The sequence below is a fragment of the Granulicatella sp. HMSC30F09 genome, assembly GCF_001806915.1.
In the GTDB taxonomy this organism is placed as follows: domain Bacteria; phylum Bacillota; class Bacilli; order Lactobacillales; family Aerococcaceae; genus Granulicatella; species Granulicatella adiacens.
In genome coordinates this window covers 1-55,700 of record NZ_KV786435.1, presented here as the reverse complement: position 1 = coordinate 55,700, position 55,700 = coordinate 1, and the positions used below count along the sequence as shown (strand labels likewise).

At 38.2% G+C, this 55,700-nt stretch carries 47 protein-coding genes and 1 tRNA gene; 39 read left to right on the top strand and 9 right to left on the bottom strand.

The features are described 5' to 3' along the window. Positions 1–55: 55 nt before the first annotated feature. Together HMPREF3103_RS08220 and HMPREF3103_RS08215 are read right to left on the bottom strand one after the other, a co-directional pair. Complete coding sequence (locus HMPREF3103_RS08220; RefSeq protein ID WP_070439159.1) at positions 56–688, bottom strand: DUF421 domain-containing protein; 633 nt, start codon at positions 686–688, stop codon at positions 56–58. Between the two features lies 1 nt (position 689). Further along, positions 690–1,139, bottom strand: coding sequence for a DUF3290 domain-containing protein (locus HMPREF3103_RS08215; RefSeq protein ID WP_005607172.1), 450 nt, complete (start codon positions 1,137–1,139; stop codon positions 690–692). 190 nt (positions 1,140–1,329) lie between these two features. On the opposite strand from HMPREF3103_RS08215, the gene hprK reads away from it, so the two are divergent. The 12 genes from hprK (at position 1,330) to HMPREF3103_RS08155 (ending at position 15,670) form a co-directional block, all read left to right on the top strand. After that, on the top strand, positions 1,330–2,259 hold the full coding sequence (gene hprK / locus HMPREF3103_RS08210; RefSeq protein WP_070439156.1) for an HPr(Ser) kinase/phosphatase: 930 nt from the start codon (positions 1,330–1,332) through the stop codon (positions 2,257–2,259). 13 nt (positions 2,260–2,272) lie between these two features. Then, positions 2,273–3,130, top strand: a complete 858-nt coding sequence (gene lgt / locus HMPREF3103_RS08205; protein ID WP_210387111.1) for a prolipoprotein diacylglyceryl transferase — start codon at positions 2,273–2,275, stop codon at positions 3,128–3,130. Positions 3,131–3,142: 12 nt separating this feature from the next. Next, positions 3,143–4,162: an NAD(P)H-dependent glycerol-3-phosphate dehydrogenase gene (locus HMPREF3103_RS08200; RefSeq protein ID WP_070439153.1), complete on the top strand. Its 1,020-nt coding sequence runs from the start codon at positions 3,143–3,145 to the stop codon at positions 4,160–4,162. A gap of 20 nt (positions 4,163–4,182) precedes the next feature. Beyond that, positions 4,183–5,076 carry a UTP--glucose-1-phosphate uridylyltransferase GalU gene (gene galU / locus HMPREF3103_RS08195; RefSeq protein WP_070439150.1) on the top strand — a complete coding sequence of 298 codons (894 nt, stop codon included), beginning with the start codon at positions 4,183–4,185 and terminating at the stop codon, positions 5,074–5,076. Positions 5,077–5,172: 96 nt separating this feature from the next. Then, positions 5,173–6,111: a thioredoxin-disulfide reductase gene (gene trxB / locus HMPREF3103_RS08190; RefSeq protein ID WP_049554522.1), complete on the top strand. Its 939-nt coding sequence runs from the start codon at positions 5,173–5,175 to the stop codon at positions 6,109–6,111. A 178-nt stretch (positions 6,112–6,289) separates the two neighbouring features. Continuing rightward, positions 6,290–6,772 (top strand): hypothetical protein, encoded by a 483-nt coding sequence (locus HMPREF3103_RS08185; protein ID WP_049554523.1) that lies wholly within the window; start codon positions 6,290–6,292, stop codon positions 6,770–6,772. 21 nt (positions 6,773–6,793) lie between these two features. Continuing rightward, the gene (locus HMPREF3103_RS08180; protein WP_049554524.1) at positions 6,794–7,819 is read left to right on the top strand and encodes a branched-chain amino acid aminotransferase; all 1,026 of its coding nucleotides are present in this window, start codon (positions 6,794–6,796) and stop codon (positions 7,817–7,819) included. Positions 7,820–7,936: 117 nt separating this feature from the next. Then, positions 7,937–8,089, top strand: coding sequence for a 50S ribosomal protein L33 (rpmG, locus tag HMPREF3103_RS08175; RefSeq protein WP_005607156.1), 153 nt, complete (start codon positions 7,937–7,939; stop codon positions 8,087–8,089). A gap of 803 nt (positions 8,090–8,892) precedes the next feature. Next, on the top strand, positions 8,893–10,290 hold the full coding sequence (locus HMPREF3103_RS08170) for an MATE family efflux transporter (RefSeq protein ID WP_371440387.1): 1,398 nt from the start codon (positions 8,893–8,895) through the stop codon (positions 10,288–10,290). Next, positions 10,287–11,999, top strand: a complete 1,713-nt coding sequence (locus tag HMPREF3103_RS08165) for an ABC transporter ATP-binding protein (RefSeq protein ID WP_070439147.1) — start codon at positions 10,287–10,289, stop codon at positions 11,997–11,999. The genes HMPREF3103_RS08170 and HMPREF3103_RS08165 overlap by 4 nt, the downstream gene beginning before the upstream one ends. A 112-nt stretch (positions 12,000–12,111) precedes the next feature. Continuing rightward, positions 12,112–13,653 (top strand): ABC-F family ATP-binding cassette domain-containing protein, encoded by a 1,542-nt coding sequence (locus HMPREF3103_RS08160; protein WP_070439144.1) that lies wholly within the window; start codon positions 12,112–12,114, stop codon positions 13,651–13,653. 154 nt (positions 13,654–13,807) lie between these two features. Beyond that, positions 13,808–15,670, top strand: coding sequence for a SpaA isopeptide-forming pilin-related protein (locus HMPREF3103_RS08155; protein ID WP_070439141.1), 1,863 nt, complete (start codon positions 13,808–13,810; stop codon positions 15,668–15,670). A 61-nt stretch (positions 15,671–15,731) separates the two neighbouring features. Here the strand turns inward: HMPREF3103_RS08155 and HMPREF3103_RS08150 are convergent. Then, positions 15,732–15,803: transfer RNA gene (locus HMPREF3103_RS08150), tRNA-Arg, on the bottom strand. A gap of 182 nt (positions 15,804–15,985) precedes the next feature. Here HMPREF3103_RS08150 and HMPREF3103_RS08145 point away from each other — a divergent pair. The 9 genes from HMPREF3103_RS08145 to HMPREF3103_RS08105 all read left to right on the top strand — a co-directional run bounded on the left by HMPREF3103_RS08145 (position 15,986) and on the right by HMPREF3103_RS08105 (position 27,014). Further along, positions 15,986–17,599: an Ig-like domain-containing protein gene (locus HMPREF3103_RS08145; RefSeq protein ID WP_070439138.1), complete on the top strand. Its 1,614-nt coding sequence runs from the start codon at positions 15,986–15,988 to the stop codon at positions 17,597–17,599. 345 nt (positions 17,600–17,944) lie between these two features. Further along, positions 17,945–18,301, top strand: a complete 357-nt coding sequence (locus HMPREF3103_RS09425; protein ID WP_083278778.1) for a helix-turn-helix domain-containing protein — start codon at positions 17,945–17,947, stop codon at positions 18,299–18,301. Positions 18,302–18,443: 142 nt separating this feature from the next. Beyond that, positions 18,444–19,463, top strand: a complete 1,020-nt coding sequence (locus HMPREF3103_RS08135) for a sugar-binding domain-containing protein (RefSeq protein WP_070439136.1) — start codon at positions 18,444–18,446, stop codon at positions 19,461–19,463. 28 nt (positions 19,464–19,491) lie between these two features. After that, positions 19,492–20,493, top strand: coding sequence for a type I glyceraldehyde-3-phosphate dehydrogenase (gap, locus tag HMPREF3103_RS08130; protein WP_005607139.1), 1,002 nt, complete (start codon positions 19,492–19,494; stop codon positions 20,491–20,493). A 125-nt stretch (positions 20,494–20,618) separates the two neighbouring features. Further along, entirely contained in the window at positions 20,619–21,809 is a 1,191-nt protein-coding gene (gene pgk, locus HMPREF3103_RS08125) for a phosphoglycerate kinase (RefSeq protein ID WP_039849192.1), read from the top strand. 30 nt (positions 21,810–21,839) lie between these two features. Continuing rightward, positions 21,840–22,595 carry a triose-phosphate isomerase gene (tpiA, locus tag HMPREF3103_RS08120; protein ID WP_005607135.1) on the top strand — a complete coding sequence of 252 codons (756 nt, stop codon included), beginning with the start codon at positions 21,840–21,842 and terminating at the stop codon, positions 22,593–22,595. Then, on the top strand, positions 22,595–24,124 hold the full coding sequence (gpmI, locus tag HMPREF3103_RS08115) for a 2,3-bisphosphoglycerate-independent phosphoglycerate mutase (protein ID WP_070439133.1): 1,530 nt from the start codon (positions 22,595–22,597) through the stop codon (positions 24,122–24,124). Before tpiA ends, gpmI begins: the two co-directional genes overlap by 1 nt. Positions 24,125–24,210: 86 nt before the next feature. After that, positions 24,211–25,512: a phosphopyruvate hydratase gene (gene eno, locus HMPREF3103_RS08110; protein WP_049554534.1), complete on the top strand. Its 1,302-nt coding sequence runs from the start codon at positions 24,211–24,213 to the stop codon at positions 25,510–25,512. Between the two features lie 611 nt (positions 25,513–26,123). After that, complete coding sequence (locus tag HMPREF3103_RS08105; RefSeq protein WP_070439130.1) at positions 26,124–27,014, top strand: ROK family protein; 891 nt, start codon at positions 26,124–26,126, stop codon at positions 27,012–27,014. 768 nt (positions 27,015–27,782) lie between these two features. Here the strand turns inward: HMPREF3103_RS08105 and trpS are convergent. Continuing rightward, on the bottom strand, positions 27,783–28,778 hold the full coding sequence (gene trpS / locus HMPREF3103_RS08100; protein ID WP_070439127.1) for a tryptophan--tRNA ligase: 996 nt from the start codon (positions 28,776–28,778) through the stop codon (positions 27,783–27,785). A 295-nt stretch (positions 28,779–29,073) separates the two neighbouring features. Here trpS and spxA point away from each other — a divergent pair, with 295 nt between their 5' ends. Then, complete coding sequence (gene spxA / locus HMPREF3103_RS08095) at positions 29,074–29,472, top strand: transcriptional regulator SpxA (protein WP_070439124.1); 399 nt, start codon at positions 29,074–29,076, stop codon at positions 29,470–29,472. Between the two features lie 128 nt (positions 29,473–29,600). On the opposite strand, the gene HMPREF3103_RS08090 is transcribed toward spxA, so the two are convergent. Continuing rightward, positions 29,601–30,209 carry a response regulator transcription factor gene (locus tag HMPREF3103_RS08090; protein ID WP_005607126.1) on the bottom strand — a complete coding sequence of 203 codons (609 nt, stop codon included), beginning with the start codon at positions 30,207–30,209 and terminating at the stop codon, positions 29,601–29,603. Then, entirely contained in the window at positions 30,202–31,263 is a 1,062-nt protein-coding gene (locus tag HMPREF3103_RS08085; RefSeq protein WP_246826969.1) for a sensor histidine kinase, read from the bottom strand. Before HMPREF3103_RS08085 ends, HMPREF3103_RS08090 begins: the two co-directional genes overlap by 8 nt. Positions 31,264–31,416: 153 nt before the next feature. On the opposite strand from HMPREF3103_RS08085, the gene HMPREF3103_RS08080 reads away from it, so the two are divergent. The 5 genes from HMPREF3103_RS08080 to HMPREF3103_RS08060 all read left to right on the top strand — a co-directional run bounded on the left by HMPREF3103_RS08080 (position 31,417) and on the right by HMPREF3103_RS08060 (position 36,548). After that, positions 31,417–32,361 carry an ABC transporter ATP-binding protein gene (locus tag HMPREF3103_RS08080; protein WP_070439121.1) on the top strand — a complete coding sequence of 315 codons (945 nt, stop codon included), beginning with the start codon at positions 31,417–31,419 and terminating at the stop codon, positions 32,359–32,361. Beyond that, positions 32,358–33,422, top strand: coding sequence for an ABC transporter permease (locus tag HMPREF3103_RS08075; RefSeq protein WP_070439118.1), 1,065 nt, complete (start codon positions 32,358–32,360; stop codon positions 33,420–33,422). The genes HMPREF3103_RS08080 and HMPREF3103_RS08075 overlap by 4 nt, the downstream gene beginning before the upstream one ends. Further along, positions 33,409–34,566: an ABC transporter permease gene (locus tag HMPREF3103_RS08070; protein ID WP_070439115.1), complete on the top strand. Its 1,158-nt coding sequence runs from the start codon at positions 33,409–33,411 to the stop codon at positions 34,564–34,566. The genes HMPREF3103_RS08075 and HMPREF3103_RS08070 overlap by 14 nt, the downstream gene beginning before the upstream one ends. A 493-nt stretch (positions 34,567–35,059) precedes the next feature. Continuing rightward, complete coding sequence (locus HMPREF3103_RS08065; RefSeq protein WP_070439112.1) at positions 35,060–35,743, top strand: adaptor protein MecA; 684 nt, start codon at positions 35,060–35,062, stop codon at positions 35,741–35,743. A 55-nt stretch (positions 35,744–35,798) separates the two neighbouring features. Beyond that, a complete protein-coding gene (locus HMPREF3103_RS08060) occupies positions 35,799–36,548 on the top strand; it encodes an NADPH-dependent oxidoreductase (RefSeq protein WP_070439109.1) in 750 nt (249 codons plus the stop codon). A 50-nt stretch (positions 36,549–36,598) separates the two neighbouring features. On the opposite strand, the gene thrC is transcribed toward HMPREF3103_RS08060, so the two are convergent. Next, on the bottom strand, positions 36,599–38,089 hold the full coding sequence (gene thrC, locus HMPREF3103_RS08055) for a threonine synthase (RefSeq protein WP_070439106.1): 1,491 nt from the start codon (positions 38,087–38,089) through the stop codon (positions 36,599–36,601). 302 nt (positions 38,090–38,391) lie between these two features. On the opposite strand from thrC, the gene HMPREF3103_RS08050 reads away from it, so the two are divergent. The 6 genes from HMPREF3103_RS08050 (at position 38,392) to HMPREF3103_RS08025 (ending at position 45,411) form a co-directional block, all read left to right on the top strand. Beyond that, entirely contained in the window at positions 38,392–40,128 is a 1,737-nt protein-coding gene (locus HMPREF3103_RS08050) for an ABC transporter ATP-binding protein (protein WP_070439103.1), read from the top strand. Further along, positions 40,121–41,926, top strand: a complete 1,806-nt coding sequence (locus tag HMPREF3103_RS08045) for an ABC transporter ATP-binding protein (RefSeq protein ID WP_070439100.1) — start codon at positions 40,121–40,123, stop codon at positions 41,924–41,926. Before HMPREF3103_RS08050 ends, HMPREF3103_RS08045 begins: the two co-directional genes overlap by 8 nt. 183 nt (positions 41,927–42,109) lie before the next feature. Beyond that, entirely contained in the window at positions 42,110–42,793 is a 684-nt protein-coding gene (locus HMPREF3103_RS08040; RefSeq protein ID WP_256365586.1) for an LPXTG cell wall anchor domain-containing protein, read from the top strand. A 196-nt stretch (positions 42,794–42,989) separates the two neighbouring features. Further along, on the top strand, positions 42,990–43,763 hold the full coding sequence (gene map / locus HMPREF3103_RS08035) for a type I methionyl aminopeptidase (protein WP_005607106.1): 774 nt from the start codon (positions 42,990–42,992) through the stop codon (positions 43,761–43,763). A gap of 15 nt (positions 43,764–43,778) precedes the next feature. Beyond that, positions 43,779–44,786: a UDP-glucose 4-epimerase GalE gene (gene galE, locus HMPREF3103_RS08030; protein WP_070439093.1), complete on the top strand. Its 1,008-nt coding sequence runs from the start codon at positions 43,779–43,781 to the stop codon at positions 44,784–44,786. Positions 44,787–45,117: 331 nt separating this feature from the next. Beyond that, the gene (locus tag HMPREF3103_RS08025; RefSeq protein WP_070439090.1) at positions 45,118–45,411 is read left to right on the top strand and encodes an ABC transporter; all 294 of its coding nucleotides are present in this window, start codon (positions 45,118–45,120) and stop codon (positions 45,409–45,411) included. A gap of 86 nt (positions 45,412–45,497) precedes the next feature. Here the strand turns inward: HMPREF3103_RS08025 and HMPREF3103_RS08020 are convergent, their stop codons facing one another. Then, positions 45,498–46,043, bottom strand: a complete 546-nt coding sequence (locus tag HMPREF3103_RS08020; protein ID WP_070439087.1) for an ECF transporter S component — start codon at positions 46,041–46,043, stop codon at positions 45,498–45,500. Further along, entirely contained in the window at positions 46,040–46,888 is an 849-nt protein-coding gene (locus HMPREF3103_RS08015; RefSeq protein ID WP_070439084.1) for a pyridoxamine kinase, read from the bottom strand. The genes HMPREF3103_RS08020 and HMPREF3103_RS08015 overlap by 4 nt, the downstream gene beginning before the upstream one ends. A 100-nt stretch (positions 46,889–46,988) precedes the next feature. Here HMPREF3103_RS08015 and HMPREF3103_RS08010 point away from each other — a divergent pair, with 100 nt between their 5' ends. The 6 genes from HMPREF3103_RS08010 to HMPREF3103_RS07985 all read left to right on the top strand — a co-directional run bounded on the left by HMPREF3103_RS08010 (position 46,989) and on the right by HMPREF3103_RS07985 (position 55,530). After that, positions 46,989–48,212, top strand: a complete 1,224-nt coding sequence (locus HMPREF3103_RS08010; RefSeq protein WP_070439081.1) for an aminotransferase-like domain-containing protein — start codon at positions 46,989–46,991, stop codon at positions 48,210–48,212. Positions 48,213–48,453: 241 nt separating this feature from the next. Further along, positions 48,454–51,111, top strand: a complete 2,658-nt coding sequence (locus HMPREF3103_RS08005) for a cation-translocating P-type ATPase (RefSeq protein ID WP_148128827.1) — start codon at positions 48,454–48,456, stop codon at positions 51,109–51,111. Positions 51,112–51,236: 125 nt separating this feature from the next. Further along, positions 51,237–52,052, top strand: a complete 816-nt coding sequence (locus tag HMPREF3103_RS08000; protein ID WP_070439075.1) for a regulatory protein RecX — start codon at positions 51,237–51,239, stop codon at positions 52,050–52,052. Continuing rightward, the gene (gene mutY, locus HMPREF3103_RS07995; protein WP_070439072.1) at positions 52,043–53,215 is read left to right on the top strand and encodes an A/G-specific adenine glycosylase; all 1,173 of its coding nucleotides are present in this window, start codon (positions 52,043–52,045) and stop codon (positions 53,213–53,215) included. Before HMPREF3103_RS08000 ends, mutY begins: the two co-directional genes overlap by 10 nt. A 118-nt stretch (positions 53,216–53,333) precedes the next feature. Next, positions 53,334–53,885, top strand: a complete 552-nt coding sequence (locus HMPREF3103_RS07990) for a nucleoside tri-diphosphate phosphatase (RefSeq protein WP_371327436.1) — start codon at positions 53,334–53,336, stop codon at positions 53,883–53,885. 133 nt (positions 53,886–54,018) lie between these two features. Beyond that, complete coding sequence (locus HMPREF3103_RS07985) at positions 54,019–55,530, top strand: phosphohexomutase domain-containing protein (protein WP_070439069.1); 1,512 nt, start codon at positions 54,019–54,021, stop codon at positions 55,528–55,530. Positions 55,531–55,700 lie beyond the last annotated feature (170 nt).

Below are 55,700 nucleotides of genomic sequence, written 5' to 3'. Positions count from 1 at the left end.
TGGTTTGTCCAGTAAAGGGGGTACATATCAAAGGCGCTTTTTTTGTTGACTTCGATTAATATTTTACAACCGTCAATTGGCCGCTATTGTATTCTGCAAGAAATACTTCAGAAGGATCTTGAATATCTTGGGCAGTAAGTTGTTCAGTCACCCATTCTTCAGTTTTATCAATAACTTCTAAAATGTTATGTTGAATAACGCCATCTGTAATGAGAGGATATTTTGGATTTTCTTCTCCAGTTTTCGTAAGAATTAATTGTCCATTTTGCTCTAAAATGGCACTTTTTACATCACGAATGGAGTAGACGCCTTGTGCACGTAATTTAAAGGCTACTTCTTGTGCTGTTAGACCGGCTAGGCGGACATTTTCAACATCCATTTTTCCTCGTTTAATTAATTGTAAGGGTTCCCCGTCAATCATTTTTTTCACTTTACTGTTGTTTGTTTTCATCCAACGAAGTGATAATACTAAAGCAAACCATATTAATAGAATGATGCAGTATTGTAGGATTGTAATGGATGGATTGTAAATCACACCCCCGATAATTCCCCCGAGTACATAGTTTTGAACTTGGTCACTGGCAGATGTAGGAGCCAGATTTCCTTTTCCTGTATAGTTAATAACAACAATTAATGATAATAGACCAAGCGCAAGTTTGATTGCGACATCGATATATGAAAAGTTCAAATTATTCAGCCTCCTTAATTGTCACTTTTGGATTATGTACTTCCATTTTTTCAAGCAGGTAATGATCAGGGCTATCCCCTGTTAATACGCGATAGAACTGGTCCCCAACTTTTACAATGGCACCATCTTTTGCGGCTTCTGTATTAATATAAATGTCTTCTTTATTGACGTGTAAGTCTGAAGCAATCGTTTCGACAAAACGAAGAGCTCCAGAGTATTGGTTTTCTGAATTTTTAGAAGATTGTAATTCAGAAATCTTAGAACCAGCCAGTATTAGAATACCAATGACTGCGATTAATGCTAATTCGCGGAATTTTGTATCTTGTTTGTTTTTAAAATATCGGTAGAGAGCAATTGCTAAAACTGCAATGACAAATAGAATTAATCCAAGTTGAATATAGTCGATTTGTTGTACTTTACTTTTTAGAAAATCATATGAATAAAAGACCATTTTATGTTTCCTCCTTTATGAAACTGAAATTTATTATATAGAAAAGTATAGAAATAGCAAAAAGTTTGATTTTAGATTATTGGTTATTGAATTGAAAATAGAAGTGGGAATTGTTTAATAAAATCTAAAACCGTACAAGAAAGCGCTAAAATATGGTATAGTAGAAAGGAATGAAGAAAAGAGGGATGTTATGAAACCTGTTACGGTGAAAGAGTTAATCAAAAATATTCACTTAAAACCAATTTATGGAGAAGAGTATTTAGATAGACCAATTGTTACAAGTGAAATTTCAAGACCGGGATTAGAATTAGCCGGTTATTTTAATTTTTATCCATCGGAGAGAATTCAATTATTAGGACGAACTGAAACGTCTTTTGCGCATGAGATGGATTCGCAATCGAGATATGAAGTAATGGAGCTCCTATGTACTCCAGATACGCCATGTTTTATTATCTCTCGTAAATTAGAACCGCCAAAAGAGCTTGTTGAAGCAGCAGAAAAAGCAAAGATTCCTATCTTACAGGCTTCTTCTAAAACGACTCAGGTTTCTAGTAGTGTGACAAATTTCTTAGAAGGTAGACTAGCTGAACGTTTCTCAATGCATGGGGTACTACTAGATGTCTTTGGGATTGGATTACTTATCACTGGTGAAAGTGGAGTTGGTAAATCAGAAACGGCCTTAGAATTGGTTCAAAAAGGACACCGTCTTGTTGCAGATGACCGTGTGGAACTATATCACTACGATGAATTAACCTTAATTGGGGAAGCGCCAGAGATTTTAAATAACTTGATTGAAATTCGTGGTGTCGGGATTGTTGATGTGATGACGCTATTTGGAGCAGGAGCTATTTTAGATTCTAAGCAAGTAGACTTAGTGGTTCATCTTGAAAATTGGACCCCTGATAAGAAATACGATCGATTAGGTGGAAATATGGAAAATGTCGAAATTTTAGGAGTTGAAATTCCTAAAATTCGTATTCCAGTGAAGACAGGTCGAAATGTATCGATTATTCTTGAAGTAGCCTGTATGAACTTCCGCGCTAAAAAAATGGGCTTTGATGCTACAGAAAACTTTACCAATCGATTATCTAAATTGATTGAAGAAAATAAAGAAGTTTAGGAGTAAACAGTAAATGAATGTATTAGAAATGGCCTTGACCATTAATCCAATTGCTTTTGAAATTGGAGGGTTACAAGTACGATGGTATGGCATTATTATTGCCTTTGGAATCTATTTAGCAACGACTTTAGCAGATAGGGAAGCTACCAGAAAAGGATATCGAAAAGATTTTATTATTGATTTGGTATTCTGGGCAGTTCCACTTGGTTTTGTTGGAGCAAGATTGTATTACATTCTTTTTGAATGGCAATATTATTTGGCAAATCCAGCCGAAATTATTCAAATTTGGCATGGTGGTATTGCCATTTACGGGGGAGTCATTGCAGGGGCAGCAACGGTGTATTGGTTTGCTAAAAAAGAGAAAGTTTCTTTTGCGTTACTTCTTGATATTTTGGCCCCTGTTGTATTGCTGGCTCAGTCAATTGGTCGCTGGGGGAACTTTACGAATCAAGAGGCCCATGGAGAGGTTACAACCCGTGCTTTCTTAGAAGGATTGCATTTACCAAACTTCATTATTGAACAAATGCATATCAATGGAGCTTATTACCAACCAACGTTCTTATATGAATCACTTTGGTCGTTTGTCGGAGTTCTTATTTTATTCTATCTTCGTAGACGTAAAGGGGTAAAAGTAGGAGAAATAGCGGCTGGCTATTTAATTTGGTATTCATTTGGTCGTTTCTTCATCGAAGGAATGCGTACAGATAGCCTCTGGATGTTTAACGTCATCAGAATTTCTCAACTAGTTTCAATCGTATTATTCCTATTAGGAATTGGTCTGGTTGTTGTAAGAAGACGACGAGTGCCAGCGGTTCCGGATTATGTCTCTATCGATAATCCACAATCTCCAATATTATTTGGAAAAGTGTAAAGGAGTTTTGATATGAAAAAAATCGCCATTTTAGGAGCTGGTTCTTGGGGGACTGCATTAGCGATGGTGCTAGCAGAAAACCAACATGAGGCTCGTCTTTGGGGAAATAATGAAGCTCAAATTAAAGAAATTAATGAGCGCCATACGAATGAACATTTCTTACCTGGTGTTTTCTTAGATCCTTCGATTAGAGGTTACTTAGATTTAGCAGAAGCGGTAAAAGATGTGGATGCGATTTTATTCGTACTTCCAACAAAAGCGATTCGTATAGTGGCGAAGCAATTAAATGACTTGCTCAAGAATAAACCGATGATTATTCATGCAAGTAAAGGGCTAGAGCAGGAAACGTATAAACGTATCTCAGAAATTTTAGCAGAAGAATTGGACCGTGATCGCTACGAGGATATCGTAGTGTTATCCGGACCAAGTCATGCAGAAGAAGTTTCAAGACGCGATATTACGACGATTACTGCTGCGTGTGAAAATATAGAGTCTGCAAAATACGTACAAAAATTATTCAGCAATTCATTTTTCCGTGTATATACGAATACTGATTGCGTCGGAGTTGAAATGGGAGCTGCACTTAAAAACGTGATTGCTGTTGGCGCAGGGGCTCTTCATGGTCTAGGCTATGGGGATAATGCAAAAGCGGCCTTGATGACAAGAGGATTAACAGAGATCAGTCGTCTTGGAGTTGCTTTTGGAGCAGATCCGCTGACTTTTATTGGACTGAGTGGGGTAGGAGATTTAATTGTTACATGTACAAGTATTCATTCTCGTAACTGGAGATGTGGGGATCAAATTGGGAAAGGAATTCCACTTCCAACGATTCTAGAAAATATGGGAATGGTTGTTGAAGGGGTCGAAACTTGTAAAGCAGTGTATGAATTGGCAAAAGAAAAAAATATTGAAATGCCAATTACAACTGCTGTATACAATGTGTTATATAACGGACACGATGTTCGTAAAGAAATTCAATGCCTAATGGGGCGTGAATATAAATCAGAAGCATCCATCAAAGAACACCAATAAGCTGATCGGAGGACAAACAGATGCAAAAAGTGAGAAAAGCGGTCATTCCAGCTGCAGGACTTGGAACTCGTTTCCTACCAGCAACTAAAGCGATGGCAAAGGAAATGTTACCAATCGTGGACAAACCTACGATTCAATATATTGTAGAGGAAGCTCTAGCATCAGGAATTGAAGATATTTTAATTGTGACTGGTAAGAGCAAACGTCCAATTGAGGATCATTTTGACTCAAACATCGAATTAGAGTCAAACCTTGAGGCTAAAGGAAAGAAAGAGTTATTAGAACTCGTTCAAGAAACAACAGGAATTAACTTATACTTTGTTCGTCAATCCTATCCAAAAGGATTAGGGGATGCGGTACTTCAAGCAAAAGCCTTTGTCGGTGGAGAACCATTTGTGATCATGCTTGGGGATGATATTATGCGTGACGAAGTTCCATTAACCAAACAATTGATTGAAGGCTACGAAAGAACTCATGCTTCAAATATTGCTGTGATGGAAGTTCCTCATGAAGAAACGTATAAATATGGAATTATCGATCCAGAAAGTGAAGTAGAAGATGGATTGTACAATGTTCGTCGTTTCGTTGAAAAACCAAAACCTGAAGAAGCACCAAGTAACTTAGCGATTATTGGACGCTACTTATTAACACCAGAAATTTTTGAAATTTTAGAAAAGCAAGAACCTGGTGCAGGTGGAGAAGTTCAATTAACAGATGCCATTGATACATTGAACTTAACGCAAAGAGTATTTGCTAAGCAATTTAAAGGTGAACGCTTTGATGTGGGCGATAAGTTTGGATTCATGAAGACGAGTATTGAATTTGGATTAGAACATCCAGAAATCAAAGATAGCTTAAAAGAATACGTGATTGCATTAGGGAAGAAACTAGAAGGAAATACTAGTGAGCAATAAAGTTGCCCAATTGATGTTCGTATTTTAAACTGAAATGGAAGGAGAGCGTTGGACTATGTCTCAGCGCTCTTAGTTTATACAAAAGGAGAATCTCTGATGGAAGAAAGAACAATTTATGATGTAGTCATTATCGGAAGTGGCCCTGGTGGGATGACAGCGGCACTTTACACTTCTCGTGCGAATTTAAAAACGTTAATCTTAGAAAAAGGTGTTCCTGGAGGAGAATTATTAAATACTTCAGATGTAGAAAATTACCCTGGTTTCCCTACAATTTCTGGGCCAGAATTAGCGGACAATATGTATAAAGGTGCGATGCAATTCGGCGCAGAATATGCTTATGGCCAAGTGTCAAAAATTGAACTAGACGGAGACGTTAAAGTGATTACTGCTGGCAAGAAAACATACTATGCCTACGCAGTTGTCATTGCGACTGGTTCCTATCACCGTAAATTAGACGTTCCTGGTGAAGAAGAATATGCCGGGCGTGGAGTTTCTTACTGTGCGGTATGTGATGGAGCATTCTTCAAAGATAAGAAAATCTTCGTCATTGGGGGAGGAGACTCAGCGGTTGAAGAAGGAACGTATTTAACACAATTCGGAAAAAGCGTGACTATCGTTCACCGTCGCGATCAATTACGTGCACAAAAAGTATTGCAAGACCGAGCATTCGCCAATGAAAAAATCGACTTTTTATGGAATTCAACCGTTGAAGAATTCGTAGGAGACGGTTCTAAAATCACAGGCGTTCGCGTAAAAGATGTGAATACAGGCGAAGTAACAACGCATGACGCGGATGGTGTCTTCATTTACGTTGGTTTATTACCAGTTTCAGATCCATTTAAAGACTTAAATATCACAAATGCAGAAGGTTGGATCGTGACAAACGAGCAAATGGAAACTTCTATTCCTGGGATTTTTGCAGTCGGCGATGTTCGTCAAAAAACATTACGTCAAATCACAACAGCTGTTGGAGATGGCGGACAAGCAGGACATATGGTCTATAATTACGTGGAAGAAATTAAAGAAAAACAATAACATTCACAGAAAGGTCCTATCATAGTTGTAGCTATGATAGGGCATTTTTTATTGGAAACAAAGTGGAAAGAAAAAGAGAGAGGTGACCCGCTTTTCAATATAATTACAATAATGTGAAATGAAATACTTTTCAGAAAAATTATGATAGAATAATAAAAATGTGAAAGGTGGTGTATGAATGAGCAAAAATATCATAAAAGGACTAGTATTTACATTTTTGGGATTAACATTAATAGCGTGTTCACGTAGGTCAGGACAAACAGCAGATAATTCTGCTCCGGGTGTTCAAATTTCCAATAATCAGTCTTCAACAACAGAGTCCAAAGGAGAAAAAGTAGAAAATACGACAAAATCTCCAGATACAACAAATTCTTCGAAGGTTGAAACAACCACTGTAGAACAAAAAACTACAGTAGAACAAAAAAGTGGAAATACACTTGCGAAACAAGCGATTGCAGAGATTGAAAAAAGAAAGAAAGTCGTTCTAAATGAGAACTATGACATTATTATTCAAGCTCAAACAAGCGATACCATCGATTTACAAATTCGACATGAGGAACGTTCTTCGACGTCAATTTATGGATTTTTTAGATATCATGCTAAAGACCATAAGCTAGAGGAGATGGATAGTCTCACCGGAGAATATAAAGTAGTCGAGTAATTTAGGAAAGAAGGGGTCAATATGACAAATACAGTAAATTTAGATTGGAATAATTTAGGATTCGATTATATTAAGACAGACTTACGCTTCATCAGCTATTACAGAGATGGACAGTGGGATGAAGGCGCATTGATTGAAGATAATGTATTAAAGGTTGACGAAGCTGCAACTGCACTTCACTATGGACAACAATGTTTTGAAGGGTTAAAAGCATACCGTTGTAAAGATGGCAGCATTAACTTATTCCGTGTGGATCAAAATGCAGCTCGTATGGCTCGTTCTTGCCGTCGATTACTCATGCCTGAATTCCCTGAAGAACGCTTTGTAGAAGCTGTGAAAAAAGTGGTGAAGGCAAACGAACAATGGTTACCACCTTACGGAACTGGAGGAAGTTTATATATCCGTCCGTTCATGATTGGGGTTGGAAACAATGTAGCGGTTCGTCCAGCAACGGAATATATTTTCTCAATCTTTGTAATGCCAGTAGGAGCTTATTTCAAAGGTGGATTAACACCAACGAACTTCATCGTTTCTGAATATGACCGTGCAGCACACGTAGGTACAGGGGCTGCTAAAGTCGGCGGGAACTATGCAGCAAGCTTGCTGCCAGGGAAAGAAGCCAAAGAACGTCATTTCAGCGACTGTATTTACCTTGATCCGTTGACACATACAAAAATTGAAGAGGTAGGAGCTGCAAACTTCTTCGGAATTACAAAAGATAATCAATTTATCACCCCTTACTCTCCATCCATCTTACCAAGTATTACGAAATATTCATTACTATGGTTAGCAGAGCACCGTTTAGGAATGACTGTAAAAGAAGCAGATGTGTATGTTGATCAATTAGATATTTTTGCTGAAGCAGGAGCCTGTGGTACAGCTGCAGTTATTTCTCCGGTTGGTGGAATTCAAAATGGGGATGACTTCCATGTGTTCTATTCAGAAACAGAAGTGGGGCCAGTAACAAGACGTTTATATGATGAACTAGTAGGAATTCAGTATGGGGACGTAGAAGCTCCAGAAGGTTGGATTCAAAAAGTTTTATAGGAATAAATTTTTTGAATCCGTGGTATTGTGAATTGACAAAGCGAACGGCATTTGTTAATATATACCAGTATGAAACTCAATGAGTTAATGAAATAAATTGAATGAGAGGTGTCATCCATGCGTATCAACATTTTATTAGAATGTGCTGAAACAGGTGAACGTTTATACTTAACAAGCAAAAACAAACGTAACAATCCAGAGCGTTTAGAATTAAAAAAATATTCTCCAAAATTACGTAAACACGTTGTCTTCAAAGAAACTAAAAAATAATTTTGAGAAATTCCAAAGAGTTAGGCTGGTGCCTAACTCTTTTTTTGTGCTTTGGTAAACAGACTGCAGGTCTTTTATGAATCATTTGGATCTCTATAGTAGCTACAATAGCTGTATCGGCGTGAGCCTTGGGTCTCACTGCCTATCAAGCCTCAAAGTAGGAGTAAGGAATCAATTCCTACCTCCTACTAATTCGCATCGATTACACTCGCTATTGTCGCTACTATGGACCAAATGATTCTTCAGACCTGCTTGTATAAAAATGTTAGGGAGTGCTTAACTTTTGAATTGCTTATTTTTTGTTTCTTTGAGAACGTGTTTAGAAATTTTGTCTCGGAGGGAACGGAAGCAAGTTTGTGTGTGCTTCGTACGGGCTAAAAAACGAATGAGGAGCTTCTTTAAGGTTTTGTTCTAGTTTCTTTAAAATCACGTGCTTTAAAATTTTGTTTGCAAAATAATAGGAAGTTATTTATTCATCAAATCTGGTGAAGGGAGACAGAGCAGGACACTTTTTCTACCTTATAAGAATGCACAGAGGCTCGCGAAGGGACATGGGATTCTATAATAGTAGTAATAGGGGCTGGCACTAAAAGCGAATTAGCGGGAGTTAGGAAGGGTTCCTTACTCCCGCTTTGAGTTTTAGAGGTGAGAGACTTTGGCTCGAACCGGTGCCCTATTACCGCTATTATGAAGACATCCCATGTCCCAAAAGCGAGCCTTTATACTCTTAGAGAAAAGCAGAAAAGTTGAATTGTTCGTGGTATGTGTTCACAGAGGTGAGGATATCATGTATACTAGAACAGGTGATTATTTTGGAAAAACAAAATTTTATAACGACGGGGCATATTAATCGTGTAATTTTAACGATTGCGACTCCGCTAATGATAAACAATTTAATTCGGACTTTATACAATTTGACGGATGGATTATATGTGGCGCAACTGTCAGCAGAAGATTTTGCGGCAACAGCGTTTATTTGGCCGTTGAATTTTTTATTTATTTCTCTTGGAATGGGGATAAGCGTTGGGGCAACCGCGCTGATTGCTCAATACTTTGGAGCAGGAAAATTTAGAGAAGCTAAACGTTATGCGGGGAATGCGATGATTTTGACGTATTTCTTTGGATTCGTGTTATCCGTGATAGGCTATTTCTTAGCACCTCTATTCGTGGAATGGATGGGGGCAGAGGGCACTTTTTTAGCAAAATCCGTAGCGTATTTGAAAATTAACTTCATTGGACTTTTCTTTGATTTTTGCTACTTTGGCTATCAATCCTTGCTAAATGCACAAGGAAGAACACGTACGATTACAATGATTAGTGCGGCTTCTTCTATTTCAAATGTAATTCTAGATCCTATCTTTATTTTTGCGACAATTCCTTTTGTAGGCCTTACCGGGTTAAACTGGGGAATTGAAGGAGCTGGTTGGGCAACGGTCATTGCTAAAGTGTTGTTACTAGTGCTTGCCATTCGTGCGGTTCGTAAGGAATCGGAAATTCAAATCTATTTGAAACACGTCAAAGTGGATAAAGAAGTGATGAAAGAAATTCTCAAAGTCGCATGGCCATCTGCATTTGGGTATGGAGGAGCGGCATTAGGATTCACAGTTTTAAATGGACTCATTCAGTCTTATGGAACGTCAGTACTTGCTGCGTACTCGATGGTAAACCGCATCTCGGATTTACTGACGCAACCACAGATGGGAATCGGGGCGGCGCTAACAGCTATTATCGGACAAAATATGGGGGCAGGACTTTATGACCGTGCGCATGCCATCTTTAGACGAGCATTACTATGGGTGCTGATGATTTCAACAGTTGGCTGTGTGGTTGTCTTCTTCTTCCAATCTCCTATTCTTGGAATCTTTATTAAAGACAGAAGGGATGCTGTTCTTTGGGCAAATGCCGTTGAGTATTTAAACTATACCGCCTTTATCATTTTCTTCATGGGCTTATTTTCAGCGTACAACGGATTCTTCCAAGGATGTGGCGTGACGAAATACTCCATGAACATGTCAGTTGGACGTCTTTGGATCTTGCGCCTCCCAATTATTTGGGTGCTCGGAGCCTTTACAGCACTCGGGGCTACCGGTGTATGGATTGCCATGTTATTGTCAAATGCGTTAACGGTTCTTTATGGACATATCGTCTATAAGACAAAAGACTGGAGTACATTACATTATGCGAAAGGAGAGAAAACGTGATTAAAGATTTTATTCATTATTACAAACCCTATAAGAAGTTATTCTTACTCGATTTTACATGTGCGGTAATCGTGGCCATTCTCGAGCTTGCCTTTCCAATAATGGTGAGAAGTGTTATCGATAAGATTGTACCGTCTCAAAATTTACAACAAATTCTACTCGTGGGAGCTGGATTACTTGCGCTGTATGCCTTCTCGACAACTTTGAACTTTATTGTCGTGTACACGGGGCATATTTTAGGGATTAATATTGAAACGGATATGCGCCGTGAGTTATTCGCGAAGGTCCAAAAACAATCCTTCTCGTTTTTCGATAATATGAAAATCGGGGAATTGATGAGCCGCTTATCGAGTGATTTATTCGATATTAGCGAACTAGCTCACCATGGCCCAGAAGAATTTTTTATTGCAATTATGACCTTGATAGCTTCATTCTTCTTAATGTACCAAGTGCATCCAACGCTTGCACTATTGACGATTTTCTTCGTACCGATTATTGCAGTGGCTCTTGCGGTATTTAACCGCCGCATGTCTCGTATTAATCGAAATATCTACAAGGGATTAGCTAACTATACGGCTGGTCTAGAAAATGTACTGAGCGGAATGCGAGTGGTGAAGGCTTTTGCCAACGAAAGCCATGAGCAACAACTCTTCGAAGAACTTATTCAAGAGTATCGTTCGAATAAAATTGCGTTCTATCGCACGATGGGAACGAGCAGTAGTTTCAACTACTTATTAATGCGTAGTATTAACCTCTTCAGCTTAATCGTGGGGGCGTACTTCACGGTCATCGGCGATTTAACAGCTGGAGAATTAGTCGGTTATATCTTACTGTCCAATGTATTCGTAGGACCGATTAATAAGATGAACTCCATGATTGAACTGTATCCAAAAGGGTTTGCGGGATTCCGTCGTTTCAAAGAATTAATGAATGTCGAAATCGATATTGAAGACGCACCCGATGCCATTCCTGCTCCACCGTTTGAAGGACGAGTGGAATATAAAAACGTGGGATTCGGATACGAAGAAGATAAGAAAGTGTTAGAACATATCAATTTAACGGTCGAACCAGGGCAAACCGTTGCCTTCGTTGGACCAAGTGGGGTTGGGAAGACAACGCTTGTGAACTTACTTCCACGTTTCTATGATTTAAAAGAAGGGGAAATCTTGGTCGATGGAACAAACATCAATCGTTTCACCTTACAATCGCTTCGCCGTCAAATCGGTATCGTGCAACAAGATGTGTTCCTCTTTAATGGAACGATTCGCGAAAATGTGTTGTACGGAAGACTCGATGCAACGGACGAAGAAGTAGACCGTGCGATTGAGCAAGCAAAACTAAAAGAAGTCATCGAAGATTTAGAAGATGGAGTAGACACGCATATTGGAGAACGCGGTGTGAAGTTATCCGGTGGACAAAAACAACGTCTCTCAATCGCTCGTATTTTCTTGAAGAATCCTTCGATTTTAATCTTGGATGAAGCAACGAGTGCGCTCGATACGCAAACGGAGAAATTCATTCAACAATCGTTTGACGAGTTAGCAAAAGGGAGAACGACCTTTATTATCGCTCACCGCCTTGCTACGATTAAAAATGCAGACCGTATTATTGTCGTTACTGAAGAGGGACTGACAGAAGACGGCACGCATGAAGAATTGCTCGCCAAAAACGGAGCGTATGCAGCTTTATACAAAGCACAATTTAAATAGTAGAAAAATGCGGAGTAGGAATTCGTTTCTTGCTCCGTATTTCTTTTGGCATTTTTTGAATTTATCGCAAACTATGATACAATGTCCCAGAGAAAACTTAAGGAGAACGTTGATGAGTATTTTAAATGTAGAAAAATTAACACACGGATTCGGTGAAAGAGCCATCTTCAATGATGTGAGCTTTCGTCTATTAAAAGGGGAGCACATCGGACTCGTTGGAGCCAATGGTGAAGGGAAATCAACCTTCATGAATATCGTAACCGGACAATTACAACCAGACGAAGGAAAAATCGAATGGTCTAAAAATGTGAAAGTGGGTTACTTGGACCAACATACAGTGCTTGAACCAGGCATGACGGTTCGCAGCGTCCTTCAAAAAGCCTTTGACGATTTATTTGTGGCAGAAGCGCGTATCAATGAATTGTATATGGCAATGGGTGACGCAAACGAAGACGAAATGAACGCGATGCTAGAAGAAGTGGGCGAATTGCAGGAGCGATTAGATAGCCACGACTTCTATATTCTCGATGCGAAAATCGATGAAGTAGCGCGTGCGTTAGGCGTTGCAGCCTTTGGGATGGATAGCGACGTGAGCGAGCTCAGTGGTGGTCAACGTACGAAAGTATTGCTTGCAAAACTATTATTAGAAAAACCAGACATTTTATTACTCGACGAGCCGACAAACTACTTGGACGTAGAGCATATCGAATGGTTGAAACGTTACTTACAAGGATACGAAAATGCATTTATTCTAATTTCGCATGATATTCCATTCTTAAACAGTGTAGTCAACTTGATTTACCATATGGACAATCAAGAGCTGAACCGTTATGTGGGGGACTATGATCAGTTCCAAGAAGTGTATGCGATGAAGAAAGCGCAACTAGAAGCGGCGTATAACCGCCAGCAAAAAGAGATTGCGGACTTGAAGGATTTCGTAAACCGGAACAAGGCGCGCGTGGCAACACGTAATATGGCGATGTCACGTCAGAAGAAACTGGATAAGATGGAAGTCATCGAATTAGCCAGCGAGAAGCCAAAACCAAAATTCGAATTCAAGACTTCTAGAGCTCCTGGTCGTTACATCTTCCAAGCCGAAGATTTAGTGATTGGATACGATCGTCCACTAACAGGACATGTGAATCTTGAAATGGAACGTGGCCAAAAGATTGCCATTGTCGGTGCAAATGGGATTGGGAAAACGACACTACTCAAGAGTTTATTAGGAATTATTAAGCCATTGAATGGAAAAGTAACACGTGGGGACTATATCGACCTTGGGTATTTCGAACAAGAAACACCAAAAGGAAATCGTAAAACAGCCTTAGAAGAAATCTGGGATACTTTCCCATCGATGACACAACCAGAAGTACGTGCGGCGCTCGCTCGTTGTGGATTAACCAGTAAGCACATCGAGAGTCAAGTGCAAGTACTAAGTGGGGGAGAACAAGCAAAAGTTCGCTTCTGTAAGTTAATGAATGAAGAGTCAAACGTGCTCGTACTCGACGAACCGACAAACCACTTGGACGTTGATGCAAAAGAGGAATTAAAACGCGCCTTACAAGAATATAAGGGAAGCATTTTAATGGTTTGCCATGAGCCAGAATTTTATGAAGGTTTAGCAACGGATATCTGGGATTTTTCTTCATTATAAGAAGCCTGTAGACAGAAACTAGTTTCAAAATGATTAGAGGTAAGAGAAAATTCTTCTTACCTCTTTTTTGCGAGATAATATCAATAGACTTCACTCTAATAAAATTGTATATTATTCTATATTATTATGTTTATTTATAGAAGGGGAGGTAAATATGAAACAAAAACAAAAATGGCTCATTTTATTGGTTACTGTAATGTCACTCTTTTCATTAATTTTTTTAGCAAATGAACAATCCGTTGCCTCTGAAGTAAAAGAACTTGAAAAAGTCGTGACAGGTGTTACTTTATTAGATCAATTAGACAATACATTAGAACCTGACAAAGATGGAGTGTATCAATTAAGAACGAATCAAGGATATCGATTGAGAATGACCTTTGATTTGTCAAAATATAATGGGAATCTATCAAATGGTGATAATTTTAAAATAAATATTCCTGCACCTGTATCATTATACGGAAATAATGATATGGAATTAGTCGACCCTACTACTAATGTGACAATTGCGGATTTGAAGTTTAACGATAATGGAGACGAACAAGGGGGTACCATCACGGTTACTCTTAAAAATCTAGAGGAGTACTTAAAAGCGAAGGGTGCGAACGTCGTTAAGGATGTTAATGGAAATTTCTCTCTAAACTTTTTATACAAAAAAGACCTTACGAATCATAAATTAATATTAGATTCTAAGTCGTTAGTAGAGACTTTTGAACAAACCCATACAACAACGACACAACAAGTAAGACCAACAGTTGGGTATGAAAACTTCGCAAAAAATGGGGGCACAGCCCAAAAAATTTCTTGGACTTCTGATAAGCTAAAAGAAATTGGTTCAGTAAGTTCTGGTCAGTTCCTTTCAAGATGGAGAGTTCGTGTAAATACGGGGGGACAAGATAACGGTCCTAACTTGGTATTAAACGATGACTTACCAAATGACTCAAGTGTTGCAGCTATTCAATATATTCCAGAATCGTTAAAAGTGTACAGTTCTCCTTCTCTAACAGATAGAACATCTGCGACTCAAACAGACTCGGTTTTATTAACAGAAGGGGTCGAATATACCGTTAATTGGAATGAGAATTATACGAATTTTAGTGTGACTTTTAAAGATGGTTCTCAAAAATATTACGTAACTTATGATACTACGACACCAAATAATGGTGCGAAGGTAAAAAATGTTATTACACTTGCTAAACAAGATGGAACATTATTAACACAAAGAAGTAATGTTACAAGAACTGCTTTTGAAGCAACAGCAACTTCTTTGTATTCAGGGACGATTGTTGCGTCAACTGCGTATCAAATTCGAATTGTAAAAGTAGATACCTTTAAACTAAACCCTGTTGCTGGTGCAGTATATGAAATTACAGATCCAGATGGTGGAAAATTCGAAGTAACAACGAATGAAAAAGGGATTGCTACTTCAAAAGCATTTGATGCAAAATATGTTGGTCAAACTTTTACAATTAAAGAGAAAAAAGCACCTGCTGGATATGAGATTGATGACAAAACATATACATTGGTTCTTGGAAAAGATGGGGTGTCTTTAAACTTAAAAGATAAGCCAATTACGACGACAACTACGACAACGACAACAACAACGGAAGCACCAACGACAACAGTAGCGCCTACAACAACGGAAGCTCCAACGACGACGGAAGCTCCAACGACAACAGTAGCGCCTACAACAACGGAAGCACCGACGACAACAGTAGCGCCAACGACAACAGTAGCTCCAACGACAACGGAAGCTCCGACAACAACATCTGTTTCAACAACAGTTACTACGACAGAGTCTAGAACGGATAGTCTAAGCACTACTCAAAACTCAACAAGTAATTCAGGCGTCATCAACGGAATCCCTTCTGAGGACACTTCGAAGGAAGATTCTCAAAAGGACTCAGAGTTGCCAAATACTGGAACATCTGTTGGAAATACTGTTATGGTAGCGATGATGCTAATTCTTTCAGCAACAACTCTTCTTTTCTTTAGAAAAAAAGAGGCTTTCAATAAATAATAGATAAATAAAAAAAGAAGCAGAAATTTCTGCTTCTTTTTTATTGAATCAATGATTTTAGAGCCGCCTAGGGGAGTCGAACCCCTGTTATAAGAACCGGAATCTTATGTGATATCCACTACACTAAGGCGACATTCGAATAATAGTGTACCTAATTTTAAGGAGTTATGCAAGTTTGGTTTGATGAGGGTTTAAATTTTAAATAAATTCGTGTATAATAGATTTATTCTAAATTGAATTTTCTTTTTTCACCTGAGATCTATGTGAATTTTTAGCGTATTATCTGTGAAAAAGGTAAGGAGAAAGGGGATAAAAATGATTAAAAACAAGAAGTTAATTGTTCTTTTAATGACATTATTGGTTGCTCTTTTTGTAATATTTCAACAACCTAAAATAGAATCTGCGGTTGTGGATAATGTGATTACAAGAATAGATATACAAAATAGCCAAGGAGAACCTTTAACTCAGGGCGTTGGTTCTTGGGAGAACTTTCGTTTAAATGCAGAGTTTGCATTTAATAATGGTCAAGTACAGCCAGGAGATACTGCAACGATTCAATTGCCTGAAGAGGTAATATTTGTCGGAAAATCATTTGAAATTCGTGATGTGAACGGACAAGTAGTAGCGAATGCAACCATTGACTCTACAAGTAAACAAGCTATATTAACCTTTACAAACTATGTAACACAGCGTGCAAGTTTCTCAGGGAACTTCACTATGACGGTTCGTATCGACCACAATGTAGCGCGTACAGCACAACAAATTCCTTTAACAGTAACCGTAAACCACACTCCAATGTATTCAGGAGTTGTCAATTATACTGGGATTGCCGGAATGGAACCTCAAGATTTCGCTAAATCTGGTTGGCAAGATCCAAACGATAATAGCAAGTTACATTACATTATATATGTTAACCAAAATTATCTTAATTTTACGGATATAATGATTGGTGATACAATTCAATACGAAAATGCGAAGATTGATAAATCCAGCTTTAGAGTGATGTCTGGAACTTGGTATACAGATACAACAGATAATTCTATTCGTTTAGGATATCAAGAAGACGTAACAGCAAGTTATAGCCCGCAGTTTTCACCAGATGGTAAGTCATTCACATTGAGTTTGAAACCATTTAATCCAAACCGAGGTTACTATGTAAAATACGATGTGGATTTACTAGGCGCTCCAGCAAATGGAATGCTTTTAAATAACAACGCTACGATGGAAGATTCGACGGGTTGGAAATCGGTAGCAGATGCTCAAATTGTTTACCAAGAAGATGGTGGTAATGCAAGAAGTAATATTTTCAAAGTGGAATTAACGAAAAAATCAGACACTGGTGAAAAACTACAAGGTGCGGAATTCGGATTATACTATGAAGGAACATTAGTGAAAACTGCAACTTCAGATGCTAACGGTGTGGTAACATTTGATAGTTTAATCAAACCAAAATACACGATTAAAGAAACAAAAGCTCCAGCCGGATATGTTCTCTCCGAGGAAGAAATTACAGTAAACGTAGCGGATGCAGCCAATGGCGTTGTTCGTAAAGATGTAGTGAATAAGGCAGAAACCACTACTACAACTACTACAACGACAACAGAAGAACCAACAACGACTACTACTGCACCGACAACAACAACGACTACCCAATCTACAACGTCTTCAACGACTACAACGGAGTCGACAACAGAATCAACGACAACAGAAGAACCAATATCTTCATCAACAACGACAGAAACTAGTACGACTGAAGGATCTACTACAGAAACTACAGTGACACCAAGAGAGTCCACGACTACTTCTGAATCTGATCTTCCAAAAACTGGAACTTCTACAACTATTTTCACTACGATTATAGGTGCTCTTAGCGTATTAGGAGGTTTTGCGATTTTAATGAATCGTAAAGACGTAGACGTAAATCGTTAAAAATAAAATATGATTTGTATAAAAGACTGGAATGATTTCCAGTCTTTTTTGTTGAAAAGAGAGCAAAAAAGTATACGAAGAGAGCAACATTACCATATATGGTAATTACCAAATATGGTAATGTTTAAGCGGGAGGGAAAAATATGAAAATAGAACATCAGATTGACCCAAGAACGTTAGAGTTTGTGGATAGTAGACCGTATAAAGAGAAGATAAAAATGCTTGCTGCTCTTAAGCTGTTGGATAAGGAAGGATTAAGTCCTGCGATACTCGAAATGTGGGGGAATAAAACGAAGACTAAATTGAACATTCCAGTTGTATATACTAAAGAGGAGGCTTTAAAAAATGGATCAAAATCTGAAGCGTTCGATAGCAGGCTTGTCATTCGATTGGGAGAACTACGAAAAAGACTTAGATTTAGATTTCACTCTAAAAGAAATGGCAGCAAGGATTACAGAGTTGAGACTTGTGTCCGGACTCTCTCGTACCGAGTTTGCAGAAAAGGTTGGGATAAAACCAGCACATTTGTCACGGTTAGTTTCAGGACACCATAATCCCTCGATTTTATATTTGGAGAAGATAGCTCAAAAAGTCGGAGCCCATTTAGAAATTTCTTTTGTGATGGACGACGGAGAAACCTGCCATGAAAAGATTAATAAGCAAATCGGGACGAAATGTGTCCCTGTGTATCATAGATCTTAACCAATTTGTAATATGCGTATAGTTGCATTTTTATTGTTTTATGGTAAAATATACATGTATTCAGCAATAGACGTTCAAAGATACTAGAAAAATAGTGGGACGTAATTAGGCCCTGTTAGGAAGCGATTGGAGGAAGGTTTCGATGAATTATCTTAATCTATCTCATTTGTTGGTTCCAGAAAGCAGGGTTGCACTTCAAACGCGCTTTCGTATTTTACAAGCTATTGCAACGTATCAACCCATTGGACGTAGGGCACTTGCAAAAGTGGTTCAAATGTCTGAGAGAACACTTCGTAATGAATGTGAGGCGATGAAGAAATTAGACCTCATCGAAGTGAAAGGCGTAGGAATGCATCTTACGGAAATTGGCGAATTTATATTAGAACGTTCGGATGATTTAAAAAACAACTTTATTCAGATGAGTCTGGTGGAACATAAGGTGGCTAAAACCTTAGGCGTTCAGTATGTAAAAGTTGTAGATGATCCGGAAAAAACATCTGAGTTGGTACAAGAAATTATGGATGTGCTTTTACCGCTTGGAACTTCCATTATTGCCATCACGGGTGGTCAAACGATGGTCCGTGTCAGCGAAGGGTTCACAAAAGAGATTTCTGTGAATCGAGATCTTACAATTGTTCCTGCAAGAGGGGGAATGTTTGGTTCGATGCTGATTCAGGCGAATAATGTCAGTGAAAAAATGGCAACTGGAATTGGTGCCCATCATGAAGCGCTCTTTGTTCCAGAACATGTCCAACAAGCAACTTATACGCCCTTAATGCAAGAACCTTCCGTCGCAAAGACGATTGGTCTCATGAAAAAGGCGGAGTGTTTGTTATATAGCGTTGGAAGTGCTATTATTATGGGAGAGAGACGTGGCCTCTTGGAAGAACAAATGGCTACGTTAAAAGAGAAGAAAGCAATTGGCGAAGCATTCGGTTGTTTCTTCGATGCAGAAGGAAATGTGGTGTTAAAAATTCCACGAGTAGGGCTGCATCTTAGTGATTTATCTACGATTCCACATTCGATTGCTGTTGTGGAAGGCGAAGAGAAGGCAGCTGCTTTAAAAGCATATGCCAAATTAGCTCCGGTAGATCGCACCTGGTTTGTGATTGACAAGGAGACATCAGAGTTGGTTTTGAACGGGGCAACCCGCAAAAAATAAAATAAAAATTCCTAGGAGGAAAAACTATATGACAGTTAAAGTTGGTATTAACGGTTTCGGACGTATCGGTCGTTTAGCATTCCGTCGTATTCAAGATGTGGAAGGATTAGAAGTTGTTGCAATCAATGACTTAACAGACGCTAAGCAATTAGCTCACTTGTTAAAATATGATTCAACTCAAGGACGTTTCAACGGTGAAGTTGAAGTGTTAGATGGTGCTTTCCGCGTTAACGGTAAAGAAGTTAAAGTACTTGCTAACCGTAATCCTGAAGAATTACCATGGGGTGAACTAGGCGTTGATATCGTATTAGAATGTACTGGTTTCTTCACTTCTAAAGAAAAAGCTGAATTACACTTAAAAGGTGGCGCTAAACGCGTTGTTATCTCTGCTCCTGGTGGAAATGACGTTCCTACTGTTGTATTCAACACAAACCACGACATTTTAACAGGTAAAGAAACTGTTATCTCTGGTGCTTCATGTACTACAAACTGCTTAGCTCCAATGGCTAAAGCATTAAACGATAAATTTGGTGTTGTTGAAGGTTTAATGACAACAATCCACGGTTACACTGGTGACCAAAACACATTAGACGCACCTCACGCAAAAGGTGACTTACGTCGTGCTCGTGCTGCAGCAGTAAACATCGTTCCTAATACAACAGGTGCTGCTAAAGCTATCGGATTAGTAATCCCAGAATTAAACGGAAAATTAGACGGAGCTGCACAACGTGTTCCTGTTCCAACAGGTTCATTAACTGAATTAGTAACAGTTTTAGAAAAACCAGTTACTGCTGAAGAAATTAACGCAGCTATGAAAGAATTAGCAAATGAATCTTACGGTTACACTGAAGATCCAATCGTTTCTTCTGATATCGTAGGTATCACTTATGGTTCATTATTCGATGCAACTCAAACTAAAGTAATGACTGTAGGCGACAAACAATTAGTTAAAACTGTTGCTTGGTACGATAACGAAATGTCATACACTGCACAATTAGTTCGTACTTTAGAATACTTTGCAAAACTATAATTTAAACTATAGATTTGGCTAATCGTATCTATTTTCTCAGGGCGATGGAAGCATTCGCTTCCTCGCCCTGTTTTCATAATGTGAGTAATGCACTCGCTCCAAATAAAAATGTAGGAGGCTATTTTATGGCTAAAAAAATCGTTACAGACTTACAAGTTGAAGGCAAAAAAGTTTTAGTTCGTGTGGACTTTAACGTACCTTTGAAAGATGGCGTGATTACAGACGACAACCGTATCGTTCAAGCATTGCCAACAATCAAATACTTAGTTGACCACAATGCGAAAGTGATTTTATTCTCTCACTTAGGTAAAGTGAAATCAGAAGAAGACAAAGCTAAATTGAGCTTACGTCCAGTTGCAGAACGCTTATCTGAGTTATTAGAAAAACCAGTGACTTTCGTTCCAGAAACTCGTGGAGAAAAGTTAGAAGCTGCTATTAATGCACTTAACGAAGGCGATGTTTTATTATTCGAAAATACTCGTTTCGAAGATTTAGATGGTAAAAAAGAATCTAAAAACGACCCTGAATTAGGTAAATATTGGGCTTCTTTAGGCGACTTATTCGTTAACGATGCATTCGGTACAGCTCACCGTGCGCATGCTTCAAACGTTGGTATTGCAAGCCAATTAGAATCAGCTGCTGGATTCTTGATGGAAAAAGAAATCAAATTTATCGGTGGCGCAGTAGATAATCCAGAACGTCCATTCGTGGCTATCTTAGGTGGAGCGAAAGTTTCAGACAAGATTGGAGTTATCAACAGCTTATTAGACAAAGCGGATAAAGTTCTTATCGGTGGAGGAATGGCGTACACATTCTTCAAAGCAATGGGACGTGAAGTGGGTCTTTCATTATTAGAATTAGACCGCGTTGAATTAGCAAAAGAAATTATGGAAAAAGCTGGCGACAAATTAGTATTACCAATCGATAACGTTGTTGCTAAAGAATTCTCTAACGATGCAGTCGCTACAATCGTTGCTTCAGATGCAATCCCAGCAGATCAAGAAGGGCTTGATATTGGACCTAAGACAGTTGAATTATTTGCAAGCTACTTAAAAGATGCAAAAACTGTTGTATGGAATGGACCAATGGGTGTATTCGAATTACCAAACTTTGCTAAAGGAACTATCGGTGTATGTGAAGCGATTGCGAACCTTGAAGGCGCAACTACAATCATCGGTGGTGGGGACTCAGCTGCTGCTGCAATCTCACTAGGCTACGCTGACAAATTCACTCACATTTCAACAGGTGGTGGAGCTTCTCTAGAATATCTAGAAGGTAAAGAACTACCAGGTGTTGCTGCTATCAGTGATAAATAATTTTAAACATTAAAAGGAGATGTTGTGTATATGCGTAAACCAATTATTGCCGGAAACTGGAAAATGAATAAAAACCCAAAAGAAACTCAAGCTTTTGTGGAAGCTGTTGTTGGTAAATTACCTTCAGGCGAACGTGTAGAAAGTGCTATTGCTGCTCCTGCAGTGGACTTAGTTACTTTATTAGAATATGCGAAAGGTTCAGAATTAAAAGTAGCTGCTGAAAACTGCTACTTTGAAGATGCTGGTGCTTTCACAGGTGAAACTTCACCTAAAGTATTAGCTGAAATGGGCGTGCACTACGTAGTCATCGGTCACTCAGAACGTCGTGAATACTTCCACGAAACTGACGAAGATATCAACAAAAAAGCACATGCTATTTTCAGAAACGGCTTAACACCAATCATTTGTTGTGGAGAAACATTAGAAACTTACGAAGCAGGAAAAGCTTCTGAATTCGTAGGTGGACAAGTTTCTGCAGCATTGAAAGGTTTATCAAACGAACAAGTATCATCATTAGTGATTGCTTATGAACCAATCTGGGCTATCGGAACTGGTAAATCAGCATCTCAAGATGACGCTCAAAAAATGTGTAAAGTTGTTCGTGACGTAGTAGCAGCTGACTTCGGTCAAGAAGTTGCTGACAAAGTTCGCGTGCAATACGGTGGATCTGTAAAACCAGAAAACATTGCTGAATACATGGCTTGTCCAGATGTGGACGGAGCTCTTGTAGGTGGAGCAAGCTTACAACCAGATTCATTCTTAGCATTATTGGAGGCAGTAAAATAATGGCAAAATCACCAGTTGCAATCATTATCTTAGATGGTTTCGGATGGAGACCAGAAGTTGAAGGTAATGCCGTTGCACAAGCAAAAAAACCAAATTTTGATCGTTATTATAACGAATTCCCTCATACAACATTAAAAGCTTCTGGATTAGATGTAGGTCTACCAGATGGCCAAATGGGGAACTCAGAAGTAGGTCATACAAACATCGGTGCTGGACGTATCGTTTACCAAAGCTTAACTCGTATCGACAAAGCGATTTTAGATGGTGAATTCGAGTCAAACCCAGCATTAAATGGTGCGTTTAACCACGTGAAAGAAAACGGCTCTGCATTACACTTATTCGGATTATTATCTGATGGTGGGGTACACAGCCACATCAACCATTTATTAGCATTAGTGGAAACAGCTAAAGCAAAAGGAATCGACAAAGTGTACATTCATGCATTCATGGATGGACGTGACGTAGACCCTAAAGCTGGTCCTTCTTACATCAAAACATTAGAAGATAAATTAGCTGAAGTAGGCGTTGGAGAAATCGCAACAGTGTCAGGTCGTTACTATGCAATGGACCGTGACAAACGTTGGGAACGTGTGAAATTAGCTTATGATGCCATTGCTCATAGCGAAGGACCACAATTCGAAAGCGCACAAGCAGTTATCGAAGATAGCTATGCTAAAGACGTTACAGATGAATTCGTTATTCCATCAGTAATCGTTAAAGATGGCAAACCAGTGGCAAAAGTTGAAAACAACGATGCAATCATCTTCTTCAACTTCCGTCCTGACCGTGCAATCCAATTATCAAATGCGTTCACTGATAAAGAGTGGACAAACTTTGACCGTGGTGCACGTGCTACAAATGTTAAATTTGTGACAATGACTTTATATAACCCAAGCGTGGATGCAGAAGTAGCATTCCCACCAATTCCAATGACAAACGTTCTTGGTGAAGTGTTATCTAAAGCAGGTCTTGCACAATTACGTATTGCTGAAACTGAAAAATATCCACACGTAACATTCTTCATGAATGGTGGACGTAACGAAGAATTCCCTGGCGAAAATCGTATTTTAATTCCTTCTCCAAAGGTTGCAACTTACGACTTAAAACCAGAAATGAGTGCTTATGAAGTAGGAGATGCATTATACAATTCAATCATCAATGATGAAAATGATGCCATCATCTTGAACTTTGCAAACCCAGATATGGTTGGACACTCAGGAATGTTAGAACCAACTATCAAAGCGATTGAAGCAGTGGACGAAAACTTAGGTAAAGTGGTGGATGCCATCCTTGAAAAAGGCGGTAGCGCAATTATCTTTGCGGACCACGGTAACTCAGAAACAATGATTACACCAGAAGGAACACCACATACTGCACATACTACAGTGCCAGTACCAGTGATTGTTACGAAGAAAGGTGTTACATTGCGTGAGGGTGGACGTTTAGCAGACGTTGCTCCAACAATGCTTGATCTTTTAAATGTTGAAAAACCAGCAGAAATGACTGGTGAAACATTGATTGAAAAATAAAGAAAACCTTAGGAATTCTTGAAAGTCTATAGTTTTTCGATTAAAATAATAACGTACAAAATAAAATTTAAAGGAGTTAATAAATCATGCCATTTATTACAGATGTATTAGCAAGAGAAGTACTAGACTCACGTGGAAACCCAACAATCGAAGTTGAAGTTTACACAGAAAGTGGAGCGTTCGGACGCGGTATGGTTCCTTCAGGAGCTTCAACTGGTGAATACGAAGCAGTTGAATTACGTGACGGCGACAAATCTCGTTACTTAGGAAAAGGAGTTCAAAAAGCAGTTGACAATGTGAACAACATTATCGCTGAAGCTATCTTAGGTTATGATGTTCGTGAGCAAATGGCGATCGACAAATTAATGATCGAATTAGATGGTACTCCAAACAAAGGTAAATTAGGAGCTAACGCAATCTTAGGCGTATCTATCGCTGTAGCACGCGCAGCTGCTGACTACTTAGATCAACCTTTATACCAATACTTAGGCGGATTCAACACTAAAGTATTACCAACACCAATGATGAACATCGTTAACGGTGGATCTCACTCAGATGCTCCAATCGCATTCCAAGAGTTCATGATTTTACCAGTTGGTGCGCCAACATTCAAAGAAGCTTTACGTTGGGGTGCTGAAGTATTCCACGCATTGAAAGCTATCTTACACGACCGTGGTTTAGTAACTGCTGTAGGTGACGAAGGTGGTTTCGCTCCAACATTCGAAGGAACTGAAGATGCTGTAGAAACAATCTTAGCTGCAATCAAAAAAGTAGGTCTAGAACCTGGTAAAGATGTATTCTTAGGATTTGACTGTGCTTCATCAGAATTCTTCAAAGATGGCGTATATGATTACACAATCTTCGAAGGTGAAAAAGGTGCTAAACGTACTCCTGCTGAACAAGTAGAATACTTAGCTGAATTAGTTGAAAAATACCCAATCATCACAATCGAAGACGGCTGTGACGAAAACGACTGGGATGGATGGAAATTATTAACTGAACGCTTAGGCGGTAAAGTTCAATTAGTTGGTGACGACTTATTTGTAACTAACACTGAAATCTTATCTCGTGGTATCGAAAAAGGTATTGCAAACTCAATCTTAATCAAAGTAAACCAAATCGGTACTTTAACTGAAACATTCAACGCAATTGAAATGGCTCAAAAAGCTGGTTACACTGCAGTTGTTTCACACCGTTCTGGTGAAACTGAAGATTCAACAATTGCTGACATCGCAGTTGCAACAAACGCTGGACAAATCAAGACTGGTTCATTAAGCCGTACAGACCGTATTGCTAAATACAACCAATTATTACGTATCGAAGATCAATTAGGTGACTTAGCTGTTTACCAAGGTCTATCAGCGTTCTACAACTTAAAAAATAAATAATTCCTAGGAATTACGGAGGGAAAGCAAATTGCTTTCCCTCCTTTTTTTGTGCAAAAATTGAGAGATTCTACCGAAGGTTGAAGGGATAAGAAACAGCGCTTATTTTATAAAGAGTTACTATTTAATGAATGAGTTTGAAAAATGATAACCTGATTGATAGCCGTTTGAATATAGTGGATTTTGTGATGAGGCACCGCCTCGAGCCCAAGGTCTCTCGGTCTTCGAAGCTTCAAATAGGGAGTAGTGGATGAATCCACAACTCCCTCTAATTCACATTCGATGCTTTTTCCCATCACTCATTCCACTATAACGGCTATCTTCGGTTATCATTTTTCAATGCAATTCAATTATTAGTTTTCTAACATAAGCGCTGTTTCTTATCCTTAGGTGTGAAATAAGACAATTTTTGCGAAGAAAAGAGGGAGGAGTAGAGAGAAGGAGAGAATGTTAGAAAAAGACAGCAAAACGGCTATCAATAAGGTTATCATTTTTTAAAATGTTTTAAGGAGAGCAAAATAGTTATAGTAAACCGCAAGAAAGGATAAGAGCTTTTGGAGATTTCATTGTAAAATAAATTTAGAAACGAAATCAAAATGAATGGAGGGGTTTTGATGAAAGTAGCAGTTGGCGTTGATATTGGGGGAACAAAAGTAGCTGTTGCGTTGATTAATGAGAAGGGAGAAATTGTTAGTCGTTCTCAAAGACCTAGCCAAACTGAGAGTGCAGAAAGTTTGTATCAGGGAGTGGTCCAACTCATTCAAGAGGTACTCGAAGAAAATGATTTACGTATTCAAGATACATACGGTATTGGTGTTGGTTTGCCAGGGAAAGTGGATGTGGAAAATGGGGTAGCTGTTTTCCAAAATAATATTCCTTGGGCAAATTTTCCAGTCGTAGAACGATTAAAACAAACATTCGGCGATATTCCAGTACGCATTGACAATGACGTAAAAGTGGCTGCTTATGCGGAATATCGATTACTTCATTTAAAATCGTCTGACATGTTTGGTTATGTTACTGTATCAACAGGGATTGCAGCGACTAACATTGTCAATAATACGATTTTACGCGGGGAAGGTTTTTCAGGAGAAATTGGGTTTCTAAAAGTTCCGTACTTTGAATGTTTAGAATCGTTAGAGGGAGCTTGTTCAGGTGTGGCTATTGAGCGTACGGGGAGAGAGTTGTATGAAGATGTAGCCTTAACTACAAAAGATGTTTTTGAAAAATGGAGATCTGGGGAAGAAGCGGCAAATAGAATCATTGAGGAGACTGCAAAAGGGCTAGCTAGTGCATTGCATGGAATGGTTTGCCTTCTGGATCCAAAAGTGATTGTATTCGGGGGTAGCGTTTCAAATTACAATCCAGACTTTATTGAATTGATTAAAGAGGAATTGGGACTTCTCTTGCATCACGAACAAAAACATATTTTAGAAAATATAAAAGCATCCACCATTAAGGGAGACAATGGAATTATTGGAGCGGGACTTCTTGTAGTAGAATAAGCAAACGATAAAAAGTGCTAGGATTCCTAGCACTTTTTTATTTACCTTACTTTTTGCGGTGTGAGATAAACTATTTTAGTAAATTTATCTCATAGAAATCCTTTTGATTATCAAAAAAACATCAGTTTATTGAAAGGATAGTGGGGAATCACATTGAATGTGAATTAGGTGGAGTTAGGAATGATTTCCTTACTCCACCTTTGAAGCTTCAAAGGTGAGAGACATAAGGCTCGAACCGGTGTCCCACTATAACTCTTTCAATAATAAAATTGATGTTTTAAAGATAATCAAAAAGAATGCCCGTAAACGTTATAAGGTTTAGGTGGATCCTATCAAGAATTGTTAAATAGCCTACTTTCCTTTGCAATGGGAGATAAACTAAGAAAAGTTCACTTGTACATAAAGAAAAAGAGCCCCTCGGCCTTTATAAGGTTCGATTTCGCCGCGCTAATTTAATTAGAAAGTAATCATTTAGCCTTTTTCATTTTGCGGTGTGAGATAAACTATTTTAGTAGATTTATCTCATAGAAAGGTTTTTGATTATCCAAAAACATCAGTTTATTGAAAGAATAGTGGGGAATTACATTGAATGTGAATTAGGTGGAGTTAGGAAGGATTTCCTTACTCCACCTTTGAAGCTTCAAAGGTGAAAGACTTAAGGCTTGAACCGGTGTCCCACTATGACTCTTTCAATAATAAAACTGATGTTTTAAAGATAATCAAAAAAGACCCATTCTAGAAGAATGGATCTCATTTATAAAAAATAGTTTATCTCACTAAGCCTACCGCCTTTTCCATCTTGCGTAGTGTTTTATTCGCTACGTAATTTGCTTTCTTAGCACCCTCATCCAAAATCTCATCCAATTTATCAGATTTCAACAACTCATAATAACGCTCTTGAATTGGTTCCATAACTGCGATAATGGCATCGGCTAATTCTTCTTTAAATTGACCATAACCTACGCCTTTGAAGCGTGACACTAATGATTCAATACTTTCACCAGAGAAAGCAGAGAAGATGGTTAATAGGTTCGATACGCCAGGTTTTTCAACTGGGTCGAATTCAATCACACCACTTGAATCAGTAACAGCGCTCTTAATCTTTTTACGAATCACAGCTGGTTCATCAAGCATGCTGATGTATTCTTTTACGTTTGCGTCTGATTTACTCATTTTTTTTGTAGGTGTTTGAAGACTCATGACACGAGCTCCTGCTTTTGGAATAAATGGTTCTGGCATCACAAGTAATTGGTTGCCATTTCCATAGCGACTGTTGAAGCGTTCAACGAAGTCACGTGTTAATTCCATATGTTGTTTTTGGTCTTCTCCAACAGGGACCACTTCAGCATTATATAAAACGATATCAGCTACCATTAGCGGAGGGTAGGTTAATAACCCTGCCGAAACGGATTGTTGCTTTTGAGATTTATCTTTGTATTGCGTCATGCGTTCTAATTCACCAACGCCGACATTACATTGTACGATCCATGCGGCTTGTGCATGTGCTGGAACTTCCGATTGAACGAAGATGGTTGATTTTTCAGGATCCAAACCAATCGCAAGGTAAAGTGCTGCAAGCGAACGAGTTTGCTCTTTTAATTTCTTTGGGTCTTGTGGAACAGTTATCGCATGTTGGTTTACGATACAGTAAGTACAATCATACTCATCTTGAAGTGCCACGAAGTTTTTCATAGCTCCAATATAGTTCCCAATGGTTGGAATTGCAGAAGGCTGCACGCCAGAGAAAATTCTTTTTTTAGACATAGTAGTGCTCCTTAAAGTTTGTAGTTTTATTATACCTTATTTTGAAGGGATTTTCATGAAAAATAAAAATAATATTTTTCAGTGATTGTGAATACAGTCAAATTCCTAAAGTCTGTTTCTATCAGAATGAAAGCGAGTGAAAACTATTTTGAAAGAATAAAATTTTCATTAATTTTGCAAAAAGTTTGTGAAAATCAAAAATTTTTTCTAAAATCATATAGATTTTTTTTAATATATCATATATAATAATACACGTATTAAAGCCAGAGTATCATATTAAAGGAGGACATAGCGAATGGTTACATTATATACCTCACCAAGTTGTACATCATGTCGTAAAGCTCGAGCTTGGTTAGAAGAGCACAACATTGATTACACCGAAAGAAACATTTTTTCAGAACCATTAACAATCGATGAAATTAAAAACATCTTGCGTATGACAGAAGATGGCACCGAAGAGATTATTTCAACTCGATCTAAAGCCTTTCAAGAGTTAAAAATCGATTTAGATGAAGTCCCTTTGAATCAACTATTTTCATTAATCCAAAACAATCCAGGATTACTACGTCGTCCAATTATGTTAGATGAAAAGAGATTCCAAGTGGGATATAACGAAGACGAAATTCGTCGTTTCTTATCAAGAGAAGTACGAGCATATGAATTAGATATGGCTCAACGTCTAGTCAACTTTTAAAGAAAACTAGTCCCGAGAATTCAGGGCTTTTTTTGTGCGCAAAATGAATTAGTTATTTGGAAAAAGATGGAAATAATCATTCACAAGCGAACTGCTTGCAAAAAAGGAACTTCTATTGAAGTTCCTTTTTATAATTCTTTATAGTAATACACAGCCAGTTGTGTACGGTCTCTTAACTCTAACTTTTCGAGTAAAGCGGATAAGTAATTTCTAACGGTTCCTTCGCTGAGATACATTTTCTCAGCGATTTCTTTATTGTTAAAGCCTTCTGCAACTAGATAGAGCAGTTCATTTTCACGTTCGCTTAAATGAGCGCTTGATTTCTTCTCAAATGTTTTCTTCACCGGCATTTCTATCGTTGAATCATAAACAATTTGCCCGTTCATTACTGCTTCGATGGCTGGCAGGATGCCTTTAATATGTTGTTTTAATAAATATCCCTTACAACCAATCGAAAGTGCTTTGGTAATATACTCATCATCTTGGAAGGTCGTTAGGAATAAAATATTTGCTTTTGGAAAATCCTTTAAAATTTCATGTGCTGCCTCAATTCCACTAGTTGGTTCCATACGAATATCCATCAAAACGAGGTCTGGTTGATGAGTAATATATAATTCAACAGCATCACGCCCGTCGTTTCCAGTCCCTACTACTTCAATATGGTCTTGAACAGATAGAATGGTTTCTAAGGCTTGCAAAACTAAAAAGTCATCGTCGATAAGAATCGTTTTAATCATGGGGCTCCTCCTGTTTAGGAATACGGATAAAGATGTCATATCCGTTTGTAGTTTGTAGTGTCATAACTCCTTTATGTTTCTCTACGAGTTCTTTCATCATTGTGAGTCCCATTCCCGGGGTTATATTATGAGTTTTGTTCCCGTTATCTTTATATTGAATCGTATAATAATTGTTCTGTTCTAATAAGAACAATTGAAGTTGATTTCCATTTGAATACTTCATAAAGTTCGTAATCATTTCCTTACAAATGGTAAGGATATCGTATTTCAAACCGATGGGGATCTCATCAGAGATTGTGTTTTGATAATTGACTTGCGCCTTCTTCTCAAGGGGATGAAGGATTTCATCCATCTTTTGAGAAAGTAAGAAGGAGTCATCATAAAGGTTATGAATGGTTGAACGGATTTCGTTCATTCCGCTTTGAAGAATTCCTGAAACTTGTTCCAATTTTTTCTCCACAACAGGTTCATTAGTGATAATTTGTAGGGCTTCTAGTTGCATAATCGACGCACTCAACGTATGTCCAATTTGATCATGCAAGGCATGGGAAATACGGTTACGTTCTTTGAGAGTAGCCACCTCCATCTGTTTTAAGGTTTCTTCTTGGCTAAATTGCTGCCTTTGAAGTAGAATCAATCGTTCATGCTCCAAGTCGTCTTGGATAAGGTGACTCTTTATTCTGAATTTTTTATCATAGCTACTACGCAAAATAAGATATGTTCCAATAACGGTTAGTAGTAATGTTAATAGATTTGGACGTAGTAGAAGGAGAACTCCAGTAAAAATTCCTGGGGGTCCAAACAGTTGAACGGCATGCATGATGAAAATTGAAATATACAGTACACACTCAGGAAAGACAATACATAATGCACCAGAAATTATCAAAGCAATGCGTTGTATCCAACTATTTTCAAAAACTTCCATGGATAGAGAGAAAATAAAAATACAAAGTCCTAGAAAGATTGTAAAGACCTCTACTTGTTGTCCCATCAAATACATACTAATCAGAATAAAGAACATTAATTTCTCTAAAAAAGTCCGCAAACCTCTCACCTCCGACGCTCTTTCTTTCAGTGTAGCCCAAATAGGGAGAAATATCTACTCATTTATGACAAATGTCATATGAAACTAACGACATTTGACACTAGTTTGTGACAAGCATGCTGGATATACTAAGAATGTAAAAACAATCAATGAGGTGAAGAAATGGAAAACAGTATCCAAGTAAAAAGTCTTGTAAAACGATACAAAGACTTGATGGCATTAAATCATTTTGATATTGAAATTCGTAAAGGAGAGCTTTTAGCGCTTCTTGGACCAAACGGATGTGGAAAGACAACTGCGATTAACAGTATGTTAGGATTTTTAACCTTTAATAGTGGTGAAGTAACGGTTCTAGGAGAAAGCAAGTTTCCGTTATCCAATAAAGTACGACGCGAAATTGGGATTGTTCCACAGGATTTAGCGTATTTAGATAATTTAACTGTAGAAGAAAATATTGATTTCTTCTGCGGTTTATATATTTCAGATTCTAAGCAACGAAAACAATATGTACAAGAGGCAATTGAGTTTGTAGAACTACAAGATTTCCGGAAATTCGTTCCAAAAAAATTGAGTGGGGGGTTGAAACGCCGCTTGAACATCGCCTGCGGAATCGTACATAAACCAAGTCTCATTTTCTTTGATGAACCAACTGTGGCGGTTGATACGCAAAGTCGCTCTTTTATTCTTGATGGAATTCGTAAGCTTAATGAACAAGGGAGTACGATTATTTATACAACTCACTACCTTGATGAAGTAGATGGTTTAAGTGACCGAATCGTGATTATGGATAAAGGGAAGAGTATTGTTTCAGGTACTTCTCAAGAATTGAAAAAATCTATTGCAACTTCTGAAATTATTCAAGTAGAACTTTCAACAGTTCCAACAGAAGAACAAGTAGCTCGCTTAAAACAAATTCCGCACGTTCTTGTTTTAGAGCAACATAAAGATCATCTGAAATTCAATTTCGAACAGGGAACGAATCACTTGCTTCACGTGGCTAACGCCCTTGAAGAATTGAACTTGAGCTATGTTCGTTTATACAGTGAACAACCAAGTTTAGACGATGTGTTCCTTGCATATACAGGGAAAGGACTTCGAGATTCATGAAGACATTCTTAAAATTATTTACTTATTTATCAAAAGACGCATTAAAAGATTTTTCATTCTCGTTCTGGGTGTTACTTTATCCGATTATCTTGGTTTCAATCTATTTCGTGTCTTTTTCAGGGATTATGAATCAAGATATGGGTACAGTTCGTGTAGCCATGAAAACAGATAATCCGTATCATTATGTATTTGAACAAGCGGGAGACTATTTTGAAATTATTGATGTTGATTCTCAGGAGGCTGGGAAAGAACTCGTAACAGATGATAAAGCTGACGGATTCGTTGACAATAACTTAGATGTATTCGTAAGCAAATCATCGGGGGTTCCCCAAAGTGTTTTGAAAAATGTAGTGACACAAATTAAACAAGTTCAAAGTTTGAGGCAAGGCGCAGCAACCATCGACTTTAACAAGAGTTGGGTAACCCAGGAAACGACTGATGTCAGTCAAGGAACGATGTTGTTTTACACAGCGATTGCCAGCTTCACGATGTACTCGTTGTTTACCGGTGTCGTTTGTGCAGCGTACTTAAACGGAAACTTATCGCCAATTGGGCGCCGGATTATGGGTAGCCCATTTAGCAAAGGCAAACTCATAATCAACTGCTTTATGATTGGCTTGTTACTCAATATCGCTTCAAACGCTATTTTACTTGTCTATATGACACAAGTATTGAAAATTAATCTATTCGCAGATTGGGCGGGTAGTCTTCTTCTCATATTGCTAGGAAATGTGTTTGGTATTGCTACAGGGCTTCTTATTGGAACTAATCAAAAACTAACAATACAGGGAAGAATTATGTTTTCGTTAATCATAAATCTCGTCCTTTCAGCACTCGCTGGAATGATGGGGACAGCCATAAGAGGATTTGCCAATACCTTTATGCCAGGATTTAACCAATTTAATCCAGTCGCATTAATGGTTACAGGATTTTATCAATTAAACCGCCTCGTAGGAAGTGCAGATCTCAGCAGAATTTACCTTTTACTTGGCATCTACACACTAGCACTTCTAGGATGTGCACTATGGAGATTAAGGAGAACACGTTATGATAGTCTATAAATATTTTCTAAAACTTGCTTATCGATTAAAATCATATGCGATTATTTTCCTAGTCATCTTTATGGCAAATGGCCTTTCTCATGTGCTAGGAAACAACGAAGTCACAGGTTTCAAAGATACACAATATAAAGTTATGATTAAAGACGAATCAGATGGCAGTAGCGAAATTATGAATGCACTCGTCGCCTCACTTCAAAAGGCTCATAAAGTTACACTCACAACCATTAGCGATAACAGCATGAAAGAAGCTGTGTATGCAAATGATGTGGATGGTGCACTTTGGATTCCGTCGGACGTTGCTGAAAGAATCAATAATGGCGAGTCAGCCGTTACTATGGAAATTGGAAATTCTCTGAACGGAAATATCCTTCGTGAGTATGTTAATTCGTATATTCGCTATGCGGTTGTATTGAAAGCTCAAGGCAACTTCAGCGTTGAAAATATGAATAATATTTTAAGCGAGCAAGCATCAGTGAGTGTCATTTCAAAAGACACCACACTTAAAGATGACGATTACTATGCAAAATTTGGTAAATTCTACTTTGCATACACACCGTTCGTTTATATCTCAGTATTTATTTTCTTACTTGGTTTAATCTTTGCCTTACTTGAAAAGGATGAAGTCGCGAAACGAATCATCATCGGTATGAAGAGTGTAAACCAAGTGACGATTGAAAAATTCCTCGGTGGCTTAACGGTCGTTGGAATTATCGTCGGAGTCAACTTACTATTCGTGGCCATTGTAGCAACAAGCTTTTATGTTAGTGCGGGGGCTCCAAAGGCGTTAATGCTCACTTTTGCGATGGCACTAACCGCCTACGCTCTGGCCTTTCTTTGCTCGGTGATTATCGGGGATAACACGTATGGGTATTCTGCAGCAAGTACAGTAGTGGGGATGGGCATCTCCTTTATTTCAGGGATGTTCATACCGTTAGAGTTGCTCAATCCAGTAGCTATTAGCATTGCGAAATTCTTTCCAGTGTATTATGTCATGACGGCAACCAAAAACCCATCACTAGAATTCTCAAGCTACGCCATGAATCTAGGAATGGTCCTCTTATTCGGAGTCTTGTATTTAGCACTAGCCTTTAGCATCCAACATATCCGAATAAGACAATTCGGCCTCACCCTCCGCAAAGCCTAAGCCTTATAAATAAAAGAAAAAAGTATCGTCGTTTCGCGCCCAATTCCATACTATTCACCCTTCCAAAAATAAGAAATACGAAGGTTTTAGCACCTTTTCAATCAGCTTGGTATGGGGTCAAATTGAACAGAATAAATAAAAAAAGATTACGAAGAATCTTGCGGATTTTATAATCGTAGTAACGGGGAATCGCATCGAAGAAGAATCACGCGGAGTAGGAACTTGTTCCATACTCCGCGTTTGAAGCTTCGAAGGTGTAAGACCAAGGCTTACACCGGTGCCCCGTAACAGCGATTATAAAGAGAATCCGCAAGGAATTCGCAGTAATCTTTTTTTAGTATATTTGAACGCAAGTTCAATTTGCCCCATCTCAAGCTGTTTTTCAACAAACACAAAGCACAAACCAATTTGTATTAGTCTTCCAATCGTATTTCTTTTATTTTTTTCAGGTTTGGTCTAGAATAGATAGATAAGGTAAAAAGGGGTGAATATTATGGAAATGGAACGCATTAACGACGATACATTCTTGTTACGTATCGAGAACCAAGATCTCATCGACCGTGGTACATCAATACCTGAATTACTTGGAAATCCAGGCGAAATCGAAAGCTTTTTCCATAGTATTTTAGAGGAGATGGGCGTCTTGAATCAATTCGAAGATTCAGACGGATTGAGTTTTCAAATCATGCCAAATCCAGATGGCCTAGAACTCTATGTGACACGTATTGTGGACATGGGAGATGAATCGACAGACGAGCGTATGGTGCGCAATATCGTCGATACGATTCAACATTCTCTAACAGACCGTATTGGGAAGAAGCGTAAAGAGGATAAAGAAGAAGGAAAAATTTCTCCAAAACCAGTCATTAATACGGAAGATAAATCTTCAACATTGAAACCAATCGATGTGACAGTTGTCTTTGAAGACTTCGAAGACTTTGTTTCAATGGCAAAAGAAACAGCAGGAGAGTTTGAACAATCTGTTCTATATCGCTATAGTGGACATTACTTCTTACATGTTTTCCATCCAGTGAAAAAACCAGAGGAAGTCGCTGCGAAAATGGCGCTTATTCGTGAGTATGCAGAGTTCTCAAGAATTTCATGGGAAGTGTTGCAAGAATATGGCGAAGTGATTATGGATAAAGAAGCCCTCGAAACAGGCAAACAATATTTCTAAAAACCAAAAAGAGTTGAGCAGTCGACTCTTTTTTTGATACAAAGGAGCCATCAAAATGAATGAAACCATCAAAACACAATTAAATCACCGTACGATTCGTGCGTTTAAAGACCAAACATTGACAAAAGAAGAAGTGGATTTACTAGTAGAAGTGGCGCAAAGAACAGCTTCAAGTATGTACTTGCAAGCTTATTCGATTATTAGTGTGACAAATCCAGAGTTGAAGAAGGAATTAGCTGCCGTGAGTGGACAATCTTATGTGGCTACTAGCGGACATTTATTCGTATTTGTGGTGGATCAAAGACGTAATACTGAAATTGCAAAAGCCTTAGGACAAGAAGTTGGAGTTCAAGGTAGCGCAGACCGTTTCGTATCGGGGTTAACAGATGCAGTGATTGCAGCTCAGAATGTTGTTGTTGCGGCAGAATCTTTAGGGATGGGGACAGTTTATCTAGGTAGTTTTTTCAACGATACAGCTAAAGTCGTTGAATTGTTAAATTTACCAAAATACACTTACCCAGCAATCGGTTTAGCTGTGGGATGGCCAAATCAAGAGCCTCAATTAAAACCACGCCTTCCAAAAGAAGTGATTCATATGGAAAATGGATATCGTGAGCTTGAGAATCCACTAGAAGAGTTAAAAGAGTATGATGCGACTGTTACAAAGTACTACGACCTTCGCGATGCTAATCGTCGAGTAGATGCCTTTACAAAACAAGTGTCTACAAAATACCATACGCTTGGTGCGAAACGAGCTGAAATGCTCGATGTTCTTAAAGCACAAGGGTTCTTAACAGAAGGGTAAAAAAGAAGACAAGAAATAGTCGATTCGACTTTTTCTTGTCTTTATTTGTTTTATTGAATGTTTAATGAATCTAGGACAGATTGTTTCATGCCTTCGATTGAAAGAACTTTTGTATGACGGATTGGCGCATCCAATACACTTGTTACAGCTGTTGGAATGGCAATGCCGCTTTCTTGTTGAATCGCGTTCATCAGTTCTGCGTCGGATTGATTCGTATCCACGTCTAGTGCTGAAAGTACGCTTTGTGGGAATTTGTATGGACTAGCAGTCGATACCACCACAGTAGGAGTGGCGTCTCCTGTTTCTTTCTTATATTTCGCATACACAGCATCCGCGACCGCAGTGTGTGGATCTAATAAGTAATGCTCACTCTTAAATACATCATGAATCGTTTGAGCGGTTTCTTCTTGGCTTGCACGATTTCCGTAAAATTGTTTGAAGAGAGCCGTATCTGTATTTGGAACAGAGTAGCTTCCGCTTTCTTTTAGGGAAGTCATTAGTGCATTTGTTTTGTCTGAGCTTCGTCCTGTTAATTCGAAGACGAAACGCTCAAGGTTACTTGAAACAAGAATATCCATACTTGGAGAACTTGTTAATTTAAATTCGCGAAGTCGGTTGTATGTTCCTGTTTGGAAGAAATCAACAAGCACATCGTTTTCATTTGAAGCGCAGATGAGTTTATTGATTGGCACACCGATTCCTTTTGCGTAGTAGGCTGCTAGGATGTTACCGAAGTTACCAGTTGGCACCACAACGTTCATTGGGGCGCCAATTGCTAGAGTGCCGTCTTTGACTAATTGTGCATACGCGAATACGTAGTACACGATTTGTGGGCAAAGACGTCCGATATTAATCGAGTTAGCAGAAGAGAATTGGAATCCTTTTTCTGCAAGTGTTGCGTTTAACTCTTTATCCGCAAATAACTCCTTGACTTTTGTTTGTGCGTCATCGAAGTTTCCTTCTACACCGTAGACAAATGTGTTGTCGCCTGCTTGTGTGACCATTTGGCGTTCTTGGATGGTACTTACGCCGCCTTTTGGATAGAAGACGATGATGTTTGTGTGAGGTACATCCGCAAATCCTGCAAGAGCAGCTTTCCCAGTGTCTCCAGATGTCGCTGTTAGAATCACGATTTCTTTGTCAGATTTGTTTTTCTTAGCGGAAGTTGTAAGTAAGTATGGCAAGATGGATAGTGCCATATCCTTGAAGGCGATAGTTCTTCCGTGGAAGAGTTCCATAAAGTGACGGTCGCCAACTTTTTTCACAGGTGCGATTTCTTTAGTATCAAACGTTGTATCATATGCTGAATGTACGCAGGCTGTGATTTCTTCTTTTGTAAAATCTGTTAAAAATGCAGATAAAATTTCAATGGCAATTTCTTGATAGCTTTGATTTTTTAACACTTCCCAGTCCAAAGTCACTTCTGGGAGGGTAGTTGGTACGTATAATCCGCCGTCTTCAGCGATTCCTTTTAGAATGGCTTGAGAAGCGGTCACGCGATTGTTTGTGTCTCGTGTACTAATGTATTGGATTGTGGACACTTGAGTCCCTCGCTTTCTAAAATTTCGTTTGGCTCATTGTACCATAAATCGCGGTGCAAACACAAAACACTGAGCTACTATCTATGAAAAACATTCGATTGGAGATTCTATTTTTGTTTTTTTAAAAAGAAAGAATTCCCTTAAAATAAAATGAAAATTCGGTTAAAAAATAAAGGATTTCATTTGAAAACCTAGTCAAAGCTTGATAAACTTATTTTAGTAATTCTTAACAGAATGCTTGTCTTTGGCGTGTGCCCAGAGGCAGTTTTTTATTATCAAAAATCATAAAAAGGAGTGAAAAAATGCTAAAACAGATTCTTCCGTTTTTTAGTAAGTATAAAAAATATCCTTTCTTAGCGTTTTTTGCCATTTTAATCGAGGTGCTCTGTGAAGTAGCGCAACCGATTATTATGAAGCAAATTATCGACGAAGGGATTCCAAATAAAGACTTAGGCTTTATTATGCAACAAGGGTTCGTTATGATTCTTGTAGCGATTGTATCTCTTTCAGCTGGAGTTCTTGGTGCGAAATTTGCATCGATTGCGGGGACTGGAGTTGCCGCAGAGTTACGTTCTGCTGAAATGAAGAAAATTCAGGCTTTCTCATTTAAAAACATCGATCACTTCTCAAATGCTTCTTTGATTACGCGTATGACAAGTGACGTGAACAACATTCAAAATACTGCCATTATGACTATGCGTATTTTAGCGCGTGCGCCAATGATGTTTATCTTCGCTATCTTCTTTGCAGTAAGCATTAATGCGCAATTATCACTTGTCTTCATGGTCGCTGTACCAATCTTAGTGTTATCGCTAGCCCTTATCATTTCTACAGCCTTTCCTCGCTTTAGAAAATTACAACAAGCAACAGACGGCATTAACCGTACACTACAAGAAAACTTTATCGGAATTCGCGTTGTAAAATCATTCGTACGTGAAACCTTTGAGAAGAAAAAATTCGGTAAAGAAAACTCTACATTTAGAGAACGTGCCTTACATGCGATGTATGTCGTAATGTGGAATAACCCAATCATGCAGTTAACGATTTATGCGGTAACAATTGCTGTGATGTGGTTTGGGGGTGGTCTTGTTATCAGTGGAACGATGACAACAGGAGACCTTATCAGTTTCATTTCTTATATCACACAAATCTTGATGTCCCTCATGATGATTTCATTCGTTTTCGTGATGTTGACAATGACAAAAGCTTCTATGGATCGTATCTTCGAAGTATTGGATACAAACATCGATGTGGAAGAACCAGAATACCCAATTACGGTTGATAAAGTTTATGGTGAAGTGGAGTTCGACCATGTTCATTTCTCATATGGAAAACAACAAGATGAAGAAGTGTTAAGCAACATCAACTTCAAGATTAAACCAGGTGAAGTATTTGGAATTATCGGGCCAACCGGTTCTGGAAAATCTTCTCTTGTACAGTTGATTCCTCGACTCTATGACACTACAGCAGGGACTGTTCGCGTGGGCGGACATGATGTTCGCGAGTATCGTTTTGCAGACCTTCGTCAAAATGTATCAATGGTATTACAAAAGAACACTTTATTCTCTGGAACGATTCGTGAGAACCTCTTGTGGGGAAATCCAGATGCTACAGAAGAAGAGATGATTCAAGCGGCTAAACATGCACAAGCTCATGATTTTATTATGGAAATGCCAGATGGCTATGATACTCGTGTAGAACAAGGTGGTTCAAACTTCTCTGGTGGACAAAAACAACGTCTTACAATTGCACGTGCAATGCTACGTAAACCAGCCGTGTTAATCTTAGACGATTCAACATCAGCGGTTGATACAGCGACTGACTCGAAAATCCGTGAAGCGTTCTTCAACCATTTACCAGATACAACGGTCATCATTATTGCCCAACGTATTTCATCTATTCAAGGAGCAGACAATATTCTTGTGTTAGATGATGGTAAAGTAAACGGACTAGGAACTCACGAAGAGTTAATGGAAACAAACGACTTGTATCGTGATATTTATGAAACCCAAATGAAAGGAGCCAAAGGAGATGAGTAAAATTAAAGGGCCAAAACGTCCAGAAAACATGAAGCAAACTTTGGCAGACTTATGGGGGTATTTATGGAAGAGTAAGATGACTCTTGCAGTTGTTGTGGTCTGCTTAATCATTTCAAGTGCTTCTGGAATTATCGGAACGTATGCGATTCGTCCATTAATCAATGATTTTATTGAAACAGGGGATTTAGCAGGATTGGCGAAAATGCTTGGTTTTATCGCGATTGTTTATGTGCTTGGAGCAACAGCCAGCTACTTCTCTGCGCGTTTAATGGTCACAGTTGGACAAAATACCATCGAGAAAATGCGTTCAGATTTATTCAATCATATTCAAGGATTGCCAATTCGTTTCTTTGATACGAATAAGCATGGGGACTTAATGTCTCGATTTACAAACGACTTTGAAAATATTCAAAATGCTTTTAACAACAGTATGTTAATGATTATCAGTTCAACGCTTCAATTAGTATTGACGTTTGTGATGATGGTCATCCTTTCACCAATCTTAACAGTGCTTCTGATTGCGATGGTATTCTTGATGTTCCAAATTGTGAAACAACTAGGGGCGAAGTCAGGAAAACAATTCGCTGCGCAACAAGCGATTCTTGGACAAGTGAATGGATTCGTGGAAGAGCATATTGAAGGGCAAAAAGTCGTTAAAGTATTTAACCACGAGCATAAAGTGCTTGATGAATTCAATAAACTCAACATTGAACTTCAAGAAGCTGCCAATAACGCACAATTCTATTCAAGTATCATGTTCCCAATCTTAGGGAACATCAGTTATGTGAACTATGCGATTACTGCAGCAGTTGGGGGATACTTAGTGATTATTAACGCGATGGATATTGGAGGACTTGCCTCATTCCTACAATTCTCAAGAACTTTCGCACAACCACTTGGTCAAATGTCTCAACAAATGAACGTACTTCTTAGTGCGATGGCCGGGGCAGAACGTATCTTTGCCATCCTTCGTGAAGAACCTGAAGTCGACGAAGGAACTGTTACTTTGGACCAACGAGATCCAAATCAATGGTACTGGGTGGATGGCGACAAACGTATTCCGGTTGTCGGAAATATTCAACTACACAATGTTGACTTTGGATATGTTCCAGGAGTGCGTATCTTAAAAGATATCAATGTTTGGGCTGAACCAGGATTGAAGGTAGCCTTTGTAGGGGCGACTGGTGCTGGTAAAACGACTATTACGAACTTAATCAACCGTTTCTATGAGATTGATTCTGGTGTGATTACATTTGATGAGATTCCAGTAACAAAGATTAAGAAAGATGACTTACGTAAGACAATTTCTATCGTGTTGCAAGATACGCATTTATTTACGGGTACTATTGCGGATAATATTCGCTACGGTAATTTAGACGCGACGGATGATGAAGTGATTAAAGCGGCGAAATTAGCCAATGCCCACAGCTTTATCAAACGTCTGCCTCAAGGATATCAAACAGAAATTACAGGGGATGGCGAAGGCTTGTCTCAAGGTCAACGTCAATTACTTGCGATTGCACGTGCTGCCGTTGCTAACCCTAAAGTATTGATTCTAGATGAAGCAACAAGCTCAATCGATAGCCATACTGAAGCGCTAATTTCACGTGGTATGGACCAATTGATGGAAGGCCGTACTTCATTTGTAATTGCGCACCGTTTATCTACGATTCGTAATTCGGACGTGATTATGGTAATGGATCACGGTGAGATTATCGAACGCGGAGACCATGAAAGTTTAATGGAAAAACATGGTGTTTACTACAAACTCTATACAGGTCAAATTGAATTGGATTAATTTGATTCAGAAAATATTTTGTAAAAAGCCTTTAATCTTAGGATTAAAGGCTTTTTATAAGCGTTAATATCCGAAAAACAATTCAAACAAAATTCATACAAAAATAATAAATATTGAACTTTATGAAGAAAAGATGTATAATTATTGTGATGAATTTTAAGGAGCTGATTTGCGTTGAAAAAAATGAAATTTTTATTCATTGTTGCACTGTTGTTAGGCTGGTTTGGATATTTCACGAACAATGTTTTTGCAGAAGAAATTCAAAAAGTAAACTTCTCGAATCTTACAGAGATTCAAAAAGCAAATATCCAAAAAGGCGAGTTTACGGAGTTAGGAAACCAGGATCGTATTTTGCTTGTTTATGCATATGATAAAGGGGCATGTCAATTACCTGCAACATTACCAAATACAGGAACGAATTCTAATGTCATTTTTATGACTTTAGGGGTGCTCGTGTTGACTAGTGCAGGATATTTTGTGTTTTCTAATAAAAAACATAAAAATATAGTATTAACAATCGGATTAGTATTATCTGGAGCTTTGGCTACAAGCGCAACTATTTCTGCATCAGAATTCACGCAGGAAGAAAGTTGTTATAAATATATTGGTTATATTAGAGAGAACGTATTAGTCGAAGCAACAACAGAAACTGCATCCTCAGAATCAGATGAAGAAGTTACTGTTGAAACAACAACTGCAGAAACAACAACTGCAGAAACAACTACTACAGTACAAACTACTGAGGCTCCAACAACAGAAGCACCAACGACTGCTTCTCCTGTAGCTGAAGATCCTTCAACTGAGACAACAACAAGTATTACACCTAGACCATTCCCGCCAGGTAGAGGTTCTAGAACACCACAATAATTCATTTAAGACATCGCCGCAATGAGGCGGTGTTTTTTTGTTAGAGGCTTTCAGTAGTTTGAAACGAAAAAATTTTAGTGGAAAAGTTGGGTTGGAAGATTTAGTTGTACATCTAGTTAAAACTTGTTTAAATAACTATTCTTTATTTTATTTTATATGCTATAATTGCCTTTGTTAGAAAGGATGAGTTTATTTCATGATTACATTAAAATCAAAACGCGAAATTGATGCAATGGAAGAATCTGGAGCGCTTTTAGCTTCAATTCATGTTCAACTTCGTGATTTTATTAAACCTGGTGTCACTACTTGGGATATCGATCAATTTGTCCAAAGAAAAATTGAAGAAGCAGGCGGATCTGCTCCTCAAATTGGCTATGAAGGGTATAAATACGCAACGTGTCAAAGTATCAATGATGAGATTTGTCACGGTTTTCCACGTCGCAAGCCATTAAAATCAGGCGACTTAGTAAAAGTAGACTTCTGTGTAGAGTTAAAAGGAGCCCTATCAGATTCATGTTGGAGCTACATTGTTGGCGAAAGCACTCCAGAAATTGACCACTTATATGAAGTGACAAAGAAAGCTTTATACTTAGGAATTCAACAAGCAAAAGTTGGAAATCGTATTGGAGATATTGGACACGCAATCCAAACTTATGTAGAAAGTGAAGGATTATCTGTTGTTCGTGATTTTATCGGACATGGAATTGGGCCAACGATTCACGAAAGCCCAGCAGTACCTCACTACGGTGAACCAGGAAAAGGTCTTCGCTTAAAAGAAGGAATGGTTATTACCATTGAACCAATGGTGAATACTGGAACTTGGAAAGCGGAAATGGAAAGTAATGGGTGGACTGCTCATACATTAGATGGTGGGTTAAGCTGCCAATTCGAACATACATTAGCCATTACAAAAGATGGTCCACGTATTTTAACGTTACAAAAAGATCACGCAGAAGACGTGTTGAACTAAGGGGAGGAAGTAAACATGGCAATTTTAGTAACAGGTGGAGCAGGATATATCGGTTCTCATACAGTAATCGAATTAGACAAAGCTGGATTTGACGTTGTTATTGTCGACAACTTTTCAAATAGCTCACCAGAAGTATTGAACCGTTTAAAAACAATCACAGGAAAAGATTTCCCGCTATATGAAGGAGACATTCTTGATCGTGATTTCCTAGTAACAGTTTTTGAAAAAGAAAACATCGATTCAGTGATTCATTTTGCAGGGTTCAAGGCTGTGGGAGAGTCTGTTGAAAAACCTTTAGAATACTATCACAACAACATCACAGGAACATTAGTGTTATTAGACGTAATGCGTCAATTTAACGTGAAGGATATCGTGTTCAGCTCAAGTGCAACTGTATATGGTATGAACAACGTGGTTCCTTTTAAAGAAGAAATGCCAACAAGCGCAACAAACCCTTATGGTTATACAAAAGTGATGCTTGAACAAATCTTAAATGATGTTGCTTTCTCAGATAGCGACTGGTCTGTCACAAACTTACGTTACTTCAACCCAATCGGAGCGCATGAAAGTGGATTGATTGGAGAAGCTCCAAACGGAATTCCAAACAACTTAATGCCATACATCACTCAAGTGGCTGTTGGTAAACGCGAATTCTTAAGTGTATTTGGTGACGACTACGATACACATGATGGGACTGGAGTTCGTGATTACATCCACGTTGTTGATTTAGCTCGTGGGCACGTACTTGCAGTTAAAAACAATGCGGCTCAAAAAGGTGCAAAAGTCTTTAATTTAGGAACTGGTATTGGATACAGTGTGTTAGATTTAGTAAAAGCATTTATCTCAGAAAATGGAGTGGATATCCCTTATAAAATTGCACCTCGCCGTGCAGGAGATATCGCAACTTGTTATGCAGATGCGTCTAAAGCGAAACAAGTTCTAGGATGGGTAGCAGAAAAGAACTTGAACGATATGGTTCGCGACTCATGGAACTGGCAAAAGAAAAATCCAGAAGGTTACTAGAAAAAGGTATATAAAAATCAATAAAACTCCTTCGGAGTTGTTATTGTGGCAAGAATAGTAGGATACCGGTTTGAGCCTAACATCTCAAACCTACCAAGCTTCAAAGGGAGAGTAGCGAATCATCGCAACTCTCCCTAATTCACATTGGTTATGATTCCCTACTATTGCCACAATAACTCCGAGGAGTTTTATTTGATTTTCACTTTTTCTAGTAACCTTCTGTCGCGGAAAGGGAAATGGTGCTTAGACTTTTTCTGGTAACCTTCTTCCATGGTGAAAAAGAGAAGTTTACTATGGTAAAATAGAGAAAAGTAATCAAGGGAGAATAGCGATGTCAGAAGGAGGAATTAATGCAATTGATCATTTATTGGAAATAATTAACCAATATCAAATAGAAGATGTGAATCCACAAATTAAAACTTTGATGAATTTAAAGGGATTTCTAGATGCAAATGGAATTCTTGATGAAAGAGAAAAGTTAGATGTGTACAAGTCGTTATTTCCGCCTCATGGAGGGTTGTCGGACATCTATTATTGGGATGATGACTTTGAGACAAGAAAAGAAGTTAATGATAGTATAGAGTCAGCGTTAAAAATTATTGCTAATTATTTATTAGACCGCTGACAGGAGAATCTATATATTTCTAATACTCCTCTGTGGTTATAAAAAAGAAACAGCTATTACGATTGAGTTCGTAATAGCTGTTTTGTTTATCTTTTTACACGTTTTAAGGCTTCTTTAAAAAGTGGATATATGATTGGAACTGCGATAATAGTAAGGGCCGCTGAACCGAAAGTCCCTGTAATCTTATTGATGGCTTGAATAAAGGCTGGGGCTAAGGCGAGACCTCCGACGATCACTCCACGTAAAAATGTATATTTAATAATATTCACAATTATTTTTGTGAGGGCTGCTAAAACACCAATTAAGATGATGTTTCTAATTTTGTCATCTTTCTTTAATGCTCTTTCGTAAACAAGATGGATGACTAAGCAGACAATTAATGATTCAAGAATGGTTTCCCAGACAACGGCAGCATAACCATTTAAGATATCAAAGACTCCAAGCCCGATGGTTGCAGCGAAGGCTCCTTGTTTTGTTCCAAATAATAAACATCCCACAACAACAAGTGCATTCCCAAAATGAACGAATTGTGTGGAAAATGGTATTTGAATTCTAAAGACACTTATACCTAAAAAAATTAAAGCTGCGAATAAGCTTGTTTGAACTAAATCTCTTAAATCTGTATTTTTCATAATGACACCTCAGTAGTAAATTTTGTGGTTAGCATTCCAAGTTTTTTCTCGATTGGAAGACCAAATGGAATTCGTTCAGGTTGTTGGCTGCTCAGTTGAAGCACTTCGTCGATGAATTTAAGTGTGAACGATAGGGCTTCTTCCACGGTCATGTCTTGAAGGATGCACGCAGTTGTTAGAGCGGCTAGTGTATCACCTGTACCGTAAAAATGATGCGGGTATTTTGCTGTATAAAAATCAAAAAATGAATCCGATTCTTTATAATATAGCTGAACGCCTGTAACTTTCTCATTATCAGGACATCCAGTAATAATGATGGACGCTGGCCCAAGTTCGGCTAGTTTCTTAGCTAACTCTCTTGTAAAGTCCATCATGATTTTTCCTTTTGGATAGGGCGTATCTGTCAAAAGACACGCCTCTGTAATATTGGGATAAATCACATCAGCTTTTTGAATGAGTTTTCTCATGGCTTCAACATGTTCTTGTGTAAATCCGCTATACAGTTTTCCGTTATCCCCCATGATTGGATCGATAAAAATTTTCGTAGACTCTGGCAGTTTTTCAATGGTATCGACCATTAATTCAATTTGTTCTGTGTTTCGGAAGTATCCTGTCAAAACAGCATCCGGTTTTAATTCCAGATGCTCCCATTGGTAAAGGGACTGCCTCATAAATTCTGTTTGCTCCGCAACCGCGATATTTTTGAATCCGCCTGTATGAGATGAAAGAAGTACTGTAGGCAGTAGAATCGTTTCAATCTGACAACAAGCGAAAATCGGGATAGCGGGTGCGAGTGCAACTTTGCCAATTCCTGGCAAGTCGTTTGCGATTAATATTTTTTTCATATCTATTCCTCGAGTTTCAATGTATCTGTATTGTAAAACGGGACAGGTGAGGATACAATAGGGATGAAAACAAACTGTACCGGTACAGTGGAGGTGTGTCATGTATCAATACCAGCAATTAGCTCAGTTATTAAAAGAGGAAATATTAATTGGGAATCTTCAAAAAGGAGATAAACTTCCCTCAATTCGAGAATTAGTTTCTCGATACGGGGTTAATAAGGATACGGTACAACGAGCCTTGCGTAGTCTAAAAGATGAAAGTTTTATTTATGCAGTCGAAAAAAGTGGCTATTATGTATTAAAGAATTCAGAAGCAAAGAAATTGGAAGAATCCGAGGAAGACTATTCTCAACTTCCGATTGAGGACTTGCGTATCTGCTTTAATCAATCGCTTGCTAGTGCGCATGATCTAAAACTAACTAAAAAAGAGCAAGCTTCTGGGATGGATGAATTGATTCAGGCGTTAATGCCTATTTTAGAAGAGTATGGGGTGTATGCTGCAAAGGAACAATTGGTCATCACGACTGGAACTCAACAAGCGCTCTATATTTTGTTACAGCTGATTCAAGGGAAAAAGGTGTTGCTCGAACAACCGACTTATGCACGAATGAATGAATTGGTGAAGCATTTGAACATTCCGTACGCAACAATTGAACGGCAGATGGATGGTGAAATTGATTTAGACCGATTAGAAAAATTATTCGCGAGTGGAGAGTTTTCACTATTCTATACGATTTCTAGGTTTCATAATCCGCTAGGTGGAAGTTACAGCGAAGGCACCAAGAAAAAAATTGTAGAACTGGCGAGACGTTACTCTGTATATATTATTGAAGATGATTATATGGCAGACTTTGTAGAGGGGAATGCAACACCACTTCATTATTACGATATGGATGGACGAGTTATTTATGTAAAATCCTTTTCATCTATTTTGTTTTCAGCCTTGAAAATAGGGATTGTTGTCTTGCCCAAAGAATTGGTAGAAACTTTTTCAATGCACAAGCAGTGGATGGATTACGATTCAAACGTGATGATGCAAAAAACCTTTACGCTCTTCATTGAAAATGGAATGTTCGCGAAGCATCGTAAAGAAATGGTTGAAAAATATATCGAAAAAAGTAAGCGTGCTAAGAAGTGGCTTCTGACATCAGGTGTCAGTGAAGGAATCCTTCATGGGACGCAATGGGTGTTTAAGAAAACGCCGATGATGGATGAAAAGTTACAAGCGATGAATCTGAAAGCTAAAGTGCTTGATGATTACTTTATCTCGAAAAATGCACCGGCATTGGAACGGTTGGATTTGGCTAAAATCCGCGAAATTTAGGTAAAAAGAAAGGTTAACAATTTATCTAAAAAATTTGCAAATCTCACACTTATTTGGTATAGTAACTACAACAATAATCGATCTCTATAAGGGAGTAACTGGCAACCAATCGTTGCGATAATATCAACAGCAAGCGAATTCTCGCTGGTATTATCTTGAACAGTGAGACTTATGTTTATTATCAAAAGGATGATGGGCATAAGTCTCTCTTTTTATAGAAAAAGAAAAGGAGTGTATTTTGTTGGAACAACAAACAAAACCCGTATATTTACAGTCAGTGGAGGAAGTTTTTAACGAAGTTCAATCTAGCCCTGCTGGATTAAGTTCACAAGAAGTTGCTTCTAGACTTGAAAAATACGGCGCAAACACATTACAGGAAGGTAAGAAAAAATCACTTTTAGAAAAATTTGTGGATCAATTTAAAGATTTCATGATTTTAGTGCTTTTAGTCGCTGCGGTTGTTTCGATGTTTGCTCATAGTGGTGAACCAGATCCGACAGATGCCGTTATCATTTTAGCAGTTGTCTTACTGAATGCTATTCTAGGGGTATTCCAAGAATCAAAAGCTGAAGAAGCTATCGAAGCGTTGAAGAAAATGGCTTCACCTGTAGCAAGTGTTTTACGTGATGGACATGTGGAACACGTTAAAGGGGAAGATATCGTAGTCGGAGACATCGTTATCCTTGAAGCTGGGGATGTCGTGCCAGCGGATATGCGTTTATTCGAAGTAAACACTGTGAAAATTGAAGAGTCTGCTTTAACAGGGGAATCTGTTCCTGTTGATAAAGACTTAGTGATTCCTACAGGCGATGAAGTAGGAATTGGAGATCGTACAAATATGGCGTTCTCAAGTACAAACGTAACTTACGGCCGTGCTGTTGGTGTGGTTACAAGTACTGGTATGAATACAGAAGTTGGTAAAATCGCTAATATGTTAGCAAACACTGAAGAAGGTAAAACACCACTTCAAGAAAATCAAGATGCTCTTGGTAAATGGCTAACAATCATGATTTTAGTGATTGCTGTTATTATCTTCGTAGTAGGGATGCTTAGAGGAAATGAATGGACTCATATGTTATTAACAGCGATTGCGATTGCCGTTGCTGCAATTCCAGAAGGGTTACCAGCGATTTCTACAATTATCCTTGCATTAGGAACTCAAAAAATGGCGCAACGTAACGCGCTTGTTCGTAAATTGCCAGCGGTTGAAACATTAGGTGGAGTTGAAATTATCTGCTCCGATAAAACAGGAACGTTGACACTCAACCAAATGACGGTTGAAAAAATGGTTTATGACAACGAAATTCATGATGCGTCAGAAGAAATTTCTAAGGACAACATGGCGCTTCGTGTAATGAATTTAGCTAATGACACAAAGATTTCTCAAGACAATTCATTATTAGGGGATCCAACTGAAACAGCAATGGTTCAATACGGTCTTGATAAAAACTATGATGTACGTGAAGAGTTAGTAAACATTCCTCGTATTGCAGAAGTTCCGTTTGACTCAACTCGTAAATTAATGACGACAATTCATCAATTAGAAGATGGTAAATATTTGGTTGCAACAAAAGGTGCTCCAGATATGTTACTAGACCGTGTGACTAAGATTGAAAAACATGGTGAAGTTTCTGTATTCACTGAAGATGACCGTACAATATTAATGAAATTAAACAAAGAAATGGCTACTCAAGCTCTTCGTGTGTTAGCGATGGCATATAAAGTGATTGATACTCTTCCTGAAACCATCGACACAGATTCAATTGAACATGATTTAATCTTTGCTGGTTTAGTGGGGATGATTGACCCAGAACGTAAAGAAGCAGCTGCTGCGATTAAAGTAGCGCAATCAGCTGGTATTCGTACAATTATGATTACTGGGGACCACCGTGATACAGCCCAAGCGATTGCAAAACGTTTAGGCATCCTTCGTCCAGATCAAGAAGACGGAGTATTAACAGGCAGCGAATTAAACGATATTTCTGATGAAGAATTAGAGCGTACTGTTGAAACTTACTCTGTATACGCTCGTGTATCTCCAGAACATAAAGTTCGTATCGTAAAGGCTTGGCAAAAGAATGGTAAAGTTGTTTCGATGACTGGGGATGGAGTTAACGATGCTCCTTCACTTAAACAAGCCGATATCGGTGTTGGTATGGGGATTACAGGTACTGAAGTTTCTAAAGGCGCTTCAGATATGGTACTTGCCGATGACAACTTCGAAACAATCGTAGTAGCTGTTGAAGAAGGACGTAAAGTATTCTCGAATATCCAAAAAGCTGTTCAATACTTGCTATCTGCAAACTTCGGTGAAGTAATGACAATGTTTGTTGCGACAATGGCTGGTTGGTCCATTCTAGAACCAATCCATATTTTATGGATCAACTTAGTAACAGACGTGTTCCCAGCGATTGCTTTAGGTCTTGAAGAAGCGGAAGCGGATATTATGAATCACCCACCACGCGGTAAGAGTTCGAACTTCTTATCAAACGGTGTGTTACCAAGTATCTTCTACCAAGGTTTCTTCGAAGGCGGAATTACATTATTTGTATTCTGGTATGCAACTCATATCGCTAATTGGGGGAACCCAGTTGGGGAAACAATGGCGTTTGCAACATTAGGTTTAATCCAATTGTTCCATGCGTTCAACGTGAAGTCTGTGTACAAATCACTTGGTCAAGTGGGTGCGTTCAAGAACAAAATGTTTAACTATGCAATCCTAGTATCGGCCGTAATGCTTCTAAGCGTAATGGTAATTCCTGGGTTAACAAACGTATTTGATGTAGCGACTCTAACAGCAGGTCAATGGTTGTTTGTAGTTGGCTCAGCATTCTCAATTGTTCCAATCGTTGAAATTGCTAAAGCAATTATGCGCGCAATGGGGATGGATAAAGATTAATTAATTGACTCAATAAGGCTCACTATTAGTGAGCCTTTTTCGTATATGAAAGTAGATTAGAGAGTTAAACTTTTATTCATCTGTGTATTTTGCTAAAATATTTTAAGTAGATTGGAGTGTGGGATATGGTCATTACAAAAATTGAGGCGCAGAAGAAAAAAGGGCGTTACAATATTTATTTGAATGATGCTTTTGCCTTTGGTGTAGATGAGGCAACAGTTGTAAAGTATGCCTTATTTAAAGGAACCGAACTGACAAAAGTTCAAATTAAAGAAATTCAGCAGGATGATTGTATTCAGCAAGCCTATCAAAAAGCATTGCACTTTTTAAACTTCAAGCTTCGTTCGACGAAGGAAGTCTATGAAAAATTAGAAAAATTGGAATTCGATGACGACATTATTAATGAGGTTCTTGGAAAGTTACATGAACAAAATTTTATCAATGATACGTTTTATGCTGAAAGCTATTTGAACCAGGCAAAGTTTGTCACATTCAAAGGGCCGAAGTCTATCGTTTTTGATTTACAGAAGAAGGGGATTAGTGACAAAGTCATTCAAACCGTTCTCGAAGGCTATTCTCTAAAAGAGCAGCTCGAAAATGCGATTCAAATTGCGCAGGCGTATTTGAAAGGACAAAAAAGAGTTACTACTAAAGTAGCAAAGCAAAAGGTAAAAGTATTCGTGATGCAAAAAGGATATTCGAAAGAAATTGCTGAAGAAGTAGTTCCGTTTCTATCGTTTGAAGCTCAAAACGAGATGGAAGCAGAATTGGCAATAAAAGAAATTGCAACAATTTACCGACGTATCGCCAAAAAATATGAAGATAATGAATCAGCGCTATGGTATCAAATCAAAGGGAAGTTGTATCAAAAAGGATTTACTTCCAGTGTGATTGAACAAGCTATCGTGCAATTTGAAATGGAGAAAGAAGAATGGATTTAGCCGGAATTGGCGTAAAAATGTGGGACGAGAAGAAAATCAAGCGTTTTAGAAAGGCGCTACTAAATTGGTATGATAAAGAAAAACGGGATTTACCTTGGAGAAGAACGCAAAATCCATATTTCATTTGGGTGAGCGAAATCATGCTTCAACAAACAAGAGTAGATACAGTAATTCCATATTACGAGCGTTTTCTAGAGACTTTTCCAACTATAAAAGATTTGGCTGAAGCTCCTGAAGAGACTTTATTAAAATGCTGGGAAGGACTTGGATATTATTCACGAGTACGTAATATGCAGAAGGCAGCCATTCAAGTGATGGAAGAGTTTGGTGGAGAATTTCCAAATACTTATGACGGAATTCTATCGTTAAAAGGGATAGGCCCTTATACAGCTGGAGCGATTGCAAGTATTGCATTCGGCTTGGCAGAACCAGCAGTTGATGGGAATTTGATGCGAGTCATTAGTAGACTATTTGAAGTGAATTTAGATATTGGAAACCCAAGCAATCGATGGGCTTTTCAAGAAATTGCTGAAATTCTCATTGATCCTGAAAGACCGGGAGATTTTAATCAGGCTCTGATGGATTTAGGTTCCGATATCGAATCTCCAGTGAATCCTCGTCCAGAAGAAAGTCCGGTGAAGGATTTCAGTGCTGCTTATTTAAATGGAACGATGCATATTTATCCAATTAAGAAACCTAAGAAAAAACCAACTCCGATGAAATGGAGAGCCTTTGTGGTTCAAGATGAGCAAGGCAGATTTTTAGTTGAAAAAAATACACAAGCGGATTTACTCAGTGGATTTTGGCATTTCCCGTTGATTCGTGATTTTAGCACAATTGGAGAATCGATTGACTTATTTGAGGGCGTGCTAGAAGAATCTTCAAATTATGAAATCAATCAGAATATACCATTAGAAGTGCAATTCGAAAGTCTGTATAGAATGAAATTAACACCGATTCGACTACTTCCTAAATCGGTCAAGCATATTTTCAGTCACCAAAGATGGGATATTGAAATGCAATATGCGAGCGCATTAGGTGAGGTGAAGAATAATTCATCTAGAACTCTAAAGTGGGTTACTAAAGAAGAGATGAAACTTCTGCCTCAATCAAGAGTTCAAGGGAAAATGTGCGAGATTTTAGTGGGACAAGAGCTTTTATAAATGAATGAGCTAAAATCGCATCGCTGTACTGTTTTTTGTTCACAGAATGGTAGAAATATGCTATACTACTAATGATTTGAAAAACACTAAGAGTTATCTCTTAAATAGATACAGAAAGTTGGATAAAGTGGTGCACAATCCCAGAGAAGGAGAATTCATCACTGTCAAGAGTTATAAACATGATGGTAGTCTTCATCGCACTTGGCGCGATAGCATGATTTTGAAGACAAGCGATCAAGCTATTATCGCTTGTAATGATCATACTCTTGTGACTGAGTCCGACGGAAGAAGATGGTTGACGAGGGAGCCAGCGTTACTTTATTATCATAAACATTATTGGTTTAATATTGTGACGATGATTCGTCAAAAGGGGATATCTTATTATTGTAATCTTGCGTCGCCTTATGTATTGGATGCTGAGGCGTTGAAATATATCGATTATGATTTAGATATTAAGATTTTCCCAGATGGCGAAAAACGATTGCTTGATGTCGATGAGTATGAATTACATCGCCGTCAAATGCACTATTCGAAAGAAATTGATCAAATCCTAAAGGCGAATGTAGAAATTCTTGTGGATTGGATTAATAATAAAAAAGGGCCGTTCTCGCCTGAATATGTCGATTTATGGTATGAAAGATATATTCAATTAACCTATCGTAAATCATAACTCATGATAGCTGAGTTAAAAGCAAGTAGCAAAGGCTGCTTGCTTTTTGTTATCTAGGATAATTTTTTGGAAACCTTCTATTAATGCATTAGCGCTTTTGGTAAAATAGAACTATAGTGAAGGAGGAGTTCCCATGTCAAAAATCAAAGAGTTACAACTGAGTTCAGATATTCGAGGTATTGCTATTGCGACAAAAGAGTTTGATGCAACATTGACAGTAAAAGAGAGTCGTTTAATTGCGAGTGCTTTCGTGAAATGGTTACAGAAGCGGTATCCGTCTAAAAATATTTCGGAATTAATTGTTGGAATCGGTCGTGATAGTCGTATTAGTGGACCGAATTTAACAAAAGAATTTATTAAAGTTTTATCTGCTTTTGGAGTTCACGTAATTGATTTTGAAATGGCAACGACTCCAAGTATGTTTATGGCGACTCAATTTGAAGAATTTAACTGCGATGCGACAGTGATGTTTACTGCGAGTCATTTACCATACTATTATAATGGACTGAAATTTTTCACGCGTGAGGGCGGATTAGAGTCCAGTGATATTCGTGATATTATTGCATTGGTGGATGAAAAGGAAGAACTACCACAAGGATCAGTTTCTACTATAGAAGTAAAAAGTATTTTTGAACGATACAGTCGTCATTTAGTGGAGTTGATTCGTAAGGGGAGTCAGAGCGAAAAAGAAAAACCGCTTGAAGGATTACATATTATAGTCGATGCTGGGAATGGAGCAGGAGGCTTCTTTGCAAAAAGTGTACTCGAAGAACTAGGTGCTAAAACGGAAGGCTCACAATTCTTAGATCCAGATGGAGCTTTCCCAAATCATATTCCGAACCCAGATAATAAAGAAGCCATGGAAAGTATTAAGAAACAAGTACTAGCGGTAAATGCTGATTATGGTGTGATTTTTGATACAGATGTGGATAGAGCTGCGGTTGTAACAGGAAGTGAGGAACTTCTCAATAGAAATAATTTAATTGCTGTTTTAAGTGTGATTGTGATAAGCGAGCATCCTGGAACAACAATAGTAACGAATTCTCCTACAACTGAACACTTGAAGAAATTCATTATGAAGTTAGGTGGGCATCAATATCGATATATATCGGGTTATCGTAATGTTATAAACAAAGCAATAGAATTAAATAATCAAGGAATTGATTGTCAGCTTGCGATTGAAACTAGTGGTCATGCTGCGTTCAAAGAGAATTACTTTTTAGATGATGGAGCGTATGTGGTCGCAAAAATATTAATGTTGCTTCCTAGATTGGTTGCTAAAGGGGAAACCTTAGATTCATTAATTAAAAAGCTAGTCCAACCTAAAGAAGTTGTAGAAGTTCGTTTTAAGATTGAAACTGAAGATTTCAAAGCTAAAGGGTTAGAAGTTATCAAAGAATTCCCTGATTTGATTCCGAAAGACTGGGTAGTAAATCCCGAAAATGAAGAAGGAGTTCGAATTGACTTTAAAGGGGAATATGGAGATGGATGGCTTCTTTTACGGATGAGTCTACATGAGCCACTTTTAGTATTACAAATAGAAAATGATATGGTGGGGTATCAAACTAAGATTCTTAAAACGATAAATAAAATTTTGAATCGCTATCCAGAACTCAATCGGAATAGACTAGAAGCATTGTTATAATAATGATTAAAAAGATACAGTTTGCATTTTTTGTGAACTGTATTATTTTTTTATAAAAAGTATATCTTTTCAGTTGCAAACCAAATCTGAATATGATAAATTAATATCACTGTTGAGCGAACGTTCGCTTATAAAACAGTTTCAAAATCTTCCAAAAAGATGGATGAAAT

Excerpts from the sequence above, each read along its gene's own strand:
- gap (WP_005607139.1), top strand. The coding sequence starts at position 19,492 with ATGACAGTTAAAGTTGGTATTAACGGTTTCGGACGTATCGGTCGTTTA.
- HMPREF3103_RS08020 (WP_070439087.1), bottom strand. The coding sequence starts at position 46,043 with ATGAAAAATACAGATTTAAGAGATTTAGTTCAAACAAGCTTATTCGCA.
- HMPREF3103_RS08080 (WP_070439121.1), top strand. The coding sequence starts at position 31,417 with ATGGAAAACAGTATCCAAGTAAAAAGTCTTGTAAAACGATACAAAGAC.
- HMPREF3103_RS09425 (WP_083278778.1), top strand. The coding sequence starts at position 17,945 with ATGGATCAAAATCTGAAGCGTTCGATAGCAGGCTTGTCATTCGATTGG.
- HMPREF3103_RS08215 (WP_005607172.1), bottom strand. The coding sequence starts at position 1,139 with ATGGTCTTTTATTCATATGATTTTCTAAAAAGTAAAGTACAACAAATC.
- map (WP_005607106.1), top strand. The coding sequence starts at position 42,990 with ATGATTACATTAAAATCAAAACGCGAAATTGATGCAATGGAAGAATCT.
- spxA (WP_070439124.1), top strand. The coding sequence starts at position 29,074 with ATGGTTACATTATATACCTCACCAAGTTGTACATCATGTCGTAAAGCT.
- HMPREF3103_RS08010 (WP_070439081.1), top strand. The coding sequence starts at position 46,989 with ATGTATCAATACCAGCAATTAGCTCAGTTATTAAAAGAGGAAATATTA.
- HMPREF3103_RS07985 (WP_070439069.1), top strand. The coding sequence starts at position 54,019 with ATGTCAAAAATCAAAGAGTTACAACTGAGTTCAGATATTCGAGGTATT.
- HMPREF3103_RS08105 (WP_070439130.1), top strand. The coding sequence starts at position 26,124 with ATGAAAGTAGCAGTTGGCGTTGATATTGGGGGAACAAAAGTAGCTGTT.
- lgt (WP_210387111.1), top strand. The coding sequence starts at position 2,273 with ATGAATGTATTAGAAATGGCCTTGACCATTAATCCAATTGCTTTTGAA.
- trpS (WP_070439127.1), bottom strand. The coding sequence starts at position 28,778 with ATGTCTAAAAAAAGAATTTTCTCTGGCGTGCAGCCTTCTGCAATTCCA.
- HMPREF3103_RS08065 (WP_070439112.1), top strand. The coding sequence starts at position 35,060 with ATGGAAATGGAACGCATTAACGACGATACATTCTTGTTACGTATCGAG.
- galE (WP_070439093.1), top strand. The coding sequence starts at position 43,779 with ATGGCAATTTTAGTAACAGGTGGAGCAGGATATATCGGTTCTCATACA.
- HMPREF3103_RS08090 (WP_005607126.1), bottom strand. The coding sequence starts at position 30,209 with ATGATTAAAACGATTCTTATCGACGATGACTTTTTAGTTTTGCAAGCC.
- HMPREF3103_RS08160 (WP_070439144.1), top strand. The coding sequence starts at position 12,112 with ATGAGTATTTTAAATGTAGAAAAATTAACACACGGATTCGGTGAAAGA.
- HMPREF3103_RS08135 (WP_070439136.1), top strand. The coding sequence starts at position 18,444 with ATGAATTATCTTAATCTATCTCATTTGTTGGTTCCAGAAAGCAGGGTT.
- HMPREF3103_RS08025 (WP_070439090.1), top strand. The coding sequence starts at position 45,118 with ATGTCAGAAGGAGGAATTAATGCAATTGATCATTTATTGGAAATAATT.
- trxB (WP_049554522.1), top strand. The coding sequence starts at position 5,173 with ATGGAAGAAAGAACAATTTATGATGTAGTCATTATCGGAAGTGGCCCT.
- eno (WP_049554534.1), top strand. The coding sequence starts at position 24,211 with ATGCCATTTATTACAGATGTATTAGCAAGAGAAGTACTAGACTCACGT.
- hprK (WP_070439156.1), top strand. The coding sequence starts at position 1,330 with ATGAAACCTGTTACGGTGAAAGAGTTAATCAAAAATATTCACTTAAAA.
- HMPREF3103_RS08145 (WP_070439138.1), top strand. The coding sequence starts at position 15,986 with ATGATTAAAAACAAGAAGTTAATTGTTCTTTTAATGACATTATTGGTT.
- HMPREF3103_RS08045 (WP_070439100.1), top strand. The coding sequence starts at position 40,121 with ATGAGTAAAATTAAAGGGCCAAAACGTCCAGAAAACATGAAGCAAACT.
- galU (WP_070439150.1), top strand. The coding sequence starts at position 4,183 with ATGCAAAAAGTGAGAAAAGCGGTCATTCCAGCTGCAGGACTTGGAACT.
- gpmI (WP_070439133.1), top strand. The coding sequence starts at position 22,595 with ATGGCAAAATCACCAGTTGCAATCATTATCTTAGATGGTTTCGGATGG.
- HMPREF3103_RS08070 (WP_070439115.1), top strand. The coding sequence starts at position 33,409 with ATGATAGTCTATAAATATTTTCTAAAACTTGCTTATCGATTAAAATCA.
- HMPREF3103_RS08050 (WP_070439103.1), top strand. The coding sequence starts at position 38,392 with ATGCTAAAACAGATTCTTCCGTTTTTTAGTAAGTATAAAAAATATCCT.
- HMPREF3103_RS08200 (WP_070439153.1), top strand. The coding sequence starts at position 3,143 with ATGAAAAAAATCGCCATTTTAGGAGCTGGTTCTTGGGGGACTGCATTA.
- HMPREF3103_RS08000 (WP_070439075.1), top strand. The coding sequence starts at position 51,237 with ATGGTCATTACAAAAATTGAGGCGCAGAAGAAAAAAGGGCGTTACAAT.
- mutY (WP_070439072.1), top strand. The coding sequence starts at position 52,043 with ATGGATTTAGCCGGAATTGGCGTAAAAATGTGGGACGAGAAGAAAATC.
- HMPREF3103_RS08015 (WP_070439084.1), bottom strand. The coding sequence starts at position 46,888 with ATGAAAAAAATATTAATCGCAAACGACTTGCCAGGAATTGGCAAAGTT.
- tpiA (WP_005607135.1), top strand. The coding sequence starts at position 21,840 with ATGCGTAAACCAATTATTGCCGGAAACTGGAAAATGAATAAAAACCCA.
- HMPREF3103_RS08040 (WP_256365586.1), top strand. The coding sequence starts at position 42,110 with ATGAAATTTTTATTCATTGTTGCACTGTTGTTAGGCTGGTTTGGATAT.
- pgk (WP_039849192.1), top strand. The coding sequence starts at position 20,619 with ATGGCTAAAAAAATCGTTACAGACTTACAAGTTGAAGGCAAAAAAGTT.
- HMPREF3103_RS08185 (WP_049554523.1), top strand. The coding sequence starts at position 6,290 with ATGAGCAAAAATATCATAAAAGGACTAGTATTTACATTTTTGGGATTA.
- HMPREF3103_RS08060 (WP_070439109.1), top strand. The coding sequence starts at position 35,799 with ATGAATGAAACCATCAAAACACAATTAAATCACCGTACGATTCGTGCG.
- HMPREF3103_RS08155 (WP_070439141.1), top strand. The coding sequence starts at position 13,808 with ATGAAACAAAAACAAAAATGGCTCATTTTATTGGTTACTGTAATGTCA.
- HMPREF3103_RS08075 (WP_070439118.1), top strand. The coding sequence starts at position 32,358 with ATGAAGACATTCTTAAAATTATTTACTTATTTATCAAAAGACGCATTA.
- HMPREF3103_RS08180 (WP_049554524.1), top strand. The coding sequence starts at position 6,794 with ATGACAAATACAGTAAATTTAGATTGGAATAATTTAGGATTCGATTAT.
- rpmG (WP_005607156.1), top strand. The coding sequence starts at position 7,937 with ATGCGTATCAACATTTTATTAGAATGTGCTGAAACAGGTGAACGTTTA.